Consider the following 57,671-nt stretch of genomic DNA (forward strand, 5'->3'; position numbering starts at 1 on the left):
TTTGCACTTTACCCTCGCTCTCGCGAGCGCATAACCCAGGCTACGTCAAGTGCCATCGATATATTCAGCAAGCCCTACATAATTAGGTTCTGCGTCCAAGAGTGGATGATTGATATCAACTCCGCTTGTATTAGATCGAGTTCTGTTAGGTCGTAAGATTAAATGAACCGCGAAGACGCTCATAGCGCGAAGGAAGAACTGCATCTTCTTTTTTCTCTTCCTTCGCGTCCTTTGCGCCTTCGCGGTTTAATCATTCCGATGCAACCGGAGGCGATATAACATCCAAGGTATTAAAAACCCTCTGCCTAAACCGATGAAGTAACAGTTTCCGCCGCCTCAGAACTTGGGAAAAACCTTTGAGTAATCCAAGCAGTTACAATATGAGAAAGCAATCCCATCGGCCCAGCAAAAAAACACAAAGCCAAAGAATGAATCGTCCAAACTCCTGTCCGCTGTCCTTCCAAATAAATCCAGCGCCCGACAAACAAGTCCATCACTAAAAAATGTATCCATCCCGTAGCAGCCGCCGTTTCTTCCCCCAGAAACTTAGCAATATCTGCTAACTTAGGATTCGACAAAGCAGCCGCATTTTCCGCAGTCAGACTGCTACCAAACAAATATATGTACAAAACGGCGAGCATCGCAAACGGAATAAAGGAATTCATCACTTTTCTGGTAATTCCCCAGTTTGGTAATAAAATCATAATTGCCCAGAAAGGCACAACGAACAGATTACCGACATTAAAAATTAGTTCTGGTGTCATAGTTGGCTCTTGGCTCCTGCGAATGCAATGCAATTAAGGATGTTAAGATTACTTTACACAATTTTTGCGAAAATTTCTCAAAACCCGAAAAAAATCTCATTCACAAATGAAATAGAATTGCTATACTTATCTAAAATTTCAAATCTCGCATCTAAAATCGATTAAGGCAGCACAGCCCATGACAAATTATAATAACTTTTCCGAGTGGTGCAAGCAAAAAGATAATCTCTCGCCCGGCGCTAAACATACGGTAGAAATACTGTTGCAAATATCAGAGACTTCCGAGTGCGATCGAGCCAACGAAATGCTTTCTAATACAACAGAACTTAACCTCAAAAACCTTCAAATTACCGAGATCAGTCCACTCTCATCTTTCACTAAACTTACTAATCTTATCCTCGGCAGTAATCAAATATCTGACATCGCTCCCCTGCAATCTTTAACCAATCTGAAAACTTTGATTATGGATGTTAATCAAATATCAGATATCAGCCCGCTTTCATCTCTAATAAATCTGACCCAACTCGTTCTCGATACCAATCAAATCTCAGATATCAGTCCCCTAGCAGGTCTAACTAATCTTACCGCACTTGTCTTGTTTGACAACAAAATTTCCGACATCACTCAGGTGAAAAACTTAACTAACTTAAAGGCGCTGATTCTCTACACAAATCAAATTTCAGATATCGCTCCTCTGGAAAATTTAAGTGAACTCCAGACACTCTACCTTTACAATAATAAAATATCGGATCTAACCCCGCTTAGTTCTTTAAAAAATCTCACTACGCTATTTCTGTTCGGAAATAAAATATCTGATATAACTCCGTTGAAATCTCTAACTAACTTAAATAAATTGGTTTTATTCCAAAATGAAATCTCAGATATTAGTCCTTTGACATCACTCACTAATTTAATTGAATTAAACCTCGGTAACAATCAAATATCCGACATCAGTCCGCTGAAATCGTTAACTAATTTGACTCAACTTTATCTGTTCAACAATTCGATTTCCGATAGCAGCGCGCTACAAGCTTTAAATAATTTATTTTTGCTCGACTTGTACAACAATCAAATTTCTGATATCAGTTCCCTGCAATCTTTGCAAAAGTTAACTACCCTCGACTTGCGCGGGAATCCTATTGTTAATAAAATTTGCCCTGTCAATCCTGAATCTATATGCCGGTTTTAATTAATTATTAAGACAGAGGCAAGATGGCAGTTTATAGAGTATAATGTTTAACGTCAATATCAGGAGAAAGTGATGAGCGGACACGATGCTTTGATGTTAGGATTGCTGCTGTTGCCAGGTTTGGCTTTGTCGATCGCAATTATGGGCGCTTTTGCCGCTGGTGGATAATCAGTTTTGGGAACAGGCAGATTTTGTAAAAAGTAGTTTTTCCCTCGTTTTCCTCGTTCCCTGGCTCTGGCTGGGAACGCATTTCACTATTGCTCTGCCTCCTGTTTTTTGCAAGCGAGGCAGAGCCTCTGGAACTCGCTTCCCTGGCTCTGGCTGGGAACCAGTTAATTTCCCTTCTTCCTTCTTCCTTCTATCCTTTACATCCGTCGAGCGAATCCGTTGCCGAACTTCCTTCTATCCGTTACATCCGTTACATCCCGTACATTGCTCGTTGCCGAACTTCCTTCTGCGATAACTTACAAAAATTGTGCTGTCACATCCGAATTTACTAAAGTATTCGCGCACAAAATACCCGATGCTGCGACGGCGGGCACGCCAATTCCCGGCATGGTGCTGTCTCCCACGCGATACAAGCCTTTGACTGGTGTTTGCGGGCCGGGAAATGTGCCTTTTCCGGCGGCGATTGCAGGCCCGTAAGTTCCTTGATATCGGCGTAAAAATCGGGCGTGGGTTAGCGGTGTGCCGATCGACTCTAAGACTATTCGCGATCGCAAATCCGGTATAATTTTTTCTAAAGCTTGAAACAGAGATTGCGAGCGCTCTTGCTTTTTCTGCTGATACAATTCGCCATATTCCCAACCTTCATAAGGTTCCAATGTATAAGCGTGAACGGCGTGATGTCCGGGCGGCGCGAGAGTTGCATCCCACACTGTAGGAATCGAAATCATGCAAGTATTTCCGGGTACTGTAATGTCAACATTGCTGTCGTGAACGACGACGTGGTGGCCGGTCAAACCTTCGAGCCCTTCAGCTTTAATTCCTAAATGCAGGTGCATAAAACTGTCTACTGCGGGCATAGACAAAGCGTTTTTTCGGTAGCTTTCCGGCAAATCTTCAGGGTGCAGTAATTTTGTATAAGTATCCCAGACGGTGGCATTTGAAATGACTATTGGGGCGCGGATAACTTCGCCATTTTTCAAGCGAACGCCGGTGGTTTTGCCCGCTTCAACTAATATTTGCTCGACGGCAGATCCCAGGCGCAATTTTCCTCCCCAGCGCTGCAAACCTCGAACTAAAGCATCGACGATCGCACCGCTGCCACCTACAGGATATTCGATCGCACAGCGCGATCGTTCGCCAATCATAAAAGCTATTTCCGGCGCGACAGTTCCGTGCGCTTTCAAACCCGACAGCAAAAAGCACTCCAAATCTATCAAACGTCGCACCCAAGGGTCACGCACGTCCCGATCCATCAAGGAACCTGCTGAACCCGCGATCGCACCTACTAGCGGCAACAGCTTCAGCAAAGCAGGCGAGTACCGAGACAGCAAAACAGGTATTAACTGCCAGTCGGATCTCAGCGCTAAAGCCGGAATTCCACGCAAAGCTTCATACAAAACTAATAAGTTTTGTTGAAATTGCTGTAATTCTACAGCACCTTGCGGTGTGAACTTAGCTACAGCATCTAAGTAACTTCTCGCATTAGCATAAATTGGTAAACTTCCCTCTGGAAAATGGTAATGCCCCAGCGGATCGTAGGAAATTGCTGCGATCGATTCCTCCAAAACATCAAAAACTTGCCGCAAAGGATTAAACGACTGCGGATCAGTCAAACCGCAATAAAAAGAAGGCCCCGAATCAAAGTGAAATCCTCGGCGCGAAAAGCTGTGAGCTGCCCCGCCCGCTATGATGTGGCTCTCGCAGACGAGCACCCGCTTGCCGTAGCGAGCTAGCATCGAGCCTGCGACTAAGCCCCCAATACCGCTGCCAATTACGATCGCATCAAAGTCTTGCATTTATCAAATGTGGTATAATTGTATTATTTCTTGCTGAGTGTTGACAGGGTATTTTTATGGGAGGAAAACTATGAAAGCTTTATCTATTTTAGATGAAGTTGTTCGCGAATTAGAACAAGATGTCAATATCTCGCGCATTAAAAAAATAATATTTTTTGCTTGTAAAGAGTTCTGGGAAAACGACCCCGCCCAACTCGCCAGCGCAGATGTAAGGATTTTAATTGAAGAACTGTGCGCCAAATACAGCAGGTTAGAAGATATTGAAGCTGTTTTAAATAGTATAGTCTCTAAGGTTAATAAAAAAACAGAGTATGCTTTAGTAGCAGACCTCATAGTCTGTCAACTTAGCAGGCTGTATGAATTTGAAGACTTCACCAAATTAGAAGTAAACATATCTAGTTTTGGCGGTCAGGAAGCTCCCGCATTTGAAGAGCACTTTAGTTCGGAAGTACCCAGCAGCGAAGAAAGGGCAAGAAACCCTGGAACTTTATTTGATGTCAGACAAAAAATTTTGCAGCAAACAAATCCGCTGAGGGCAAAAATCCTAATTTTTTCTACTCTTTATCACCAGTTTACTTTTAGCGATCGCGACTGGCTACTACTGAAAACTCAAGAACTTGACACTCTACTGCGACAACTGTTTAATGTCTGTGGTAGCCTAGCTGAACTTGAATCTCTGTTGTACGGAACTGCTAGCAATCTCGACAACAGAGATGAAAACGACCAAGCTGCGAGCGTAATCATCAAAGCGATGAATCCTTGTTACGCAAAAATGCAACAGGAAGAATCCTATGAAGCCGAATCTTCGGCTAGTCAAGATTACGATCAGACACATTTAAACAACAGTGTTTATGAAGAGATCGAGCTGGTGGACAAACGCAGCGATTATTTTGATCCAGGCGAGATTACTCACATCCTTCAAGCTGCTCCACCTCATTATCATTATGACCCTCAAAAGAGTTACTTAGTGCCTGACACGGCAGAAAATCTACCGTTTAAAGAACCCGAAACCAGCAATAATTATGCTACCGAGTTCAGACCGGAAATCGTAGAAACATTCCCAGTTGCAGAAATGCCGACTATTCTCGAAATTTTAGAACCTGCTGCTCCTGTTATTATAAATATTAGCGATTCCATCAAACGAAAATTGGAATTGGAAGAAGAAATGACAGAATTAGTCAGTCAAAGTGCTAACTCCGCAACGGCGCAAATAGAAAATATATTCACCCAGTTAGAAGCGACTTTGAACGGAAAATTTTCTACGGGAAGTGCTGAGGAGCGTTTGTACTGGAAATATAAAAATCTCAGAGAGTATGTAGGCAAAGTTCAGAAGTTTACCGATAAATTGCTGGAAATTTTGATTGAACTGGAGTCAAAAGAAAGCGGAAAATATTCTTCTGAAATCCCAGAAAACATGGCAGACAATATTTCCCAAATACCGCCGGAAAACTCTAGCCATAAAGCAAATCAGTATCAGCTTCTGGAAATGGCAAAGCAAGGCAAACCAAAGGCGATCGCCCAATTGATTAATCAATTGCTACAGCCTAAAGGAATTGCTGCTACAGCGGGATTTAAAGATGGTTGGCTCCATGTAATTCTGGAGTCTGCTGAAGTACCAAACCAACAGGCTACAGCTACATATATTCACAAAAAACTCTGTACTTTAAAATCAAAATATCTTACTCATGTGAAAATTCACGGGCGACAGTTAGGCAGCAAAACAGTTTTTTGGAGTCAAGAATTTGTCAATCAAACTCATTAAATGCCATACCCAAGTCTTGGGTAACACAAACTAAGTCCGCCTGGGTCAACTGAAATTCAAGAAATTTTATCAAATTTCTCAGACTCAAGTCTGGCACTACAAAAATTAAGTCCGCCTGCGCGAACAGAAACTTAAGCAGTCTAGAAATAGCAGATTGTACCTAATTCACAACAAAAACAAATATGAATGCCAGCGAAATTTTAAGGCGATATACATCAGGAGAACTAGATTTTCAAGGTATGAATCTCAGAGGGATATACCTGAGTGGTGCCGATTTAATTGGCGTCAATTTAAGCAGTGCTGACCTCTGGGGTGCAAACTTAGCGATGTCGTACCTGAGCAGAATTAACCTTCAGCGCGCAAATTTAACTAATGCAAAGTTGTGCGGTGCTAACTTAAATCAGGCAAACTTGAGCGGAGCCAATTTGTCCGATGCAGACTTCCACGGAGCGACTTTGCAAGGTGCAGACTTTCGCAGAGCCAATATCTCTTTGGCAGTTTTTATCGATGCAAATTTGAGCGATGCAGATATGCGAGGTGTCAATTTGCAAGGTGCTGATTTGCGCGGTGCGTGCTTGCGGGGTGCAAATTTGCGGAAGGAGCCGCGGATTTTTGAGGGTGCAAATTTGCGGGGTGCAAATTTGCAAGGTGCTGATTTGCGGGGCGTCAATTTGCAAGGTGCAGATTTGACTAAAGCTAATCTCAGTCACGCGAATTTGACAGAAGCATCTCTGGGGGAAGCAAATCTGACTCAGGCAAATTTGAGCGAAGCTATTTTAGATGGCGTATTTTTGACTGAAGCCACTTTGGTAGAAACAAATTTTTCCTGGGCTGTAATGGCAAATGCTAAGTTGGAAAGAGCTGTGTTAATTGATGCTGAATTGGCTGGCGCTAACTTGCGGGGTGCATTTATGACTGATGTTAAGTTGAGCAATGCTAATTTAATCATGGCTGACTTGAGTCGAGCTAATTTGGTGCGGGCTGATTTGAGTCGAGCTAATTTTAATCAGGCAAATTTGAGTGAAGCTAATCTGACTGATGCTTATCTGGCTAGAACAGATTTGCGGGAGGCAATTTTGCACCGCACAACTTTGATTAGGGCAGATTTGAGCACTGCTAATTTATCAGGTGCTCAGTGGCGCGGTACAATTATGCCGAATGGAGAAATGCACGGGTAATTACTTCGACTAGCAATTTAACGCTCTCGGCAAAATAGTTAATTTAATAGTGAAGAAAATTTTGTTTAAGTAAAAAAATAGGACAAGGCTGTGTTAAATCCAGGAACAATTTTACAAGAACGTTATCAATTGCAACAGCGTTTAGGACGCACAGCGGCCGGTCATCAAACTTGGCTAGCAGTAGATTTAGAGTCTCAAGAACAGGTGACACTGAAAATGTTAGCTTTTAGCCCGGAAATGCACTGGGAAGAACTCAAGCTTTTTGAAAGAGAAGCACAAGTTTTGCAGGCCCTAAATCATCCCCGCATTCCTTGCTATCGAGATTATTTTTCCCTGGAGCGGGAAGCCGGAGCAGGATTGCCTTGGTTTGGGTTAGTGCAAGATTATATTCCGGGATTTTCACTTCAGGAATTGTTAGAAAAAGGCAAGAAATTTTCAGAAAAACAAGTACGAAAAATTGCCACTGAAGTGCTGGAAATTTTAATTTATTTGCATGAATTAAGCCCCCCAGTTTTGCACCGAGATATTAAGCCGAGTAATTTAATTTTGGGGGAAGACCAGCACGTTTATCTAGTAGATTTTGGTGCGGTACAAGCTCAAGCGGCGGTGACAGGTGTAACGTTTACAGTGGTAGGAACGAGTGGCTATGCACCATTAGAACAGTTTTGGGGGCGGGCGGTGGCTGCTTCGGATTTGTATGCTTTGGGAGCTACTTTAATTCATTTGTTAACGGGGATGACTCCTGCGGATTTGCCACAGAAAGATTCTCGGATTCAGTTTAGCGATCGCGTGAGTGTGAATCCCAGTTTGGTAAGCTGGATTGAGAAGATGACGGAAATCGCCTTAGAAAAGCGTTTCAGCAAGGCTAGAGAGGCTTTAGCAGCTTTGAAATCGGGCAAAATACAAGGGGCTAATCTTCAAATTCCGACTGTTTGGAAAATTGCTAAACCACCTCACTGTCGCATTCAAGTTAGCAAATCAGCAACGGAGTTAAACATTAAAATTCCGTCTACTTTAGCCAGAAAGCCTTTTTTAGGTGCTTTTATAGGAATATTAACTATACTGCTATCTTGGCCGATAGTCTTAGCATATTTGCAAGTAAATGTCAGTATGGGATTAGGATTTTTTCCGCTTGTAGCAAGTATGTTACTTAAGATTTTGGGCAATGGTACTAAAATTACATTTAACCGGAACTACTTTAAACTGGAACACCAGATATTTGGTTGGAGTTATTTAGGACAAAGGGGGGAAGTTTCTGAGATTTTGGGTGCTTTTCTATACAATACTTATCAGGGAAATCAAATCAGGATTCGTTCAGGTAACGAGAGGGGAACTTACTTTTATACTTTAGCAACAAATTTGAAAGAGGTTGAGGCGGCTTGGTTAGCGCAAGAAATTCAAGATTGGTTAAATTTAAGATAAATTTTTGTAGGACGAAGCCTTGGTGATTAATTTTTTTGTATAATAGACACCTTGCAACTAAAAATGGGTGACGCACTCACTTATAGGGGGTATAAAATACAGCATATTCCAGGTTCATTAAGTACAGTAGCAACAGCTTGTAAACCAGACTGCTCGATAAAAAAAATGATGCTACTTTAAAAGAGTTATGCCAAGGCTTTCAAAAAAAGACCCCAATCAAAGTCAGTATATCTTATTACGCGATCGCCCAAAAAACCTTGAATTTTAATTCAAATTTATCCCTTCACAGGCAAAACGATCGCAAACTCAGTGCCAATTCCTGGCTCCCCTTTCACCTCAATGCTTCCGCCATGTTTCTCTACCGCAATCTGGTGAACAATTGCCAACCCCAATCCAGTTCCTTTGCCGACACCTTTCGTCGTGAACAAATGGTCGAATATCTGGTGTTTAACTTCCTCTTTTATCCCGGTGCCGTTATCAGCAATTTGAATTTTAATGTACCCTTCGCCGACTATATCGGTGCAAATCGTGATGCGGTTGGGATTGGCGGTAATTTCGATAAAACTGCGTCCTATATTTGACTCTTCTAAGGCATCGATCGCATTGGCAAGCAGGTTCATGAAAACTTGATTCAATTGACCGGGAAAACATTCGATTTTAGGGAGATTTCCGTATGTAGTTATCACTTCGATCTGGGGGCGGTGTTCGTTTGCTTTGAGGCGGTGTTTCAAAATTAAAATAGCGCTATCAATGCCTTCGTGAATATTAAAAGGAACTTTGTAGTCTTTGTCGCCTCTGGAGAAGGTACGCAAACTGTTGCTGATGCTGCAAATGCGCTCGCACCCAAGTTGCATTGAATCAATCATTTTCGGTAAATCTTCCAAAAGATAATCGAGGTCTATCTCTTCGGCGTGGTCGGCTATTTCCGATGGCGAGGCAGCGGAGCGATACAATTCTAAGTGTGCGATCACATCTTCCAAACTTCTTTTACCTTCGCTTAAATTGCCAGAAATAAATCCAATCGGATTGTTAATTTCGTGGGCGACTCCGGCGACCAAATTACCCAATGCCGACATTTTCTCGCTTTGCACGATTTGCAGTTGTGCTTGTTGTAAATTTTTTAAAGTTCGTTCTAGCTGTTGATTTTGCTCTTGCAAAAGTTCGGCTGCTCGCTTGCGCTCAGTGGCATCAACACCCAAACCAATAATCCCGATTGTCTCGCCCTGGGAATTTTTTAACTGCACTTTCGTGATTTCTAAATCATGTAGTTTGCCGTCAACAAGTCTGAGAATTTCGCTGGAGTAATGCGGCAAATCTTGAGCAAGGCAGGCGGCATCGGAAACCAGACATCCCGCTGCATTCTCCCCCAGTATATCTTGATAATGATCGACAGCTAGGAAATCGCTCAGAGGCACGCCCACATCTTGAGAAAATGTCTTGTTCAAAAACTGTACTTTACCACTGGGATTAACCATCCAAATCCAAATCGGAGCGACATCAAGAATCGCTTGGAGCATTTTTTTCTGATCAGCAAGCTGAGCTTCGGTTCGGCTAATTGTTACTAGCGATCGCTCTAATTGTTGGTTGTAATCCTGATATTTTTTATAGAGAAGAGCATTTTGCAAACAGATGGCTGCCTGGGAAGACAGGAGATTGAGAAGTTGCAGGCGATCGCGAGTAAAAACTCTTGCGGTTAAGCGATTTTCCAGATACAAAATGCCGACTAAGCTGCCTCGATCGAGAATCGGCCAACACAACAGGCTCTGCGGTTGGTATTTGAGGATGTAGGAGTCGGAATCCCGATCTCGTTGTTGAGCGAGATCCCGAACAATCACAGGTTTCAATAAATTTTTAACGCAGTCAACAATTTTAAGGGGCAAGATATCGCTGTTTTCATCGAGTTTTGCGGATGATAAGTCGATCGCCCACTCGACTCCCGAATTGTCGAGCGTGCTGGTAGCCGCGATTTCCCATTGATTGCCGTTTGGTAAAATCAGCGCTCCTTTGTCAGCTCCTGTATTTTTCATCGCCAGTTGCATCAGTTTGGCAATCAGTCGATCAAGTTCTCTTTCACTAGAGAGCGCTTGACAAGCTTTTAGCAGTGTTGAAAAATTCCCAAAATCTGAGACACTCGCCGAAACAGACGGATGAATGGATGGATGAATGGATGGATGAAGCGATGGATTTTGCCCCGCAGGTGTTGAAAAATTTGCTAATGGATTTGCAGGGAGTTTGGCGGGTTCTAAAATCGGTTTTAATAATTGAGGATAACGTTTTTCTAAGTCGTCTATTTTTGCTCTATCTCCCCAGCGGACATAGCAATCATAGGCATCTATCATGTAGAGTCTGGCAATTTTTTCCCTTCCTAATGACAGGTAAAATTTAGCAGCGAGTTCGCAGGCAAGAGCTTCTTCATTGACATATTCGTTAGCTTTAGCTCCGGTAATAGCTCGATCATACAGTTCCATTGCTTCTGCTATCTGTCCCAAAACGCCCAGCAACTCTGCCTCAACCAGATCGAACTTGTGTTGGTAATTGATCGGCGTATGGTGCGCGAATTCTTTGAGTTTTTTCTGACTAGCCCCAACGCGCTTCAGGATTTGTTGGCGCTCCGCCGGTGCGGCATCTGCATAGATTGCCAAATGTGCCAGTGCATCATAAAAGTCGTGCATCATCGTTACTAGCATCAAAACACAATTCCCAAGATAAGGTTTGCCTCCATTTCGCCTGTCGATTGGCTGCGGATTACGGCTCGAATATATCCCGAATCCGTAGCCTCTTTTTGCTAAAATTTATACACCTCAATCTAGCAGGTAACAGGTAAAATTAATTGAAAGATTGGAATGTTTAATGTATTTGTAAATAATCGGTCTGCGTTCGAGTTGGTCGAGAATGTCTGTTCGGTAGAAAATTTTTTCTACCGATGCAATTAACGGTCGCTAATGCAACTTTTTGGGATTGTGGCAGCACCGCCTCCCGCAAATCCTCCGCCACAATGATGTAGGTTTGAGAATTTTAGCTCCAGGTTGTTGGTCTTTCTCGCGCATGAACCGATCGATAGCCGATCGAGAATCTGTGTATAATTGCGCGATTGCGCGATCGAGCGATACCCCGGTATTACGCTAGTCAAATATACTGCATTTATTATTGTGTCCATATTGGCTGACCTCAACCCAGACATTAACTTGACAAAACTTAGTCTATCTATCTTAGGGCATAAACAGCATAATTTTCGAGCTGTCGATCAAAAAATCAAATTATCTATTAAAGAATAATATTTTATACTTGGGCGATCGCGATTAAAGCTTTTTACTTACGTATAAGTTTCTACTGTTAATCTCAAATGCGATTCAATGAACGCGAAATACCGTATAAACACTGCTTTATCATGTTTTCAAACATACAATTGCTGATTAATTAAATTTAATATAGTTCGATCGCCCAAATTTCCGCAAAGCCGATCAAAAAGTTAATACCTTAAAAAGTCCAAATACAATCTATAGAAATTATAAAGAATCCGTCGTGAAAGCAGTGGCACTCCAGTCCCCCCTAGAAAAGGACAGGGCCGTTGGATTGTGGTCAAACCCCCCTGCACTCTACTTCCGGCCTCATAGCCCTCCCTGCGGTTAAAACCCAATCAAATATTAATAGGCAGTAGTCTTCAAATGACCGAAAGCATCCAGGATACAAGCCCCCGGATTCATCCGTGGGGTCAATGCTTCAATCTAAAATCTATAGCGTTTCTCAGTCAACTGAGGTACATTTTTAGAGCTAAAATCCTTAATGGATAAGGATTGGTTGTACCTGATCAGCTAAGGAAACGCTATAAAATCTAAAATCTAAAATCGATTGACTTTACCTACATTCCGACAGGGGTTAAAACCCCTGTCGGAATGTAGCTTCCAGAAAAGGAAACAGCGTTATTTGAGATTAGTCGTCTGTCGCTCTTTCGGCCGCTCGTTGAGTTCAGTCAATATCTCCATTCACTTTCTAGCAAATATTGTCTGAGGCATCTTGAGCCTTCTATCTTGCATCTCGTGCTGCATCATTGATATTTTCTTGGCCGCCGGCGGTATTATATCTCAGAGACTCAGTACCTTCTGATACTCTTTCTTTTGCTCCCTCGGTGGCTTCTTTAACAATATCTTTTGCTCCCTTCAAGCCTTCGCGAGTGTTTTCTTTAAGATTAGCAAAGCCTTGTTTGGTTTTGTTGCCAAAGTCATCAGCTTTCCGCTGGGCGGTGCGAGCATCGTCCTTGACCTTTTGGCCAATTTGGTCGAGTTTTTCAGGCGCATCATCCGCTACCCGCCGCACATTTTCACCTACATTGTTGCTAGATTTCGTGTCAATGCGTTGCTGCGCTTGCTCTTTGAGAAGCTGAGCTTTTGCTTCTGTTGTTGTCATCTTTTTGTTTCTAGGATCGACATCGCTGTAATCGTTCATGCCGCCTTTGAATTCGGACGTTACAGCCCCGGTCGGCACTTCTTCTCTAATTTGGTCGGCAGTTTTTCCTTTTCCTGTCATCACATCAGTTTTTCCTGCCATAATATCAGGGGCGGTGCTGCAGGCCGTACTTACAAATACTAAAATGCCAGCCAGAAAAACTGTTAAAATTTGTACAGCTCGAATTTTTTTCAGAAATGCAGTTAGTCTCTTCATAAAAATGCTCCTTTCTATTGTAAGATGCTCAAATGCCTTGTGGCTTTGTCGATGTCTAGCCTTACCAAATTAGGTACTTAAACACTTTTTTAAGTATAGGAATAGAAACCGTAGTTTTTCATCTATCCCAAGTTACATTCCTTAAGTTATAGAAGAAGGAAGAAGGAAGAAGGAAGAAGGCTTGGCGACCGGATAGAAATCAGCAATCAGGAAGAAGGAATGAATAATCCTCAATCTTTACCAATTATTAAAAGTCGTAGCACCCTGCGCCGGACAAGGCAATGCCGTTTCCATACATAGCTGTTTAGATATCCAGACGCGCACTATGTTGAAATGTTGTGCGTGTTCGTCTCAAAAAAAACCTTCTAGTCAGGAACTAGAAGGAATATGGTGTATTATCTCAAGTACAACAAGGTCTTTAATCGCAATTGTGATGGCACATCCCGATCGCACACATCTGTCTAATGGCTGAAAGTATCTGTACAGTTGCTAAGGATTTTGAATCGCTGTTTTTAGACTTTTGCAGAATTCGCCGATCGCCTCTAAGCCCTGTTCGGGAGTACCTTCTGCCAAGCGTTTGACAAAAGCACTGCCCACAATCGCAGCATCTGCACCCCATTCTTTCACTTGGCGAGCGTGTTCGGGTTGCGATATACCAAACCCGACGCCGATGGGTTTGTCGGTGACGGCGCGAAGTTCTTGCAGCAACTCTTTTGCTCTCGTTTCTAAGCCTTCGCGTACTCCCGTCACCCCCGTCACACTGACTAAGTAAATAAATCCTTGAGACTGACGAGCGATCGCCTCTATACGACTTTTGGGACTGGTGGGAGCAACTAATAATGTGAGTTCAATCCCTAATTTGTTGGCAGGTTGAATGAGACTGTCGGCTTCTTCTAAGGGCAAGTCTGGTACAACCAATCCCTGAACTCCAGCACTTTTGATTTGCTGCAAGAAGGTTTCTATACCTCGGTACAAAATCGGGTTGTAGTATGTGAAGAGAATGATGGGCGATCGCAAATTTGGACTAACTTTCGCTACCATTTCCAGCACCGCATCTAACCGCGTTCCCCGCTGTAGAGCCCTTGTAGCAGCCGCTTGAATCACCGGCCCGTCAGCTAGCGGGTCAGAATAGGGAACGCCAAGCTCGATCGCGTCTGCACCGTTATCATCCAAAATTTGCAGTGCTTTAGCCGTTGTCTCCAAGTCTGGGTCGCCCGCAGTAATAAAAGGAATCAATGCACATTGGTGGTTCTTGCGTAACGTTTCAAAACAATTAGAAATAGTCATTAGTTATTAGTCATCAGTCATTAGTTGTTGGCAGTTGGTTGTTGGCAGTTGGTTGTTGGCAGTTGGTTGTTGGCAGTTGGCAGTTGGTTGTTGGCAGTTGGTATTAGCTAATAACAACTAATATCATGTCCGATGAATTAACCATAATAGCCCGGTCGGGGCGGGTTTTTGATATTGTCAATTATGGGCGGTATTGTTGGTGAAGCCGCCCCTACAAAAATCGCGATCGCTCGACCGGACATGATATAACCACTAACCACTGACAACTAACCACTAACCACTGACAATTGACAACTGACAACTAACCACTGACTAATTATCTTTTTCCTGCTCAATTTCGGCTTGAAGTTTGGCTAATTCTTCAGGAGTGAGTTCATCGAGTTGCTTCTGCAAGACAGCTTCTTTGTAGTCTTGCAATTGCTGGCTGTAGGTCATATTTTGAGTCAGTGCTCGAAATAAATAAGTCACCAGCCAGCCAATCAAGCCGGCGACCAAAAATAACTGACTCCAAATCCCTGCATTCATACTGTCGAGTCCGGCAAATTGCAGTAGCAAGTAGACAAACCCACCTGCTACAAAAAAGCCGACACTGATTCCAATTACGTCAATACGTCGCATTTAGGCTTCTATCTGCCGCCGTTTGGGCCGAAAATTCAAAAATGGAGCTAGGAGAAACATACCTGGGAAGAAGAAGAACATCAAGAAGTACATGAAGCCGCGCTCAAAAGAGGTAGCGACGTACCAGCGGCTGTTCAGGTAAGCGTAGGTGGCCGCGGGTACTACCAGGAGGTAGGCTCCTGCCAAGACGGCGTAAAGCAGTAAGGTAATATACATAGATTTGCTTTAGGGGAATAATAACACGGGTAAGTCAGTTGACACGCTCCGTTAGCTGGTTAACTATTGTACCGCTTGCGGAGATCCAGCGCGACTTTTGGGAATTTTTTGATTAGGGGTTGCGTAAATTGGGGTTTTGCCTGTAGAATAAAAGGCTGTTGCTGTTAGTGGCTCAAAACCACAGCAGCTTGACCAAAGGGGGGCGTGGCGGAATGGTAGACGCTACGGACTTAAAATCCGTTGACCCGAAACGGTCGTGTGGGTTCAAGTCCCTCCGCCCCCATCCATTTCAATCATTTGTGATTCAACGGTTTCAGATTTCTTGTCACCAAGAGTTCTGTTTGTCGCTCAATTTTTGCGCTAATGGTTTTCTACTATGTCCAAAAGCGCCTCTATATCTGCCTGCCAAGTTCGCCCCGGATTTTTTACGTCGGGTCTTCAACTGGTTGAGCAAATCGGCTGGTTTGGGAAATTGGGCGGCTGTGGGATCTGAGTTTCAATAGTCGAATAACAAATTATGTGCCGTCGTTAACACATTAATGTCCTCAAAATAGACAATATCTAGCTTCAAGTTTGAGATGAGACGGGGAGTGCGATCGCAAACTCTGCTCCCCCTCCCAAAGATGAAATTACCTCTATTTTCCCCCGATGTTTTTCCACAATTTGGTAGCAAATTGCGAGTCCGATACCAGTGCCTTTTCCTGGTTCTTTAGTTGTAAAAAATGGGTCAAATAGCTTACTGTGGATGGCGGATGGAATGCCAGGGCCGTTATCGCAAATTCGCACCAGAATTTGGCTACTATCCAACTTTTGCGTCTGAATTAAAATCTGAGGATTTTTCCCTTTTTTAGAGTCCTGGGATGACTCTTCTAGTGCATCTATCGCATTGGCTATAATATTCATAAATACTTGATTTAGCTGCGCTGGATAACACTCTACTTCTGGCAACTCTCCATAGTTTTTGATAACTTCAATTCCCTGCTTGAGCCGACTGTTCAAAATCAATAGTGTATTGTCAATGCCTTCATGGATATCAACTAATTTCATTTGAGATTCATCTAAGCGAGAGAAGTTTCGCAAAGACAAAACTATTTGCCGGATGCGTTCTGAACCTATTTTCATAGATTCAAGCAGTTTTAGTAAATCTTCTGTGAGAAAGTCTAGTTCTATTTCTGCGATTTCTTCTGCGATCGCCTCTGTGGGTTCCGGGTATTCCTGCTGATAGAGACGAAGTAAATGCAGCAAGTTTATAACATACTCGTTGGCGTATTCTAGGTTGCCGTGAATAAAGTTAATAGGGTTGTTTATTTCATGGGCGACGCCTGCCACCATCTGCCCTAAACTGGACATTTTTTCGGTTTGAATTAACTGGGTTTGGGTGTGTTTAAGTTGGTGAAGCGCTGCTGTAAGCTCTTCTGTTCTTGCTTCTACTCGCTCTTCCAAAGTTTGGCGACCCAGCTCTAATTCATGGGTGTATTCTGCTACCCATTGAACTAATTGATTGATGGATTTTGCTAAGGTTCCTACTTCATCTTCTGTGGTGACAGGTGCTTGCAAATCAAAATTTGCTTGTTGAGTAATAGTTTTAGCAACGCTGGTTACAGCTTGGATAGGGATGGCGATCGCGCGGCTGGTACAGATGGCTAGAAAAGTAGCGATCAAAACTGACACTAACATACTCACTACGATGATTTGCACTCGCAATTTCTCAGCTATCTTAAAATTAATGTAGGCTTGTCTTTGCTGTGCCTTAGCTACTTCTGTCATCAAGCTTAAACTCTCTGACAGTCGCTCAAACTTAACATCGAGCTTAACTGCTCTATCCCCTCTGATTAAATCCAATACCTGCTGCTGTGCCTCTTTAACTTCTTCTGGTTTTAGCGCGGAGGAAGCTATTTCTTGCCCAAAAAATGTGAGCAATTGAGAATACGAATCTGTCGCAGTTGTGTAACCATCTAACAATTTCTTTAATTCAGCATAATTTACTGCTAATTCTGTGGAATGTTCTTCACTAAAAGTGTCTATTTCTGCAATAAGTTTTTTAACGGCCTTAACATCTTTCGAGAACTTAGCAGTTTCATATTCAAACCAGATTGAATCTCCCAAGATAGATATTAGTCGTTTGGGATGTGACTGCACTACCTGCACGGAATATTCTAAATCCCTGAGCAAATCCTGTTGCTGGTCGGCGAAAGTTAGAGCTTGGAAAGCTTGGTCTTGGTAATAGTCTCCACAGATCATTCCCCCTGTGGCTCCTAGTACGGCTATTCCAATTGCTAGTGAGTAGCCATAATTAATTTTTTTGGCAATGCTTAACCGAGAAATGAAGCGGTTAATTGCAGTCAAGGGAGTTTTTTTGAGAGGATTTTTGAGGTCGCGAGATCCTTCAGTGACAGCGGCATTATTTTTTCGTCTATTTAGGATAAGGTTTTTGAACCTCACAGCCCTATTCTCTCTCTGTTCAAACTTTTGCATACTGGCAACCTGAGCTAAATTTTAACAAGTTTATTAGTAAATGCACATAAATAAAGTCTCTTATTCATAGTAGGGCATCTTCCCTAGAGCTTATGGATTAAGGGCTAAAGCCCTACTACAAAGTAGGCATTAGATAAAATTTAACCTTCTTAAAAGAGATTCCCCTGACCAATGGCTTTATAAACTTCACGAATCATGTTATAATCACTGTCGTTTGCTGGCACCAGTTTAGCTCCTTGATACTTATCATTATCTTTCCCAACTAAAATTGCTTCAATTAGCTGATCTTGATTTTCTACCAGGCGATCGCGAATTTTTTCAACAAGAGTATTAGGCAGGTTGCTACTAGCAACAAACAAATCACTAGGTAAGGGTTGCCCTGTGGCAATAATCCGAAAATCATTGGTTGATAAACCGTCTGTTTTGAGTAAATCTTTGTATCTATTCACACCAATTGCTAAGGCATCAACTTGGTCTTGTTTGAGAGCCTGCAAACCCTTTCTTTCCAACATTGAGATTTTGAAGTCTGATTGGGGATTTAAGCCAGCATCCAGGAGAATTTTAATCGGGCCTAGATGACCACCAGTTGCACCTATTTTCCACATAGCTATTGTTTTACCTTTCAATTGTGCTGGTGACTTAATCTCACTATTGGCACGAACAAGAATAATTGAGTGATAGTCCGGGCGGGTGATGGCAATGATGGGAACAGCATTTGTCCGGGCCCGCATAATCACATATTCAGATGGCCCTGTTAGAGCTAATTTTAGCTGATCCGACTGGAGAGCTACGGCTGCTGCTATATAGTTATCTACGGGGAACAATTCAATTTTTTTCTCCAAAACTTCCCCAAGAACAGTCCGAAAGGTTTGATAATTTTGCTGCAAATCTTCTGCACCCTGAACATCAGTTACAGCAAATTCAAGGGTTTCAGGTTCACTTACGGCAAAATTGGAAGAAGTGCGATTAGATTGATTTACTGTTGTAGAACAACTTGCTACAAACAATAGCGATAACCCAACAAAATGCCGCCGCTTCATGATTTTTAGGAGTTTGAGTGGCAGTTTAAAATTGCATAACTATTATAAGCTATTTGGAAGAAACTTTCATTAAAATAGATTATCCGTTGGTTAAGCTTCTGTCAACTGTTGTGGCCAAATTATTAAGAAAATTTTTATCTATAGGTTTTATGGTTGGGATCATAAGGCAGCGGATCTTGTAAACCTAACTCCTTAAACGCTGCCAGACTTAACTCACAGGAATCGCAAACGCCGCCAGCAACTTCACCGCCGTAACAAAACCAAGTTTTTTTTGCAAGGCACTCCCCCATTATTGCCTAATTTAATGATTTCTGTCTTTTTTAGCTCAATCAGAGGTATTAAGATAGAGAGTGCATCACGTTCTTTCCCCTATTGTGCCCCTATCCGAAATGCTTCTTGAATGGCTTGAATATAATGGGGGCGACCGTCCCGATAGCCGGAATAATCTCAAGTGTTGATACTAATGTAAACGCGATCGGCGTTGAGAGTTTCGGCCCCGGCGATGCCAAAACTTAGAAAAATTGTATTGCGATCGATAACGTAGGTGATGGGCAGGCTTTCGGACATTCGATCGAGGGTACAATCCCGTATCACCAGGACGCCTCAAGAGGACTTTGATTGTCTAATTTTTACAAGTCCCGTTTTTTAAGAAGCGACACAGAATTTGTCAAAAGTTTAAATAGCGACAACGAACCTGTTAAAGTCACTGCTGTACTTTTGTGGTCAAAAAAGCTGCTAGAATCTTTATATAGCGAGCGCTTCAGTTAATCTTATGGAGACGGGATTAATTTTTAAAAGCGACAAATAATATGTTATTCGACACTAATCGCCATCTCATGCCCGGTAAAAAAACCATGATGTCTGTAGGGACTGGTTCACCAATATCTGTAATATAAGAATATAAGTTATATATCCCGTAAACCCGGCCTAATCGAGACTTCACAACCTTGACTCCAGACAAACAAAAACGAAGTCGCCCCGCGTGATATTACGCAGCAACTGGCAAAGTAATCACAAATTCCGTGCCCTGTCCTATTTGAGAATTCACCTCAATTTTCCCTTGATGCTTGGCAAGGATTTGATAGGAAATAGCCAATCCTAATCCAGTACCTTTGCCGATCGACTTTGTAGTAAAAAATGGGTCAAATATCTGTTGGGTACTGGCGGACGCAATTCCCGGCCCGTTATCCCGAATCTTGACGGTGACAGTATTGTCGGCTGTAATTTCCGTGCTAACCCAAATCGTTGGCGAATAGCCTTTGTCTGCCTTTTTCACCTCTTCCAGCGCATCTATTGCATTGCAAATAATATTCATAAATACTTGATTCAGTTGCACGGGATAGCACTCAACCGCAGGCAACTTGCCGTATTTTTTAATAACTTGAATACCTTGTTTGAGTCGGTGATTGAGAATGACGAGGGTGCTATCTATTCCTTCATGAATGTCGGCTGATTTCATTTTTCCATCGTCCGATCGCGAAAAATTCCGCATGGATACGACAATTTCGCGAATGCGATCGGCTCCCATTTTCATCGAAGATAGGGTTTTTGGTAAATCTTCTCTGAGAAATTCGAGTTCAATGTCTTCGATGCGCTGTAGAATGGCATCTGGTGGGTGGGGATAATATTCTTGATAGAGAGTTACCAAACCTGCCAAATCTTCGATGTATTGGTTGGCATAGTCAATGTTGCCGCCGATGAAGTTGACGGGATTGTTGATTTCGTGGGCTATCCCTGCAACCATTTGACCGAGAGATGACATTTTTTCGGTCTGAATTAATTGGGATTGAGTTTGTTTGAGTTCTTTTGTATACTCGCTAACTCGCTGAATCAATTGATTGAAAGAGGCCGCTAAAACTCCGATTTCGTCTTCGGTTGTGATTCGTACTTGGAGGTTAAAATTCGATTCGCGAGTGACTTGCTGAGCAAAATTAGTCACGGTTTCGAGGGGTTGGGCGATCGCGCGGCTGGTTTTGTCCGCTAGGGTGGCGGCGATGAGTGCTGAAATTAGCATACTCCCGATAATAATTCGGTTTCGCAAATTTTCAGCTTGTTCTAATGCTTGGGTTCCTTGCTGTTTGTGCATTTCTACTGTAGAAATTAGCTCGGTTAAACTTTGAGCAAGGTTATCTAGTACGATCGCCTCTTGGCCGCTGCTAGTCCTCAACATTTGTAGCTGTGCGGACTCGATGCTGTTGGGCTGCAAATTCCAAACTTCCGCTTCTTTTAACTGCAATTTAATTAGCTGACCGTAGTAATCAATGACGAGGGCAGATTTCTTCAAGATAGCCTGCAATGTGGCCTCTTCTGTTGCTAGTCTATGGGGATTTTCTCGTGCGAAAGATTCAATTTCTGCAATCAGGATTTTCGCTTGATTGATTTGCCCAATAAAGCGATCGTGTTCGTATTGCAGCCATACGGCGTTTCCCAAAACGACTGGCAATCTCGCCGCGTGCGATCGGGCTTCAAATACGGTATTTTGCAAATTTTGCAGCAGTTGCTGCTGCTGCCCAGCAACATTCACCTGAACTAAAGCTTGCTTGCGAAAGTAATCTCCCAATCTCAGTCCCGCACCAGTTCCCAAAATCGCTATGCCGATAGCTAAAGCATAGCCATAGCTAATTTTTTGACCTATCCGCAAATGGTTAAATCCTCCCTTCAGCCCAGTTAAATTAATAGATGAATGCTGTAACAACTTTTTTTAGCAGAGGTTTCTGGCTCTACTTTGCTATCTAAGGACTGAGTGTAGGTAAATAATAACATTGGCAGTTCCTCCCAAACAAATCAGGAGTAAGGGAGCGAAGAAAAGCAAAATGCACTTATGCTGAAGCCGAAAAACAGTTTTGAGTGTTTAATTTTGAATTTGACAATTTTTAACTCAAAACTTAACTCTTCCCCTAGTATCTCTGTTTTTAGACTAGAGTGTTTGTGATCTCTATCAACAATCTATGTGATTATACGCAAATTTACAAAACTTATGATTACAACGATTAGTATTTTTAGTCAGTTGGGACACAAGGCCCAACTACGGGTTCTCCCCGTTTTTCTTTTTTTGCCAGTTCTAGGTTTAATTCCAGCACTTTTGCTAAAATATCGTCGCTGTCAGTAAATCCGTAAGCTTGCATTACTTCGCGATCGAGCTTAGCGTGGAGTTTAAAGAGCTGACTTGTTGGTTCTTCAAAAAACTTATTGTAAAGTTGACTAATTACCCACTGTTTTGCTAACATTTGTTGAGTGCGGTACAGTGAAGTAGTAAGATAGAACCGCCCTTGCCTTTCTCATTTCTAAACATTTTCCATTTTAATACTGTAGCAGGTTCAATCATGGTAAAGTCTCAGTATGAAGGATATTCCGTCGGCAAGAAACACACTGTCGCACTCAAAGAAAACTTCGGAAGTTCTAAAGTGTATGCACAAAATGCACAGTCAGTGCTTAACAAAGCTACTGGATTTATCAGTGCTTACGATTTCACGCTAAATCCTTATCGCGGCTGTCAGTACGGATGCAGCTATTGTTATGCTGCTGCTTTTAGCCCTAATTCACAGATGCGTCATGATTGGGGAAATTGGGTCATCATCAAAGAAAATGCCACCGATATTTTAAAGAAAGAGTTGCATAGTTGGTACAAGAAAAACCCGGATCGACCACCTAGCATTTACATGAGTAGTGTCACCGATCCGTATCAGCCCATTGAAACTAAAAAACTATTAACTAGGTACTTGTTACAAGTAATGCTTTCCTATCAACCGACGCTGGTTATCCAAACTCGCAGTCCTATGATAACTAGAGATATCGATATTTTACAGAAATTTCAGCGGTTGCGAATTAACATGAGCATTCCCACTGGTAGCGAAAAAGTAAGGAAAGATTTTGAACCAAAGTCGCCGAGTATTCCTGCGAGACTTAAAGCTATGGCAAAACTGAAATACAGCTTTCCTTACCAAGAAAATTGCGAAGTCAGATTTTCTATAACTGTGACGCCACTACTCCCTACATTACCGGAAGATGAAGCTGATTTTATTAGCAAGCTGGCAGTTGTAGATCGAGTGGTGATTCAGGATTTTCATGCCAGAAACGGGCGATCGCTAATTGCGTCAACTCGCGAGGAAGCATTAGCTCTTAAACACAAGTACGCTTGGTGGTACAATAGCGAACAACAGAGTTATCGCAAGTTTAAAAATAAATTAATTGCGATGCTCCCAGATGTTGAAATTATGGAAGGTAAAGAGGGATTTGGCTATGAATAACCCGCTAGCTAACTGGTGGCGTTCCCATCAGTTTAACGAAGCCGTTAAGAGTCAAAATAATCGACTTGCCAAACAACTGTTAAAACAAATAGAAAATTCCGGGGCAAAATTCTCATGGCAGCAGAAGCTCTTTAAAGAGCGCCTACAGCTTGAGAAGTTATTGCAGAAAAAAAATGACCGCATCAAAGAAGCCGATCGGCATTTAGAAGAATTAGAAATGCAACTAAGCTTCGGGCAAGTTGACGATTCGCTGGCGCGGATTGATCAATTAACCTTGTTTCCCGACACAAAGTTCATTGAACATATTTCAAAATCTTTCAAATTGATAGACTGCGATGAGAGTATGATTCAATGCACGGGCATTGATGACAAAACATTTAATAATTTTGAACAACATTTGGCTGGCTTTATCAAGAATGAGCTTAATAAGTTGAACCGGGAAAAAAGCAATGTTGATTATTTACTTGAACAAGCTATTGACGATATACAGAAACTGAAAGAAGGACAAGATCCTCAATACAATTTTGAGCTAAGCCCTCACGTCTATTTAATCAGGTATTTCCTAGATAACGTCTACTGTACATATCTAGCTTGGTTCCTGATTTACAAGGCTGGATTATTACCGACTAAAGTTAATATCCTCGATATTGCTGCTGGGCCGGGTACAGTTGCTTACGGACTTGGTTTGTTGCTGCAAAGCAGTAGCAACTTTTTTTCAATGCCACCAATGCACATATCCTACTACTCTCTGGAACAGCAAAAAGCTTTTCAATACCGCGGACTCCAGTTTTGGCGGCAGTACATGGAACCGCAGGCGATGAATGCTTACTTTCGGTTTGACACTTCTAGTATCTTTGATGGGGAAAATCAATCTAAAAGACTGCCTAAAAAATTCTTTGATTTTATAGTGATTTCTCACTGTTTTTTTAAGGATGAGGAGAGAAGAAAAAAATCCCTTCAGATTTACAAGGATATATTTACAAACAGCCTGAATGATTCGGGTTACGCTTTGCTAATTATTCAAGATAAGAAGTTGCTGATACCATACAATGTTCGTCGAGTTGATGATTGCCAACAAGAGCTAAATGTAGTACGACAATTCGTTGATGAACTGGGCTTAAACTTAGTTTGGTATAAATATTTAAATTCAATCGGTAGCAGGACATCCCATCCTAACTTTGGAAAGTTTGCTAGAGAAAATCTACCTGTACAGAAATTCATCAGTCCACTTTTCCGCCAGCACCTTAAATTACCTTACGAGCCGCATTATGGGCTTGATGACTATGTGATATTAGCAAAAAAATGATAAATATACATCTCGAAAAAAATAAAAAAAGTTTCCAATTTAACATTTAATCGTAAAAATCCGTGATTCAAAAATCCACTGAAACACCTACCAATAACATTCAAACTGGATGGCACGGCAGCCTGAATTTAGCCTACGCTAACCGCAGCGGTGCAACTCAAATCATTCACAATCAAATGCAAGCACCCCTGAAGGTGCAGCGCCCGTTTTATCCTGAAGGGAAAGAGATTTGTCACAGCGTCATCTTGCACACGGCTGGCGGAGTTGTCGGGGGCGATCGACTTTCCAGTCATTTTCACCTCCAACCCAACGCCAAAGCCTTGATTACCAGCGCCGCTGCTAGTAAAATCTATCGTAGCAGCGGACTAGAATCACAACAAAATATCGACATCAAACTAGAAGCCGGTGCTAATTTAGAATGGCTGCCACAGGAAACAATAGTTTTTGACGGCGCAATATATCGGCAAAATTTGCGGGTAGAATTAGCACCAACAGCGAGGATTTTACTGTGGGAAATTACCAGATTTGGACGCAGTGCTAGGGGCGAAAAGTTCTTGTCGGGAGAATGGACCTCGCACACCGAAGTCTGGCAAGAAAACAGCCCTTTATGGATTGACAGACAATTGCTAAAAGGAGGAGAAAAAATGCTCGAAAGTCCTCACGGTCTCGCAGGAAAACCCGTAGTCGCCACCCTAGCTTGGGTAGGTGAGCCCGTAACCACAGAACTCGTGGAAAAAGTGCGAAATTTGCCATCAGAGGCAACAATTTATCCTGGTAATTCCACCGTCGGCGTGACTCGTATTCCTAACGGTTTGCTGTGCCGATATCGCGGTACATCCACCACTGCAGCGAGAGACTGGTTTGTCAGCATTTGGCACTTGCTGCGCTTGTCTTTTTCACAACGCCCTTGCTGTTTGCCCAGAGTTTGGATAAAATAGGATGATATTTGAGTTTCAATGTATAGTTGCCCTCCTAACGAGATTATTCATCTCTCTCTTCTCTGACTCTGCGCCCTTTGCGGTTTAATCATTCACAAACAGCCGTAAAATATATCATAATCAAATAATGCGATCGCCCTTACAAGAATAAAAATGCAACTCACCCCCCAAGAAAAAGACAAACTGCTGATTTTCACCGCAGCCCTGGTAGCAGAGCGACGGAAACAACGAGGTTTAAAATTAAACTATCCAGAAGCACTAGCCTACATTTCCGCAGCCATTTTAGAAGGAGCCAGAGACGGCCTCACCGTCGCCGATTTAATGAGTTATGGAACCACTCTCCTGACGCGGGAAGATGTGATGGAAGGGATACCGGAAATGGTGCATGAAGTCCAGGTTGAAGCGACTTTTCCCGATGGAACTAAACTCGTTACAGTACACGATCCGATCCGTTAAAAAAATCAACCACAGAGACTCATAGGAGGAAAAGATGATTCCAGGAGAAATGATTATTTCAGCAGGCGAAATAGAACTAAATGCAGGGCGTGAAACAGTACGGTTGCGGGTAGGAAATAAAGGAGATAGACCTATACAAGTTGGTTCACACTATCACTTTTATGAGGCAAACGAAGCCTTAGAATTTAATCGAGAACAAGCAAAAGGAATGCGATTGGATATCCCCGCCGGTACAGCAGTCAGGTTTGAACCCGGAGATGAAAAGGAAGTGCAATTAGTACCTTTTGTAGGTAGTCGTGAAGTCTACGGCTTTAATGGAAAAGTGGATGGTAATTTGGATGCTGAAGTATGAAGCCAGATGACCGTTCACGATTGTTGATTTTGGAATTTGAAACTTTTTAACTTCAAAGTTCTGCCAGTTTCCCAAAAAAATGCAACTGTAGGAAATATCCACACCATGATAGTAATAAGTCATCCGCAATCCCCAATCTAACATGAGATCACTTCCAGCCCTATGCCTGGAGAGTGACAAAGCCATCTCACAACTTTTTCTCTGCCTTCTGTATAAGTGCCTTCTGGCTTTCTTTTGTTAGTTCAATCTCCGACTTTTGAGCGAGTTAAAATTTGCATTTTGTATCTAGAGTGGTTGTTAAAACTGCAAAGATATACAGCAAAAGTGCGTGATGAACCCAAAATTAGTTGACCAGATAAAACAGACATTGAAGCAGAGCTTGCTGGCAACCTCAAGGCGTGTCTGGAGAACCCCGTTAGACCGACGCACCAGCATCAAATTGTTAGATGACAGCATCGTTTACAAAAAGCAGCACCAACCTATCAATATACCCGCATTAACCTCGGTTAAAAAAGTGCCTTCTCGGTTTTTTGCCACGGAAAAACCCGTGTCTTTTGACCCAGATTATGTTTGGAAGATTACCCTCAATCAAAAAATAAATTCTCTAACTATTTGTACGTCGGGCAACACGCTGCTGAATAACAAGTTGCTTTTAGACTTGGATTTTCGGATTAGCGGTGCGGGCATTCTGGAATGGCCTTACAAACCTAACCAAATTACCTATCCGCTGGTAGTTGCTCCTTGGTCGCATTTGTGGTGTAGTTATTATGATTTTATCATTTTTGTGCTGGCTAAACTTTGTCGAATTGAGGAGGCTTTAGGTAAGGAAATTTGGCAAGAAGCTAAAATTTGTTATCCTTTACGACATACAGATTTTGAGTTGGGCTTTATGACCAAACTTGGTATTCCTGAAAGTTCACTAATCGACACTCGGGCTAGAGATACGGGATATCATGCAGAAAGTGTGGTGGTGGGAAACAATCAAGACTGGTATTTTCCCAGTCCTTACGATATAGAGCTTTTGCGGAAAAAATTCTGTCTTAAGGAAAAGGTAAAGCCTTATAGAAAACTTTATCTGTCTAGAAGCGGCCGGCGCAAGGTTAAAAATGAAGTACAAGTGCGAGAGGTTTTGAAAGAATTTGATTTTGACACTTTGGAAGATATTTCGCGCACTGTTGATGAACAAATTCGTCTGTTTGCAGAAGCGGCGGTGGTTGTCGGTCCTCACGGGGCTGGTTTTACAAATTTGCTGTGGTGTCAGCCGGAAACGAAAGTATTGGAATTCTTTTATGGAGGGTACACTCCGCCATATTTCTATTACATTTGCCAGCTATTGGGATTAGAATACTCTCGTATGGTTGATGACAACAATGTAGAGGAAGATTGGAGTTTCATTGGCATGGATATGACGGTGGATGTAGAGATTTTGAAAAGGCAAATCCAGAAAATGCTGGAGTAAATTGGCCCGATTATACCATTTTAGATTTTCGAGGGGCCGAATTGATGACTATTGGGGTTTTAAAGCTTGCCTAATGTTGTATTTTTTTACGGTTTCAGATTGAGGAACTCGTCACATACTATAATTCAAGTGGGTCTCAACTGCCAACTAAAAATTTATTAATATTAGGAGCGAGCATGAGTTACAGAATGGATCGCCGCGCTTACGCGGAAACCTTCGGGCCGACTGTGGGCGATCGCGTCCGATTAGCTGATACCGAATTATTCATTGAAGTTGAAAAAGACTTCACAACCTACGGCGATGAAGTTAAATTTGGCGGCGGCAAAGTCATCCGCGACGGCATGGGACAATCGCCGATTTCTAATGCAGACGGCGCTGTTGACACGGTAATTACTAATGCTTTAATATTAGATTGGTGGGGAATTGTTAAAGCAGATGTCGGTATTAAAGACGGCAAAATTTACAAAATTGGTAAAGCCGGAAATCCTTATATTCAAGATAGGGTAAATATTATTATCGGGCCTGGTACTGAAGTAATTGCGGGTGAAGGAATGATTCTCACCGCCGGAGGAATTGACAGTCACATTCACTTTATTTGCCCACAACAAATAGAAGTGGCGATCGCCTCTGGAATCACGACAATGATCGGCGGTGGCACTGGCCCTGCAACGGGTACAAACGCCACTACTTGCACTCCCGGGCCTTGGCATATGTACCGTATGCTGCAAGCTGCTGACGCTTTCCCCGTAAATCTAGGGTTTTTAGGTAAAGGAAATACCAGTCAACCCCAAGGATTAATTGAACAAATCTTTGCCGGTGCAATGGGTTTGAAACTCCACGAAGATTGGGGAACTACACCGGCAACGATTGACACTTGTTTGAGTGTCGCTGACGAGTACGACGTGCAAGTTGCAATTCACACGGATACTCTCAATGAAGCGGGATTTGTGGAAGCTACAATTGCCGCTTTCAAAAATCGCGCTATTCATACTTACCACACCGAAGGTGCTGGTGGCGGACACGCACCAGATATTATTAAAGTGTGCGGACAAGCTAATGTTTTGCCCTCGTCAACTAACCCGACTCGCCCTTACACTGTCAATACTTTAGAAGAACATTTAGATATGTTGATGGTTTGCCATCATTTGGATCGAGGCATTCCTGAAGATGTGGCTTTTGCTGAATCGAGAATTAGAAGGGAAACTATTGCTGCTGAGGATATTTTGCACGATTTAGGTGCGTTTAGTATGATTTCTTCTGATTCTCAGGCGATGGGAAGAGTGGGAGAGGTGATTATTCGGACTTGGCAAACGGCACATAAAATGAAAGTGCAGCGGGGAAATTTACCCCCCCTAACCCCCCCTAACCAAGGGGGGGAAACAGAGGAAATTAACGATAATTTTCGGGTGAAGCGGTACATTGCGAAATATACAATTAATCCGGCAATTACTCACGGAATTAGTCAGTATGTCGGTTCGGTGGAAGAGGGGAAATTGGCGGACTTGTGTTTGTGGCGGCCGGCTTTTTTTGGGGTGAAACCGGAACTGGTAATTAAAGGAGGGGCGATCGCCTACGGGCAGATGGGAGATGCTAACGCCAGCATTCCGACGCCGCAACCGGTGCATATGCGGCCGATGTTTGGCAGTTTTGGCGGGGCGATAGGGGCGACTTGTCTGACGTTTGTTTCCCAAGCTGCGCGCGATCGAGATATTGCCGCACAGCTAGGTTTACAAAAGCCCACTGTAGCAGTTTCCGGCACGCGACAAATTAGTAAAAGAGATATGAAACTCAACGATTATTTGCCACAAATGGAAGTCGATCCAGAAACTTATGAAGTGAGGGCGGATGGGGAATTGTTAACTTGCGAACCGGCAACAATTTTGCCAATGGCGCAGCGGTACTTTTTGTTTTAACTGATATCTTCCACCATTGTCAGCAACAGGCAAGATGCCTGTTCAACAATAAAATTTATATTTTGTGGAACAAGCATCTTGCCTGTTCATAAAAGGCTAACTGACAATTGTGCAATATCTCAGTTTTAACCGATTATACAATCATGTAGTGGCGGGTTTTACAAACAATATTTTTCAAAAATAGACAATCTCAAAAATCCGCCCCCACCCAACAGCAAATCTTCATCTTACTTCCATTCTGGATTTGATTTCGTGTTAGAAAAATTGAGCGATCGCACTATCAAAGCCTGGCACACAAACCAAAAATAAAGTGCAATATTAAGCCCGCTCAACAGCTTCGGTATTCCCTCCAGCAAGCTCGAAACAATCTCGTTTTTTAATGGCAGCGCTTCTGCAAAAAAGGCAACAAATAACAAACCAACGCCACTCAGCAGTAAAGCATAGGGAGTCGAGCGAATTTGTCTCCGAAAAGCTAATCCGTATGCAATTGCCAGCACGGCGTAAAATATGACAATTGTCACTTTCGGAAAACCCGCACGTCCCAGATGAACGTGGGTGCGAAAAACTTCATTGAACAGAAAGCAACCGGCAAACAGTGCCGAATATAAAATAAATCGATTTTCTGGGCGGTCTGGTTGAATAATTCTCAGCAATCCAAAGGTAAAAGCGCACACCATTACCGATAAATAAAATAACATTTGAAACGCCAAAAAAAAGAAACCTGCACCCGGATACGTGGCAGAGCAAGGCGGCAAAAATAACCCTTTTACCGAAGAACCGAATAAATTCAGACACGCCGTCACTATCCCAACTAGCACTAAAGTTAGACTATTGAACAACAATACAGCTCTGTAATTTGCCATAACTAATAACTAAAAGCTAACCACAGTATATGGCGCGTCAAACCATTTTTTGCTAGGGCTTGTGCACGGGGGTTCAGAAACCGGGTTTTTTACGAAAATACTGCGTTGTGACCCGCAGATGCGGTAAAAAACCCAGTTTCTCTGTCGGAGTGCGTAAGTCCCGATCGCGTTCTTTGAGTAAAGGTGAGATCTTCGGTGAAAGGACAAAGCATTGCTGTGTTTCTACAGCAGGCAAGTGAGAATCTACAGATATTTAAACAGAGACGAAATCTTCAGGGCCGATGAGATTGGGAGCAACGCCTGTCAAAGAAACTAAAACCTCACCGCTGCTGGCTACTCTAATTAATGTGCCGTTAGTTCCAGCAGAAATTGATAGCTGTCCGAAGGTCAAGCCGTTGATTAATTGAATTGTATCTTGAGAGTTGCCGAAATCAGAGATGGTATCAACTCCCAATCCCGCACCTAAAACAAATACATCGTTGCCCGCGTCGCCGACTAGAATATCGTTTCCCAAACCGCCGTTGAAGGTGTCAAAACCTTTGCCGCCAGAAAGGTTGTCGCTGCCGTCGCCACCATTGATGATATCGTTGCCCCGCAAACCAGTCAGCACGTCATCGCCTGCCAAACCGTTGATGGTGTCGTTGCCGTTCGTGCCTGTCAGGTTGTCGTTGCCGTTCGTGCCGTTGATGCCACTTGGAGAGTTATTGATGACGCCTGGAGTGTTGGTTAAGTCAGCAACAAAGATGTCCTCGCTATTGTTAGTGTCCCCCGGCACGAGGTTGGAGGCATCAGATGAAAAAGCCACAAACCCCCCGTCGCCCAAGATGGAGGCTATACCGAAGGAATTATTGTTCCCCTGATTCCCTTCCCCTGAAACAGAGACGCGAGTAGTGGTGTTGCTTGACAAGTCGCGCATGAAGATGTCGCGACTATTGTTAGTGTCCCCCAGCACGAGGTTGGATGCATCAGAAGTAAACGCCACAAACCGCCCATCACCAGAGATGGAGGGAAGGTTCCAGGAATTGTTGTTGGCTTGATTGCCTGCTGAGTCAACAGAGACGCGGGTGGTGGTGTTGGTTGACAAGTCGCGCACAAAGAAGTCGCGGCTATTGTTAGTGTCCCCTGGCACGAGGTTGAAGGCATCAGATAGAAAAGCGACAAACCGCCCGTCGGCGGAGATGGAGGCGAGCGCGGAAATGCCCCTCGCCTGATTGCCTGCTGAGTCAACAGAGACGCGGGTGGTGGTATTGGTGATCGTGTCGCGCACGAAGACATCAATGTTATTGTTAGTGTCCCCCGGCACGAGGTTGGAGGCCTCAGATTGAAACGCCACAAACCTCCCGTTAGCGGAGATGGAGGGAATAAAGGAGCGGTTGTTCCCCGAATTACCTGCTGAGTCAACAGAGACGCGGGTGGTGGTATTGGTTAATAAGTCACGCACGAAGATGTCTTCGTTATCCTTAGTGTCCCCTAGCACAAGGTTGGAGGCATCAGATGAAAACGCCACAAATCGTCCGTCGGCTGAGATGGAGGGAGCGCCGGAGCGGTTGTTTCCCTGATTGCCTGCTGAGTCAACAGAGACGCGGGTGGTGGTATTGGTTAATAAGTCGCGGACGAAGATATCAAAGTCATTGTTAGTGTCCCCCGGTACGAGGTTGGAGGCATTAGAAGTAAACGCCACAAACCTCCCGTTGGCTGAGATGGAGGGAAAAAGGGAGCGACCGATCGCCTGATTGCCTGCTGAGTCAACTGAGACGCGATTAATAGCCATAAGTCCTCACACTAAAATTGCAAATTTGGTAAATAGACGAGTGTTCGATCGCCCGAAGCTTCTGACAAAACAGATTCGCGCGGTTGTAGGGCGATCAACTAATGTTTCTGAATAGTTGCTGCCTATTTTTTCTAGGCTATTATCTCATTTTGGTTGGCTGTTGCAGTCAAAATTTGCTCAACCTGAGCCGGAGTTAGATTCGGATTGGCATTCAAAACTAAAGCCACTACACCCGCTACGTGAGGGGCTGCCATCGATGTGCCGCTGTAGGTTTCGTAGGTGTTATAGGGAGTTGTAGAAAAGATGTCTACTCCCGGTGCAATTAGGTAATCCAAAGGTCGGGAACCTGCACGGTTAGAGAATTCATCCATCCTGCCATTTATATCAATTCCTCCCACAGCAATTCCGAAGCTATCGGCATTACGAGCTGGATAGTCTGGTTCATAAAAACCATCATTTCCTGCTGACATGACGACAACAACTCCTTTGTTAGTGGCGTACTGAATTGCCTCATCAACCTCCATGCTAGGCGACCAGCCACCAATACTAAAGTTAATTACATTAGCTCCATTATCAGCAGCATAGCGAATTCCAGCAGCAAAATTATTAAAGTTCCCAGAGCCAAATTCCGGCAAAACTCTCACAGGCATAATCTTTGCATTGTAGGCAACTCCAGTTATGCCAAAATCATTTCGTTCGGCCGCGATCGCGCCTGCTACGTGAGTCCCATGACCGTCCCAATCCATTGGGTTGTTGTCGTTCCACACAAAATCCCAACCCCGAATATCATCAATATATCCGTTGCGATCGTCGTCAATTCCGTTATTGGGAATTTCACCCGCATTCTGCCAAATATTGGCATCTAAATCGGGATGGGTGTAGTCAACACCGCTATCGACGACAGCTACAACAATCCCATTTCCGGTAATTCCCCCCTGCCAAACTTCCGGGGCATTTACCATGTCTCTTGCCCAATCATTCCCGCCCAAATTAGGAACTTCTGGGAAATTAACGGGACTGTTAAAAGTGCCGGCTACTGCTGCATTTGCATCCACTAAACCGTATCCGTAATTGCTGCTAAAACCAGTACCAGGCGTTGCAGCCAGATTCAGGTTGTAATTCTTATACTCAAAGTAACTATAAACTGCGACATAGTAATCTCCAGGAGTCAGGTTGAAGAAATTTATCTCGCCGGATGCACCTGCTGAGGCATAATCGCTGCCAAGAAGTTCATCATAATCAGCCTCACCGTTGCGATTCTTATCTTGAATTAACTCGATTCCTGCCCCATTCAAAACATCGATACGCAAGCTTAAATCGCTATTTTGGTTAATAGTAAAGCGGTAATAATCATCGTTATCGTCAACTCCGACAAAATCATTGAAGGTAAAGCGATTGTTATCAGCAACACCAATATTGCGTGCAGTGGCTAAGGAGTTGCCTGGGTCTGATAAATTCAACTGATTAGCCGTTCTCGTTCCTGTTAGGGGCTCTGTGCCGACAGCGATCGCATCTGAGTTCGATTTTGCTTGAGCAGCAGATCTACCGCTAGCGACTTGATTGTTGGCTGAGTAACTGAGGCTCTCGCTTTTGGGGGATACTAGAAAATCTGCTATTTGTCCTTGTTCGCCGATCGCGATCGCTGTCAAATTATCAGTGTCAAAGCCGTGGGTGGGAATGCTACCATTAAATTGACTGGATGCAGTGAAAAAATTAAGCTGACCGCTGTTACCAAAGGTTGTTAATGCTGCTGTGAACTGCTGTTCGCGATCGATTGCAAATATATCGAGCGTACTTTCCATAAATTCACTCCTGATAATTTGAGATTCACTGGTGTTTAGGGGAGACAATGCTTGATTTTAAATTAATTAAGATTATTCCCGATTCGAGATGATAAGTCAATTCATAAATTCATTGCTTGAGTTCATAAAAGTCATAACCCTAATTTCATAAAAGTCATATTTTTCGGGAAGTTATGCCGTTTCAAGCTGAAGCTGTTGTTTTTGCGTCAAAACCATCGCTATGTGTTTTTCGTAATAGGCTGCTTCGTTAATGAATACAGGGAAAACAGTAGATTCTCCTTGATAGGGGAGTGATTCTCCCGTAAATGTGAGAAACATCGGTTCACCTGGATGTAAGGGTTCATAGTCTTTGAACTGAAGTTGGGGATGGATCGCAGCTTGCAGTTCACCTACTGAATTTCTGGGATAGTCTACTGAGCCGATCGCCTGATATACAGTTAAATATGATGGTATAGGAAGCGGCTTTCCCCGATTTTGTGCGTCGAGATAATCCAGAATGGCGTGAACCAGCATTTCGGTTTGCTGAAGCTGACGGGCGTTAATGACTCCCTGGGCGATGGGCCCAACTTCTATGGTGCCACCGAAAGCAGACAGCGATCGAAGCATTGGGGCATCCTCACCAGAATACTCTCCGAAACAAACTCGCAGTGAGGGCTCGATCTCACTCAAATAAGCTAATAATTGCAAATTGAATGGATGTTTGCTAGATGGTAAAATTGTCAGCCCCATGTTTGCCGTTGTGCTGTGAAGGTCAACGATCACATCAGCCCCATGTTCGTTTTTCGGACATAGTTGGGCGGAGATTTCCTTAGCACGTCTGTTCTCGTAACCCATCAAATCTGGGTTAGACAAATCTTCCTCGGCAAAGCAACGGTTCAAATCGCGATCGACATAACGCCGATTGCACTTTACCGCTTGAGGATTAGCTAATAGAGTAACCACCTCAAAACTCGATCGTTTCAGTAAGTCTGGGAATTGTTTAAACTTCTTAATCAGATAAACCCCAGTCAACTCGTTTCCGTGGGTTCCTCCCACAACTGCAACTCGTCGAATTACTTGCGAAATCATGAATAATCCTCATTAAGCAATACTTAAATGGGTATTTTGTGCCGAAATTTATAACTATTAATTTCAGAATAAAGAAGTTATATCTATATGTCAAATACTTTTTTATATATAACAATATACTTAAAAAATATAGTATTTAATCCCCGTTACAAAAGAGAATGTAACTATAGGCTCGTGTTCCAAACCATGATAGTAATCATTCATTCCCAATCGTTCAATTCTCAAATCTAAAATCGTATAACCTATGGAACTTCGCCATCTTCGTTATTTCATTGCAGTGGCAGACGAACTGAGCTTTAGTCGCGCGGCAAAGCGATTGCACATTGCCCAACCGCCCCTAAGTCAACAAATTAAAGATTTAGAGGCTGAACTGGGTGTGAAGCTATTCGATCGCAAAAGTCACCCGATTCAGCTAACCCCAGCAGGACAGGCGTTTTTAGAAGAAGCTCGCGCAACTTTGGTACAGTTAGAACAAGCGGTACATAAAACCCAGCGCATTCATCAGGGTGAATTGGGTTATTTGACGGTGGGTTTTCCCAGTTCGATCGCGAATGGTGTCTTTCCAGAGATGCTGCGAACTTTTCGACAGCGATATCCAGAGGTAAAACTGATTTTGCAGGAAGAACATAGTGCTTCCCTAATTCAGAGGTTGCGCGATCGCCAGACTGATATCATTTTTCTCTATCTCTACCACGATATTTCTGAAGCCAATGATTTAGAAACGATGTCTCTCACGCAAGAACCACTTGTCGTCGTTTTACCCAAAAACCATCCGCTTACAGCCCAATCCAAAATTTCGCTTTCCGACCTAAAGGATCAAGAATTTGTAATGCCCCTTCATCAGATTGTGGCTGGCTTATCTGAGGAAATTTACCATGTATGTTCGCAAGCAGGGTTTGTTCCTAAAGTTGCTCAAACAGCCGTCTTTATGGTCACAATTTTGGGATTAGTCGCAGGGGAAACAGGAATCAGCATTCTGCCATCTCACGTACAGAATCTTCAACGCGAAGGAGTGGTCTATCGTCAGATTCAGGAACAAACGACAACCACTCAATTAACTGCTGTTTGGCGGCATAATCATTCGTCCACCATTTTGCAGCAATTCCTCAATATTATTAAAACCCTCTCAATTTATAGCAATCCTAAATGATTTGTGAGAAACAGGCCTAGGTAAAAAGCTTTGAAAAGTCAAGCAAGTAAGGTGCGTCGCCATCAACACTCTGCAAGTTTTATCCAAAATCTCGCAGATCCGCACCCTTCTAATTAACACCACACAATATAGCTGCTACTCTAGTTCATGAACCTGGAATATGGGTATTAACTGTTACTTGCCGCAATTGGCGAAAGTAGAAAACAGGTTAAATCTTGTAACTCTCCACGCTTGTCATGTCTGCGCGCCAGCAAAAAGACAGTACCTAGTTATGCTTTTATCGCTGTCAACATAACTTTACCAACTTCATGCAGCAACTGTTGGATACTAGCCTGCTATAGGGATTACTTGCGAGCTCATGTTCCATCCTACTTGCTTGCTAAAATTTTGAATTTGACCTTCACAAGTTCGACAACTAGAACCGCCGAGTTTCTGCCAAACTTCTAACTGCGAAGTCAATCCATATTTGCCATCCATTGCTGGATTGCATCCACATCCCATCCGCGCGGAGGTTCGGACAAAACAGATTCGCGCGGGTGTATGGCGATCGACTAATATTTCTGAATAGTTGCTGCCTATTTTTTCTAGGCTATTATCCCATTTGGTTTGGCTATTGTCGTCAAGATATACTCAACTTGAGCCGGAGTAAGAGTCGGGTTGGCATTCAAAACCAAAGCCGCTACACCCGCTACGGAGAGTCTTAATCGCTTGGTAAACTCAATTTTAATACCTGTCCAACTGATACCTCGTGCTTGTGCGTCGCTACTACCACGGCACCTTCTAATCGCGGATCGTAACATCCCACCCAAGCCGCAGGATGACATTCATGTACTAAATACCCGTACAGCCAAATTGCTCCTCTACCTTCAATGACAATTCCTTGGCTTAATTGAACGTCTTGAGGAAGTTTCAAACCTTGTAAATCATCGGGTGTGATGATACCGTCTTGAGTTGTAATTCGCAAGCGCAAATGTTGGTAAGCTAAACCGTCTTGAGTTTGATGGGGGATTATTTTTAATTCAATAGGATTCATTGGATGCAAAAATGTTGAATGCTGCGATAAAATCATATACCTTTTAGGGTAAATTGGGAATCCGATCGCCAACTTTGAGTCCCAATTGAGCCGCCCTTCCGCCTCTGAGTTCAATAACTCCGTCAACGGGAACATCCGGGCCGTAGTTGGGGCAGGTTTCGGTCAAACACGGCGGTACGTTAGGAATTATTGCCTGCACTACGCCTTCCCGCAGAAAAACCATATCGAGCTCAATAAACACGTTTTTCATCCAAAAACGCACGTTTCGCGCGGGTTCGATGGGAAAAAGCATTCCCCTGTCATCTGGCAATTCTGTGCGAAACATTAAACCTGTGGCTTGTTCTTGGGGAGTTTGCGCCACTTCCAGTCCGATCGCGCGATCGGCTATAATCGTGTTAACCGAAATTGGCAAAAGCTGACCCCTATCTAGTCCGCCAAACAGCGAAATAAAGTTTGATTCAGTCAGATTATAATTTCCCAAAACAACTCCTAAGTAATTACCAGAGTTTTTGTCTTTCATAATAGTTTGGTTATTGGCAACAGAAAGCTCCAAATCGCTAAAGTTCATGCCTTCTGTCAAGACAATTTTATCATTGCCGTTGCCAAAATCTGTAATTATATCGGCTTCAGTAATAGTAGATGCGGCAGAGGTTCTTTCAATCACAAATAAATCCTCCCCCGCGCCTCCTGTTAAGATATCCCCGCCTTCGCCGCCTATTAGCAAATCGTGACCCCGATCGCCAAAAATCCAATCGGAGTCTTGTCCTCCATAGATTGTATCGCTTCCCTGACCGCCAGACAGCGTATCAGCGCCTTCATTTCCTGCTAACAAATCATTTTCCCGATCGCCAAAAATTCGGTCGTTTCCCCCCAAACCTTGAACAGTATCATTACCCGCAAATCCTCTAATTGTATCGTTGCTGAGAGTTCCCAGGAGAAAATCGAAGCCGAAACTACCGTCGATGTTAACCATTTTGCGTTTAATGATGCGTTTAATAGAAGGAAGATTTGGCGATCGGCATCCGCCAACCGGTACCAAAAGCTCGATCGCTAATTTTCAAACCAGGGGCTGCTTGCCGCCGTTTAAACTCCGCTTGCCTCACTAATTTTACTACACGTTTAACCACCGCTTCATCGTGTCCTGCAGCCACAATTTGTTGAACCGATTCGTGATGTTCGATCAACCGCTGCAAGATGTCATCCAAAACATCGTAATCCGGCAAAGAATCTTGGTCAACTTGTCCCAGTTTCAGTTCAGCACTCGGCGGCTTAGTAATAATATTAACCGGAATAATTTCCTTTCCCAGGGGCGGGCACGGGTGTGGGTACTGAGAGGGCGGGCACGGGGGCACCGCCCCTACATATCCGCCAGAATTCAGCCACCGACAAAGCGAATAAACGCGAGTTTTCGGCACATCGGCAATCACCGCCAATCCCCCATTCATATCGCCGTAGAGAGTGCAGTAACCCACAGCCATTTCCGACTTATTCCCAGTCGAAAGCAGCAAATGTCCGAACTTATTGGAAATTGCCATCAACAGATTGCCTCGAATCCGCGATTGAATATTTTCCTCAGCAATCCCGAAAGTTGTGTTGACAAACAAATTGGCGAGAGTGCGATCGTAAGTTTTCATCAAATCGCCGATCGGCAATAGTTCGATCGCGATACCCAGATTTCGGGCTAATTCCAAAGCATCATTAACCGAATGATCCGAACTGTAAGGAGAAGGCATCAGCACCCCTAGAACATTTTCGGGCCCGATCGCGCAACTGGCGATCGCCGCCACCAAAGCCGAATCTATCCCGCCACTCAAACCGAGTACAACCTTAGAAAAACCGCACTTGCGGACATAATCTCGTACTCCCAAAACCAAAGCAGCCCAAATTTCTGCATCTCCTTCTGCCGGATGAAAACTTAAATCTGTTGTGGATCGGGCATCTTGCCCCATCCCGCCGCTGCCAACTAAATCTTGTTTAGCGGCGTCATATTCCAGCACCGCAAAATCCGTTTCAAAAGAAGCTAATACCTGAATCAAATCACCCTTTCGATTCACAGCAAAACTGCTGCCGTCAAAAATAATATCGTCATTTCCCCCTACCTGATTAGCGTAAATAATCGGTATCCCGCAGCGGATGATGCTGTGCTGTAACATCGCCGATCGCACTCCCCGCTTCCCCGCAGAATAAGGCGATGCCGACAAATTCACCACTAAATCTACACCCAATTTTGCCAGATCGGAAACAGGATCGCCCGCGTAACTGCGTTTACCCCAAAACTCCTCATTGTTCCACAAATCTTCACAAATTGTCACGCCAATTTTGACTTCGCCCATAGAAAAGTAATTGCTGTTTTCTCCAGGTTCAAAATATCTATCTTCATCAAATACATCATAAGTAGGCAACAAGCGTTTATGAAAGACTGTTTTGACGGCGCCATTTTGCAACAAAACAGCACTATTAAACAAGGATTTTCCGCCGAGTTTAACAGCAGTAGCATTAGGTAAGGCAGTGCCTACTATGACTGCCAACTCCGGCGGCAAAGCTTGCGCCAGTTGCTGCAACTGTGCACCTGCATCTGCAATGAAACTCGGATTGATTAACAAATCGCGTGGCGGATAACCGATCAGGGAAAGTTCCGGTGTTAGCAATAAGTTTGCGCCCTCAACCTCTGCTTGTTTCGCCGTCTCCAGAATTAGGTTGGAGTTGCCCAAGATATCACCAATAGTAGGGTTGAGTTGTGCGATCGCAATTTTCATCTCACCAAATCACCTAATAAATATTGCTAACAGTCCGCTCGCGCGGACTCACTTTCCTATAGTCCTAGATTTGAATGTAGCGAAAAATTACTCAGATTTGTAATGTTTCAACTCTTCCTCAATATAATAATTTACCAAATCCCGGTAAATATTTTCAACCACATCAGGATTCAAACCCGATTCTTGAGCCCACTCGCGCCGCTGCTGTAACATATCGTGAAAGCGATCGAACGATCGAACACTAGCTTCACTCGTTTTGAACCTTGCTGCCGCGATGACGTATTGAAATCTCTTGCTCAAAGCCTCGATCACTTCTCGATCGATAATATCAATTTCCTCCCGAACTTCGTGAATATTAGCGCATTCATCAGGGTCTTTCATCGTCTGCACTCCTTAATAGCTTCTATTCTAATGTTACTAAATTGATCCCACAATGTCATCTAAGGAACAGCTAAATAAACACCAGTGGCTTATTTTTGAAAGGAGCAAAAGCGGCCGCATCAAAGCGGTACAAACTAGCAGGGCGGCCCGCCCCGCGCGAAACCTTAACACCGGTATCGCACAAAAAACCCAATTTCAACAATCGAGCTCTAAAATTAGAATAATCAGAAAAATTTTCTCCCAAAATAGTTGTATAAAGTTGATACAAATCGCTCAAAGTAAAAAGTTCCGGCAAAACTTCAAAAGCTACCGGGCTGTATTCAAGTTTGTTACGCAGTCGCCGATATCCGTATTCGAGAATTTGATTGTGATCGAAGGCAAGCTGTGGAACTTGTTGCACGGGATACCAAGCAATGCCGCCGACGCGGTGGCCCACACCCGCCACTACACTCCCAGCAATTAACTCAGCTTCCTCAAAGCGTACCAAAGCAAAATAACTAACCGAAAGATAACGATCGCCCCTGGTAATTTCCCGAGGATCGCGCCCCGGTTCTCCAAAAGTATACAATTGCTCCAAATACAAATTTTTTACCCGAATTTTCTCAGACAAAATCCGGTAAGCCGCATTTTCCAGAGACTCTCCGTGCCGCACCAAAGTACCGGGAAGACTCCAAGAATCGATAAACGGTTCGTCTTGCCGCATTACCAACAGCACCAACAAGCGGTTCTGCACGGTATCGACGGAAAAAATAACATTATCTACTCCTACTTTAAAGTCAGCTAATGAGCAACCCTCGCTCTTTTTTGTGCCTCGTGCCATGCGTACAAATGCTCCCTATGGATGTAATCTTCGATGGTCGGAGTCAGAGCTTCCCTGTCTCCTTTTTCCCGATAGGAAGTAGAAGAAACATTGGGAGCACTCAAAGATGCGATCGCCACGTCTGCACCCATGCGCCTCAACTGCCACAAATCTAATTGCTCTGATGGATAACCGGGTCGCGGTACTATCAGCAGATCCACTTGTTTTAACAATTGTTCAAATTTGTACCAGCGAGACAGTTGCCCTACCAAGTCAGAACCGATTACCAGCGTCAAATCTGCATCCGGCCACAGCAATCTTGCTTGTTCCACAGTTTCCACAGTCCTCGGACTGCTGAGTTCTGGATGCAAGCAAAGATTGTGTCTGGGCGAATTAATTTCTTGAATCATTAACAGCAGCATTGCCGATCGGTGTTCTAGAGAAGTTTGGTGCGACTTAAAAGGATTGTCCGACGCCCAAACTGCTACCCAATCAAAATGTTGCGAAAGCCAACTCAGAATTGTTTTATGTCCCGCTGTGGGCGGATCGGCACTGGTTCCAAAAAGAGCAATTTTTTGCATAGGTAATCGGTAATATCGTTAATAGTTAATGGGAAATTGGGAATGGGGAATTGAACTACATACTAATGACCAAATCGTGTCAAATTAATATCAAACGTAGTTCCAGCCTGCTGTTTGATAATTAACCCCTCGATCCCCCCTAACCCCCCTTAAAAAGGGGGGGACTGGAGCGATCGAAGTCTCCCTTCAAAAAAGAGGGGACTGTCAGCTCTTAAAGTCCCCCTTCTTAAGGGGGATTTAGGGGGATCGAGGCTAAGCTAGAAACGAGATTTATCATGGATTTTAGTCTTAAGTTAACACCAATAACCACTGACTACTAACTACTGACTCTTTTTCGTTTTTTGGGTGAGACTTTGCAAATCTGTAGAAATTTCCACCGACGGCGAAATCGGGTTGTCAAGTTGGCGAGTTTCGGGTCGAAGACTGGCGACAGAAGCAGCAGTGCGTTTGGCGATCTCTTCCAAACTTTCCGGGTTCTGGACTCGTTTGCCATCCTTGACAACCAACTCCATTAATGGTAAGTAAGAATCACAATTGTGAATAGTTTCTCCCGACAATCCCAAATAATCTCCGAGAATTTGCCCATTTTCAATATGTCTAAAAATTTGCTTTCTTCCTGGATATGTTACCTTGCCGCTGGCCTCTTTCATCACCGGAATTCCGTCAATTTCCACCAATTTATAAACACCGTTGACAGGGGAACCGCTGACTAACTTGGTTCCCAAACCGTAACCGTCAATGCAAGCACCGCTACTTTTTAATTTAGCAATTTCTCGATCGTCCAAATCGCCGCTAGCAAAAATTGGAACGCCCGGAAGGATCGATCGAACTTCCCGAGACAGCACCGCCAAATCGCCCGAATCCAGCCGCACGCCTTCCAACTGCATTTCACCGCTGTTGACTCGATCGGCTAACATCCGCGCCGCCGCCACAGTATCATAAGTATCGATCAGCAGCGGCGCCCCCGGAAAATAGCGGTGAAAAGCTGCAAACGCCTGATTCTCGCTGCCTTCGAGGGCAGCCACAGCCATTACCAAAGCATGGGCGATCGTACCGACAGGCTTGCGGCCCAACTTCAAAGCAGCCAAAACATTAGAAGTTCCATCGAACCCCGCAGCCAGGGCAGCCCTAGCCGCCCAAACAGCAGCTTGAGGCCCAAAAGCCCTGCGCGTCCCGAATTCCAGCAACTTAGCCTCCGGGCCCGCCACATCCCGCAGCCGCGCTGCCCGCGTTGCAATCAAAGTTTGATAATTTATGGCATTCAATAAATAAGTTTCCACTAACTGAGCCTGCCACAGAGGAGCCTCAATTCGCAGCAGAGGCTCGTTAGCAAACACCGCCGTCCCCTCCGGCACCGCCCAAACATCGCCAGTAAAACGGGCTGTGGCGAGTAAAGTCCAAAATCGCTCCGGGGCGTCGGCAAAAATCCCAGTGGACTGCAAAGCCTCAATTTGCGCCGGCGAAAACCGAAATTTTTCCAAATAATCGATAACTTGAGCCAAACCCATCGCGATCGCGTAGCCAAAACCTTCTGGCAGCCTGCGCGCGAATAATTCAAAACTCGCGGCCCGCCCGTCGATCCGTTCCCCGACGTAACAAGCGGCCATCGTTAGCTGGTAGAGATCGGTCAAAAGGCTGTAATCTGCTGAAGAAACCGTTAGTTCCCGGTCTTCTAAGATTTCTTCAAAACCTGTGAGCTGCTGGCTTTCTGTCGCAGTTTCCATAAGAAAAACCCCGAACAAACTTCTTTTTTTTAATTATAGTGACAAACACCATATCTTTTTGTAAATATTTGATAAAGATTGCAGATATTTGTCGAAAAAATTCGCTTATTATGCCCTTTAATAGCGGATTTAGGTTAATTTTTCGATTAATTTTATGGTAAAAGCAATATAAATACTGACTTTAACAAACTCAGGAATTAAGCACAAATACTCAAGCGTTCCGGGTTTTTTGCGAAAATATTTCCTTGCAGCCTTTGAATAGAGTTAGACAACCCGGTTTCTGAGCGTCGGGAGGGCGATCGCGAGTGCTTGAGTTGAGCAAGGAAAAATCTACCAGCAAAAGGTCGATCGTCCAAAAATTCGTAATTTCTCAAACCTTCAGCTTGCTTCTATGTTGCAGACCAATAAGTAATTCAAATAAATATTGCTAAACTCATCCACAGCCCAAAAATCAGAGTAATATTAAAAGTATCAGAACTCAGACAAGAGAGGCAGATTCTATGAATCTTTCTAAATCTTTGACAAACGCAATGCGTTACGTTTCGGAAGCAGCGGTGCGGATTTTTAGCCCCAGCGATGACAACTATCCAAATAGTGGAGTTCAACCTTTTGAAGGTAAACTTTCCAAAAGTTCTAAATCCAAAGAATGAACAGCCATTCCGGCAGTTTCTAGCGAGTTCGGCACAGGGATTCAGTTTAACAGTCAACAGTTAACAATTAACTGTTGACTGTTAGCTTTTGACTTGTGACTTTGACTGTTAATAGTAATTGTAGGTGTGGTTTCCCTTCGTTCTACCCAAAATACAATTACCAATCACCAATTACATTGAACTTCCCAATTTGACAAAAAGCCTATTCAGTAATTGAGGGCGGGCGGGACACCCCACAAGAATTTAATTTTTTTTGAGATACAATTTAAAGGCCCAACAGCTTAGTAAGCTTTTGAAATAAAGATTTTGGCGTTGCTGATTTATGGTATGAAAGGCTAAATATGCAAGTCATAGAAACCAGTATTCACAAAACTTCGGGATTTTCAATTGATTTTTTTCAGCCCCTGATTAAGCAACGCCTGGTTGGCAAAAACCGCCCCTATAGGAATTACGATCGATTCACACGTACATAATATGAGGTAAATAAAAACCCAGTTTATTTAAGCAACTGGGTTTCCATTGATGTTTTCTGATAGGGTGTTTAAACTCAGCGGAAGCGCGATCGCTTCTAGTTACAAGCAGCTCATTTCCCGAAATAGGACTGCAAGTAGTTAATCAGTTGCGTGGATATGCGGGGTTTCAGATAGTCCGGCACTGGGCCTTCGATTGTGATAGTACGCATACCACCTGCGATCGCTTCGAGTTCCAAGTCGCTCAACTCTCGATAGGTTGAGTTTTCCGGTGTAGATGTTGCTTTTTTTATGATGCTTTCACTCGACATGGAAGTTACTCCTTGTGGATTTTTTACAGCTAGGCTATGGCTGGCCTATGCGTAAATTTAGTTTAAAAAATTCCCTGGCTAAAGTAGCTAGCTCAAAGTTGAGTTTTGAAGGTATAAAAACAACTTAGTTTGAACTAACCTTTAGTTGAGGAGATCACCTGAACTTTTGGCTAGGTATCGAATATCCCACACAAATATATACTGGTAACACTTTCTTGCAATGACTAAAGCCTGCGTCCCACTCATTCCTGAGTTTCTCCAAGCGATCGCCCCAAATCCCCAACGCCCAACAAAAACCCCTCACACCGCCGATTAAATGCTAAAAAAGGTTAAACTCACACGGAGCCTTGACTCATGACCCACTTTGGCCTCCTTTGTCCGGCATCCACCGGTCACCTCAACACCATGATACCTTTAGGCAGCGAACTGCTTCGCCGAGGCCATCGAGTCACCGTATTTAACCTCCTCGATGCTAAAACCACCACCTTAGCCAGTGGCTTAGAATTCCAGCCATTAGCTGAAGATGAATTTCCCGCAGGCTCAATGGCAGAAGGGTTGGGCAAACTGGGGAAACTCAGCGGACTCACAGCTTTTCGATATACTATCAAAACATTCACCCAAATTTCGGCTACTCTTCTCACAGAGGCTCCAACTGCCATTCAAAAAGCTGGTGTAGAAGCTTTGCTTGTAGACCAAGTTTCATTTGAAGGAGGAACAATTGCAGAATTTCTCAACCTTCCTTTCATCACAGTCTGCAGTGCCTTGATGGTAAATCGAGACCCTAACATTCCTCCGTTTGGTACTCCTTGGCAATACAATCCAACTTTAGTAAACCGCCTACGCAATCAAGTCACCTATCAGTTACTAAATCTGGCTGTCAAACCAATTCGAGATGTTATTGCCCAATATCGCGAAGAGTGGAAATTACCTCTGTACTCTAACCAGAATGATGGTTACTCTAAACTGGCTCAAATCAGCCAACAACCCGCTGAATTTGAGTTTCCCAGACAAAATTTACCCCCGCATTTCCATTTCACCGGCCCTTATCACAACCCAGAGACACGCAAACCAGTACCTTTTCCTTTTGAACAATTAACTGGCAAACCGTTGATTTATGCTTCGATGGGAACTGTGCAAAATCGCTTGCTGGATGTTTTTCAAACTATCGCGTCTGCGTGTGAAGGATTAGACGCTCAATTGGTGATTTCTCTGGGAGGTGGCGCGAGTCCAGAATCCTTGCCCCCGTTGCCAGGAAATCCGATCGTTGTTGGCTATGCACCGCAATTAGAACTGTTGCAAAAAGCGGCTATCACGATTACTCATGCCGGGATGAATACAACTTTGGAATCGTTGACCAATGGAGTCCCCATGGTAGCAATTCCAGTCGCGAATGACCAGCCGGGAGTGGCAGCGCGGATTTCTTGGACAGGTGTTGGCGAAGTGGTTCCTTTGAAGGAATTGAGTGTTTCTAAAATGCGATCGGCAATTGTGAAAGTCCTAACCCAAGAATCGTATAAACAAAGGGCGATCGAGATGCAAGGGGCGATCGCGCGATCGGGAGGAGTCAAGCGCGCCGCTGACATTATCGAACAAGCTGTATTGACTGGGAAACCTGTTTTGGCTGGGAAATAATACTTTTTGGCGCTGATTTTAAGCTCCTAGAATAGCAAACATAAGCTGTAGCCAAAAAGTGCGATCGCCCCAACTCTCCAACGCCCAACAAAAACCCCTCACACCGCCGATTAAATGCTAAAAAGGTTAAATTCACACGGAGCCTTTACTGATGACACACTTCGGCATTATCTGTCCAGTTGACACCGGGCATTTCAACCCCATGACAACATTAGGCTGCGAACTGCTTCGCCGAGGCCATCGAGTCACCGTATTTAACTTCCTCGATGCTAAAGCAAAAACTCAAGCCACCGGATTAGAATTCCAGCCATTCGCTGAACAAGAGTTTCCCGTCGGCTGGTTTGCAGAAATCCTTAGCCAACGCGGAAAACTTAGTGGACTTGCGGCATTACGACATACTTTTAAGGCAGTTGCGAAGACTTCGGATGCTATTCTCAGAGAGGCTCCGATGGTCATTAAAAAATCTGGTGTAGAAGCTTTGCTAGTAGACCAAGTTTCACTGGAAGGAGGAACAATTGCAGAATTTATAAACATTCCTTTTATCACAGTTTGCAGTGCGTTACTATTAAATCAAGACCCCGACATTCCACCCATTTGTACCCTTTGGCAGTACGATCCGACTTGGAAAGGACGCTTACGGAATCAAGTCAGCTATCAGTTACTCAGTTTGCTTGCGAGACCGATTCGAGAAGGGATTTCTGAGTATCGCAGAAAGTGGAACTTACCTTTGCAATCCCACCCAAACGATTATTACTCGAAACTAGCTCAAATCACTCAGCAGTCGGCTGAATTAGAGTTTCCCAGACAAAATTTACCCCCTTATTTCCATTTCACCGGCCCTTATCACAACCCAGAGACACGCAAAACAGTACCTTTCCCCTTTGAACAATTAACTGGCAAACCATTGATTTATGCCTCCATGGGAACGATTCAAAATCGCTTGTTGGAGGTTTTTCAAATTATCGCCTCTGCTTGTGAAGAATTAGACGCTCAATTGGTAATTTCTCTGGGAGGTGGCGCGAGTCCAGAATCCTTCCCGCAATTGCCGGGAAATCCGATAGTTGTTGGCTATGCACCGCAATTAGAACTGTTGCAAAAAGCGGCTATCACGATTACTCATGCCGGGATGAATACAACTTTGGAATCGTTGACCAATGGAGTCCCCATGGTAGCAATTCCAGTCGCGAATGACCAGCCGGGAGTGGCAGCGCGGATTTCTTGGACAGGTGTTGGCGAAGTGGTTCCTTTGAAGGAATTGAGTGTTTCTAAAATGCGATCGGCAATTGTGAAAGTCCTAACCCAAGAATCGTATAAACAAAGGGCGATCGAGATGCAAGGGGCGATCGCGCGATCGGGAGGAGTCAAGCGCGCCGCTGCCATTATCGAACAAGCTGTATTGACTCGGAAGCCTGTCTTGGCTTCTCAAATCTAAAATCTCAGATGTGGAGTCAAATCTAAAATCTAAAATCTAAAATCTAAAATCTAAAATCTAAAAGCGACTGATGGCTCACGCACCTCTGGTGTGAGGAGCAAATTTATGCTATGTTCTACGCCACAGTTGACAGCGGTATGAATATGCTGACTCTTCCGGGCGTTGAAATCACAGAGCTCATCTACGAAAGCGCAAACTCCCTGGTTTACCGAGCATTCCGACAACCCGACAGTCTTCCCGTCATCCTCAAAGTCCTTAAAGAAAATTATCCGACACCCCAAGAACTCGCCCGCTATCGCACAGAGTATAAAATTACACAATCTCTGAATCTGAGTGGCTGTATAAAAGCCTATGATTTGCAGCCCTATCAAAACACGCTGGTGATGTTTGTCGAGGATTTTGGCGGCGAATCCTTGAAAATTTGGATGCAGCAGCAAAAATTTAGTATTGCAGAATTCTTGCGAATTGCGATCGCCACCACAGAAAGTTTACAACAAATTCACAGCGCCCACATCATTCACAAAGACATTAACCCTTCAAATATTGTCTTCAATCCAGCTAGCGGCGAACTCAAAATCATCGACTTTGGCATTTCCACGCAGTTGACGCGGGAGAATTACACCATAAAAAATCCCAACTTTTTAGAGGGAACTCTTGCTTATATGTCGCCGGAACAAACCGGCAGAATGAATAGAAGTTTAGATTACCGCACAGATTTTTATTCCCTGGGCGCTACCTTTTACGAACTGCTGACATACCAACTGCCTTTTGACACCCATGATGTGCTGGAATTGGTACACAGTCATCTCGCTAAACAGCCCTTATCTCCATCTCAGGTGAATCCCGAAATTCCGCAAATTGTTTCCGATATTGTGATGAAGTTGATGGGGAAAAATGCTGAGGAGCGGTATCAAAGTGCGATCGGAATAAAAGCCGATTTAGAAGAATGTTTAAATCAACTTCACACCACTAAAAATATATCTGTTTTTGCGATCGGTTGTCAAGATATTTCTAACCGTTTTCAAATTCCACAAAAACTTTACGGCAGAAAGCGAGAAATTGATAGTTTACTAACAGCTTTTGCACGAGTCAGCGGACAAGGGCAAGATGCCACAGCCACAAGTTCAATGATGCTGATTTCGGGATATTCCGGTATCGGCAAATCAGCTTTGGTGCAAGAATTATACAAACCAATTACTCAACAGCGCGGTTATTTTATCTCCGGTAAATTCGACCAATATCAGCGCAACATTCCCTACAGCGCAATTGTCAGCGCTTTTCAGGATTTAGCAAAACAATTGTTGACAGAAAGCGAAGCGCAACTTAAAGAATGGCGGGAAAAACTATTAGACGCATTGGGAATCAACGGTCAAGTCATTATTGACGTAATTCCTGAAATTGAATTAATTATCGGCAAGCAACCTGCGCCGCCAGAATTAGGTGCGACTGAAGCGGAAAATCGCTTTAATTTTGTGTTTCAAAACTTCATTAAAGTCTTTACCAAACCGGAACATCCTCTGACAATATTTATCGATGATTTGCAGTGGGCTGACGGGGCATCTCTGAAACTGATGCAACTGCTGATGAGCGCTTCTTCAACGGGACTGTTTTTAATTGGGGCGTATCGAGATAACGAAGTTTCCGCAGGTCATCCGTTAATGTTAACAATTGCAGAGATTGTCGAAACTGGCGCAAAGGTCGATCGCATTTTCCTGTCACCTTTGGATTTGGCCTCTGTTACTCAACTGATTTCCGATGCCCTGAATTGCATGGAATCAAGAGTCAAATCCCTTGCGGAGTTAGTCTTTTTCAAAACGGGTGGGAATCCTTTCTTTATGAAGGAATTTCTCAAATCGCTGTATACAGAAAGCCTGTTACAATTTGATTCCCTCGTGTTCAGTTGGGAATGGGATTTAGACCAAATTCAAGCGAGGGGATTCACTGATAATGTTGTCGAGTTGATGGCGGGCAAAATTCAACAAATGTCAGATAAGACGCAGGAAACGTTAAAGATAGCAGCCTGCATTGGCAATCAATTCGACCTGAAAACCCTCGCCTCACTTTGCGAAAAATCCCTGGGAGAAACGGCGGATTATTTGTACGCAGCCGTAGCAGAAAATTTGGTCGTGTTACTGGGGAATATGGGAGATGTGGAATTAGAAATTGCAGGAAAATTACCCAGTAGCCAATCCGTAGAATACAAATTTGTTCATGACAGAATTCAGCAAGCCGCTTATTCCCTGATTGATGAACAGGATAAGCCGAGCGTCCACAAACAAATAGGACAACTGCTGCTGCAAAATACTCCGCTACACAAGCGAGACGAAAAAATATTTGATATTGTTAATCAATTAAATTTCGGCTTAGAGTTGATTGTTAATCAGCAAGAAAAAGATACACTGGCGGAATTAAACCTGATAGCAGGTCAAAAGGCTAAAGCTTCAACTGCTTATCAGCCAGCTTTTAACTATCTGCAAACAGGGATAAACTTGTTGGCAGAAAACACTTGGCTGATGCAATATAACCTAAGTTTGCAACTCCATCAAGAAGCCACAGAGGCAGCTTATTTTTTTGGGGATTTCGAGCGGATGGAAAGTTTAGCTGCCCTCGTGCTGCAAAATACTAAAATCGCGGTCGATGGAGCCAAAGTTTACGCTCTTAAAATTCAAGCAGCGCTGTCTCAAAGCAACTTTCAAGAAGGCATAAAAATCGGTTTGTATTTTCTACACTTATTGGGTATACATTTACCAGACAACCCAGACATGAGGGATGTTGAAAAAGGATGTGAAGAAACAAAATCTCTTTTGGCTGGCCGGAAAATAGAGGAATTGCTTGACTTGCCCGATATGACACAACCTGAACCTCTGGCAGCTTTATTGATTTTATCAAGACTAATGGGGACTACCTATATAGCTAATCCCAACTTAATGATATTAATGGTTTTAACTAATGTCAATTTATCGGTCGAATATGGAAATTCTATTTTGTCGGCTTTTGCTTATGCGACATACGGCGTTGTCTTGTGTGGGATTGTTGTAGATATTGAGTTGGGTTATCAGTTTTCCCAATTGGCATTAAAGTTAGTAGAACGCTTTAATGCCCAGGAAGTCAAGGCTAAAGTTTTAGATGCTATCGCCCATCACATTCTCCCTTGGAAAAAACATTTAAAAGAAACTAGAGCGATGTTATTAGAAGCTTATCAGAGGGCGGTTGAAACGGGAGATGTAGAATTTATTGGCCATGTTTTATTCGAGCGACCTTTTAATTCTTATGCAATGGGCTTTGAACTTGGAAAACTCGAGCAGGAAATCGTAAGTAACAGGGAAATTATTAGCCAATTTAGACTAACAAGTTGCTTAAATTATCTTTCTATGGTTTTAGAGGTGGTTCGCAATTTACAAGCTAAGTCAAACAATACCATTCAGTTGATAGGAGATGCTTATAATGAAGAGGAATCGCGGGATGTATATCTCTTAAATAATGACAAACACGGGTTATTCTTGCTTTATTTCAACAAACTGATTTTAGGTTTTTTATTTGAAAATAATTATGTCTCGCTCGATAATGCAGAGCTGGCACAACAGTATATAAGCGGCGAAACAGGAATAGTTGCTGTTCCGATATTTCACTTTTATGATTCTTTAGTTTATTTAAAATTAGCGAGCGATCGAACACCGATTGAGGATAAAAATAATTGGCTCGATCGAGTGACTCTCAACCAAGAAAAAATGCGTAACTGGGCGCATCACGCCCCAATGAATTATTGGCATAAATTTTATTTAGTTGAAGCTGAAAAAGCGCGAGTTTTAGGTAAATTTCTGGAAGCAATAGATTACTACGATCGCGCAATTTCCCTCGCCAAAGAAAACGAGTACATCCACGAAGCCGCCCTCGCTTACGAACTCGCTGCCAAGTTCTATTTATCCAGGGGTAAAGAACTAACAGCTAAAGCTTATATGCAGGAAGCTCGTTACGCCTATCAACTCTGGGGTGCGGCGGCTAAAGTTAAAGATTTAGAAACGCGATATCCCCAGTTATTTGTGATAAATCAGCATAAAAATCAAGAAATCTCAACCACTACATCAACTACGGGCAGCCGTTCTACTTCTTCCTTAGATATCGCTACAGTCATGAAAGCTTCCGAGGTCATTTCTGGCGAAATTGTACAGGATAAATTACTGTTCAGATTGATGAAAATTTTGATTGAAAATGTCGGAGCTCAAAAAGGCTATTTACTTTTAGAAACTCAAGGCCAATTGCTGATTGAAGCTGAAGGTGAAGTGAACGACGAACGGATAACGGTCTTGCAATCTGAACCAGTTGAAAATTGCCCGGAACTTTCCGAAACAATTATCAATTATGTCGCCAGAACCAAAGAAAATGTGGTATTAAATGATGCCACTCGTGAAGGCAACTTTACGAATGATCCTTACATCAAATCACGTCAGCCTAAGTCTATTTTGTGTGCCGCTTTGATGAATCAAGGTCAACTGAGTGCTATTGTTTATCTCGAAAATAACCTCACTACACAAGCTTTTACGCCCGATCGCCTGGAAGTCTTACAATTGTTATCGGGACAAGCCGCGATCGCACTTACCAATGCTAAACTCTACGCGGAAGTCAAAGAACGCGAAAACCGACTGACTCAATTTATCGACGCTATGCCGATCGGGGTAGCCGTGCATGACACCACCGGACAAATTACCTACGCAAATCAGACAGCACATCAACTAAGTGCTATTCCTACAATACCCGAAGCAAATACTGAGAAATTAGCAGAAGCTTGTCAACTTTATCTGGCGGGAACTAACGAATTATATCCCACCGCACAAATGCCAATCGTGCGTTCTTTGGGGGGTGAAACTGTCAAAGTAGATGATATCGAGTTCCACCGACCTGATAAGATTGTTTCTTTAGAGGTTTCCAGCACTCCAATTGTGGATGAAACTGGTAAAATTAATTATGCGATCGCCACATTTCAAGATATCACCGATCGCAAACAAGCAGAAAAAGTTTTAGCTGATTACAACCGCACTTTAGAACAGCAAGTGAGCGATCGCACTCTCGAACTTCAGCGAGAAATCATCGAGCGACAACGAGCAGAAGACGCCGCACAAGAAGCCAACCGAGCAAAAAGCACATTCCTCGCAAATATGAGCCACGAATTGCGGACTCCCCTCAATGCAATTCTGGGTTTTTCCCAATTAATGAATCGTTCTTCTAACCTATTGCAGGAACAGCAAGAACACCTGAGTATTATCACCCGCAGCGGAGAACATTTGCTCGAACTGATTAACCAAGTATTAGATTTGTCCAAAATAGAAGCAGGACGCACGACGCTCAACGAGACCAATTTTGACCTTCACCGCCTACTGGACGACATCGAAAATATGTTCCAACTTCCGGCCGAAAAGAAGGGATTGCAGTTATTAGTCGAGCGGATGTCAGACGTTCCCCAATATGTGCGAACTGATGAAATAAAATTGCGCCAAATCTTGATTAACCTGCTTTCTAACGCGATTAAATTTACCTCCGAAGGCGGCATTTATGTGAAAATTAAAAATCATGATGTGGCTCAGCAAATCAGCTTTGAGGTTGAAGACACGGGAGCGGGAATAGATGTTAGTGAATTAGACAAGCTTTTTGAAGCTTTTGTGCAAACCAAAACGGGGGAAGAATCGCAACAAGGAACAGGATTAGGTTTAACGATCGCACGTTCTTTTGTGCAGTTAATGGGAGGTGAAATGACAGTCAGTTCTCGTGCGGGAGGCGGTACTATCTTCAAATTTGACATTAAAGTTAATGCAGTTGAAAGTGCCGATCGCCAACGGGAACAGCCAACCAGACGAGTTATTGCGATCGCACCCAATCAACCCCGCTATCGAATTCTCGTTGCAGACGACGCTCTTGACAACCGCCAACTGCTAGTTAAACTGCTTTCCGCGATCGGTTTTGAAGTCTACGAAGCCCAAAATGGGAGAGAAGCAATAGAAAAGTGGGAGCAATATTCACCGCACTTAATCTTTATGGATATGCGGATGCCGGTGATGGATGGGTATGAAGCAACCAAACAAATTAAAGAGGGCAACCACAGGGGGATTGCCCCTACGGAAAACGAGGATTTTGTAGGGGTAGTACCCCCGTGCCTACGCCAGACAGCAATTGTTGCTATAACAGCAAGTAGTTTTGAGGAAGAGAAAGCTATGGTTCTTTCTATCGGCTGCGATGATTTTATTCCCAAACCATTTAGAGAAGCAAACATATTTGATGTTCTGCACAAATATATCGGGGTACAATTCATTTTTGAAGAACTAAATGCTGCCCCCAGTTTCACAGAAAATGAAATAAATGTATTGACAAAAACAGCTTTTTCTGAATTGCCTCCTGAGTTAGTAGCCAATCTCCAGCAAGCCATTAGCAATCTCGATTTGGAACAGATGCAAACAGTCATCAATCAAATTCGCGAAATCAATCAGCCCTTAGCTAGGGCGAGCGCAGCTTGCATTAAAAATTTTCAGTACGAACAGTTGCTAAATTTAATACACACATTAAGGGATGAGACATGAACAAAAAACTCAGTTTTACCCGCGAAGAAAGTATTTTAGTGATTGATGATTGTCCGGAGAATTTAAAACTTTTAAGCGGCATACTATCGGCCGCTGGGTATAAAGTTCACCTAGCTCCTAGTGGGAAATTAGCTCTAAACTTTATGGATTCCAACTTACCAGACTTAATTTTACTGGATATTATGATGCCTCACATGGATGGCTATGAAGTCTGCGAGCAGCTCAAAGCTACTCCAAAAACTCAAAATATCCCAATAATATTTATCAGCGCTTTGCAAGAAATTTTTGATAAAGTAAAAGCATTTTCTGTGGGCGGGATAGACTACATTACAAAACCTTTTCAACAACAAGAAGTTTTAGTGCGCGTCGAAAATCAATTGCGTCTGAGAAGGATGTCTAAACAACTCATAGACCAAAATATTCTCGAAGAGCGCAACCGCATGGCGCGGGAAATTCACGACACTTTAGCGCAAACTTTTGCAGGTATTATCATACATTTGGGAGCTGCTGAACGGGTAATAGTAGCAAATCCAGAACAAGCCCAAGGACACATGAAAACAGTCTGCGAATTAGCTCGCTCTGGACTAGCTGAAGCACGGCGCTCCGTAGAATCTTTGCGCCCGCAACTGTTAGAAGATGGCGACTTGTATAGCGCTCTCAACCAAATAGCTCAACAAATGTCATCAGATACTGATACTCGCACTATTGTTGAAGTGGTTGGCACGGCATATTCCCTACCATTAGAGGTAGAAAATAATCTGTTGCGGATCGGGCAGGAAGCATTAACAAATGCTTTCAAATATGCCAAAGCTACGGCGATAAAAATTGAGTTAGTATACGAGACATCCAAGTTTATTTTGCGGGTGCAAGACAACGGAGAGGGATTTGATACGGAAAGTTTCGGTTTTAGGAATGGCTTTGGTTTATTGGGAATGAGAGAACGCGCCGATCGCATTAACGCGCAGCTAACTGTAAACAGCAGCCCCGGAAACGGAACAGAAGTTATAGTTTCAGTTAATCCCCAGTAAAGTAAGGTGCACATTTCGCACCATATAGCAATCCTAAATAAGTCGTAAATTTTTTACCCCACCCCAACCCTCCCCGAACTCGCGGGGAGGGAGTAAGAAATTCACAAATGATTTAGGATGACTATAGATAGTAAGTTTGTCGTGAGATTTTAAGTTTTTGTTTGAAAAAATTAACAGGGTAAACATGATTAACCAATCAAATATTATTCGCGTTTTAATTGCCGACGATCATTATATTGTGCGGCAAGGTTTAGTGGCGCTGCTTGAGCAGGAATCAGATGTTAAAGTTGTGGCGCAAGCAAGCAACGGGCAGGAAGCTGTGACAATCTTCCCTCAACATCAGCCCGATGTAACGCTGATGGATTTGCGGATGCCGGTGATGGATGGAGTCGCCGCCATTGCTGCGATTTGTGCGGAGTTTCCCAGCGCCCGGATTGTGGTGCTGACGACTTATGACGGCGATGAAAACATCTATCGCGGATTGCAAGCAGGCGCTAAGGGCTATCTGCTGAAGGATGCGGAACCAGAGGAGCTTTTAGCAGCAATTCGGGCTGTTTTTGAGGGTAAAAAGTACATTCCGCTAGCCGTGGGTGTTAAGTTAGCCGATCGCCTGAGTGGCCCTGAATTGAGCGATCGCGAATTAGAAGTCATCCGCCTCATAGTCGCGGGTAAAAGCAACAACGAGATTAGTGAAATGCTGCACATCAGCGAAAGCACCGTCAAGTTTCACATCAACAATATTTTGAGCAAGATGGGAGTTAGCGATCGCACGCAGGCCGCGATTTCCGCATTAAAACGGGGGATTGTCAGCCTGTAGTTTAATGAGCGGTATTTTTTTTACTGAGAAATATGACTATTATGACGGCAAATAATGATAAATAAGACCTTAAGTTTTATGTAAAAACTTTTTAGTAAGGCTAAGCTGGAACTCCTAGGACAAATTAGCCCTCATCAAAAAAATGCTTTATTCATTTTTGTCCGAGTCTCAAGTCAAAGTCCGCGTTTTAAAACAGTTTGCAGCGGCTGTTTCGGCGTCTTTAGCCCTCAGTGCAATAACCAGTTTGAAACCCTCACCAGTATTAGCCGCTAGCAATATCCCCCCCGCAAATCAAACCTCGGCTCAGCTAGCCGCAAAACCTGATTCTAGTTCCCAGCTAGGGCAGTTACACAGCACTGTTCCCGTGCAGACAATGCAGCTCGCTCCGGGCGGATTTATCCCGATCGCGATCGGCGGTATGATAATTATTCTGGTGCTGCCATTATTTTTTGGCGGATTGGTAGTAATTGGCGATCGCGAAGTCGGAATTGTCAGTAAAAAGTTTACCTTCGGCGGCAAGTCTTTACCGCCCGGAGATTTAATTGCCTTAAACGGAGAAGCTGGATATCAAGCTGATACTTTGCCCCCCGGTTGGCATTGGGGTTATTGGCCTTTGCAGTACAACGTTCGCAAAGAGTCTCTAACTGTAGTTCCCCAAGGTGAAATTGCTTTAATTATCGCCGCCGCCGGCGAGTCGATTCCGCCACAGCGCATACTCGGTCAAATCACAGAATGCGACAATTTTCAAGATGCTCGCAAATTTCTTAAAAGCGGTGGAGAAAAAGGTCGCCAACTCGGCATTCTTACGGGCGGCAGCTATCGGATAAATACGGCATTATTTACGGTAATTACAGCAGCTAATGCTCCCAAACACGGGATGACAGCGGAACAGTTGAAACTGTACAAAATTGCTCCAGATAAAGTGGGAGTTGTGACAACTTATGACGGCGTTCCTATCCAAGATGGCGAAATTGCAGGGCCGATTATTCCGAATCACGACAACTTCCAAAACGCGCAGAAATTTATCAGTGGCGGCGGGCGGCGCGGTTTGCAGGAACAGGTTTTGCTTTCCGGTTCTTGGAATTTAAATCCTTGGTTTGTCGGGGTGGAACAAGTGCCGATGACGGAAATCCCGATCGGCTATGTCGGCGCCGTGATTTCCTATGTCGGCAAAACCTCAGAAGATGTGAGCGGCGCTGCTTTCACTCACGGAAATTTAGTAAATGTTGGCAATAAAGGGGTTTGGGTAACTCCCCTTTATCCGGGGAAACATCCGCTGAATACTCGCATTTTGAAAGTAGAGTTAGTGCCGACTACTAATATAGTATTGAATTGGTCTGGGAAAACAGAAAGGCACAGTTACGATTCTAAACTTTCGTCTTTAACTGTGCGTTCTCAAGACGGTTTTGCCTTTGATTTAGAAGTAGCTCAGATTATTCATGTCGGCGCTTTGGATGCTCCGAAAGTTATCTCCCGCGTCGGTTCGATGCAGAATTTAGTTGACCACGTTTTGCAGCCGACAATCGGGAATTATTTCCGCAATTCGGCTCAAGCTTATTCTGTATTAGATTTTCTTTCCGCAAGAAGCGGCA

45 protein-coding genes and 1 tRNA gene (1 of these 46 running past the window's edge) are annotated in these 57,671 nt (G+C 43.5%); 20 read left to right on the forward strand and 26 right to left on the reverse strand.

Annotated elements, in window-relative coordinates; all coding sequences use genetic code 11:
* Positions 1-305: 305 nt before the first annotated feature.
* The gene (locus QUA10_RS17460) at positions 306-764 is read right to left on the reverse strand and encodes an ABA4-like family protein (RefSeq protein WP_333083765.1); all 459 of its coding nucleotides are present in this window, start codon (positions 762-764) and stop codon (positions 306-308) included.
* A 178-nt stretch (positions 765-942) separates the two neighbouring features.
* Here QUA10_RS17460 and QUA10_RS17465 point away from each other — a divergent pair, with 178 nt between their 5' ends.
* Positions 943-1,953, forward strand: coding sequence for a leucine-rich repeat domain-containing protein (locus QUA10_RS17465; protein ID WP_333083764.1), 1,011 nt, complete (start codon positions 943-945; stop codon positions 1,951-1,953).
* Between the two features lie 464 nt (positions 1,954-2,417).
* Here QUA10_RS17465 and QUA10_RS17470 read toward each other — a convergent pair whose 3' ends face one another.
* Positions 2,418-3,917 carry an NAD(P)/FAD-dependent oxidoreductase gene (locus QUA10_RS17470; RefSeq protein ID WP_333083763.1) on the reverse strand — a complete coding sequence of 500 codons (1,500 nt, stop codon included), beginning with the start codon at positions 3,915-3,917 and terminating at the stop codon, positions 2,418-2,420.
* Positions 3,918-3,987: 70 nt separating this feature from the next.
* On the opposite strand from QUA10_RS17470, the gene QUA10_RS17475 reads away from it, so the two are divergent.
* From QUA10_RS17475 to QUA10_RS17485, 3 genes are all read left to right on the forward strand, one after another.
* Positions 3,988-5,679 carry a hypothetical protein gene (locus QUA10_RS17475; RefSeq protein WP_333083761.1) on the forward strand — a complete coding sequence of 564 codons (1,692 nt, stop codon included), beginning with the start codon at positions 3,988-3,990 and terminating at the stop codon, positions 5,677-5,679.
* 182 nt (positions 5,680-5,861) lie between these two features.
* Entirely contained in the window at positions 5,862-6,857 is a 996-nt protein-coding gene (locus tag QUA10_RS17480) for a pentapeptide repeat-containing protein (protein ID WP_333083760.1), read from the forward strand.
* A 90-nt stretch (positions 6,858-6,947) separates the two neighbouring features.
* A complete protein-coding gene (locus QUA10_RS17485; RefSeq protein WP_333083759.1) occupies positions 6,948-8,279 on the forward strand; it encodes a serine/threonine-protein kinase in 1,332 nt (443 codons plus the stop codon).
* A 275-nt stretch (positions 8,280-8,554) separates the two neighbouring features.
* Here the strand turns inward: QUA10_RS17485 and QUA10_RS17490 are convergent, their stop codons facing one another.
* The 5 genes from QUA10_RS17490 to ndhL all read right to left on the reverse strand — a co-directional run bounded on the left by QUA10_RS17490 (position 8,555) and on the right by ndhL (position 15,059).
* A complete protein-coding gene (locus QUA10_RS17490; protein ID WP_333083768.1) occupies positions 8,555-10,966 on the reverse strand; it encodes an ATP-binding protein in 2,412 nt (803 codons plus the stop codon).
* Positions 10,967-12,302: 1,336 nt separating this feature from the next.
* Positions 12,303-12,938: a DUF6658 family protein gene (locus QUA10_RS17495; protein WP_333083758.1), complete on the reverse strand. Its 636-nt coding sequence runs from the start codon at positions 12,936-12,938 to the stop codon at positions 12,303-12,305.
* Positions 12,939-13,427: 489 nt separating this feature from the next.
* Positions 13,428-14,225 carry a tryptophan synthase subunit alpha gene (gene trpA, locus QUA10_RS17500; protein WP_333056348.1) on the reverse strand — a complete coding sequence of 266 codons (798 nt, stop codon included), beginning with the start codon at positions 14,223-14,225 and terminating at the stop codon, positions 13,428-13,430.
* Positions 14,226-14,537: 312 nt separating this feature from the next.
* Positions 14,538-14,843 (reverse strand): DUF3007 family protein, encoded by a 306-nt coding sequence (locus QUA10_RS17505; protein ID WP_333083757.1) that lies wholly within the window; start codon positions 14,841-14,843, stop codon positions 14,538-14,540.
* Positions 14,844-15,059 (reverse strand): NAD(P)H-quinone oxidoreductase subunit L, encoded by a 216-nt coding sequence (ndhL, locus tag QUA10_RS17510; RefSeq protein WP_193972727.1) that lies wholly within the window; start codon positions 15,057-15,059, stop codon positions 14,844-14,846.
* Positions 15,060-15,257: 198 nt separating this feature from the next.
* Between ndhL and QUA10_RS17515 the strand changes: the two genes are divergently transcribed.
* Positions 15,258-15,342, forward strand: a tRNA-Leu gene (locus QUA10_RS17515).
* 284 nt (positions 15,343-15,626) lie between these two features.
* Here the strand turns inward: QUA10_RS17515 and QUA10_RS17520 are convergent.
* The 5 genes from QUA10_RS17520 to QUA10_RS17540 form a co-directional block, all read right to left on the reverse strand.
* Positions 15,627-17,405, reverse strand: coding sequence for an ATP-binding protein (locus QUA10_RS17520; protein WP_333083756.1), 1,779 nt, complete (start codon positions 17,403-17,405; stop codon positions 15,627-15,629).
* A gap of 278 nt (positions 17,406-17,683) precedes the next feature.
* Positions 17,684-18,574, reverse strand: coding sequence for a phosphate/phosphite/phosphonate ABC transporter substrate-binding protein (locus QUA10_RS17525; protein WP_333083755.1), 891 nt, complete (start codon positions 18,572-18,574; stop codon positions 17,684-17,686).
* Between the two features lie 447 nt (positions 18,575-19,021).
* Positions 19,022-19,168, reverse strand: coding sequence for a 7-cyano-7-deazaguanine synthase (locus tag QUA10_RS17530; RefSeq protein WP_333083754.1), 147 nt, complete (start codon positions 19,166-19,168; stop codon positions 19,022-19,024).
* Between the two features lie 394 nt (positions 19,169-19,562).
* Positions 19,563-21,269, reverse strand: coding sequence for an ATP-binding protein (locus tag QUA10_RS17535; RefSeq protein WP_333083753.1), 1,707 nt, complete (start codon positions 21,267-21,269; stop codon positions 19,563-19,565).
* Positions 21,270-21,573: 304 nt separating this feature from the next.
* Positions 21,574-21,801 (reverse strand): hypothetical protein, encoded by a 228-nt coding sequence (locus QUA10_RS17540; RefSeq protein WP_333083751.1) that lies wholly within the window; start codon positions 21,799-21,801, stop codon positions 21,574-21,576.
* Between the two features lie 96 nt (positions 21,802-21,897).
* Between QUA10_RS17540 and QUA10_RS17545 the strand changes: the two genes are divergently transcribed.
* The 7 genes from QUA10_RS17545 (at position 21,898) to ureC (ending at position 29,245) form a co-directional block, all read left to right on the forward strand.
* Positions 21,898-22,821 (forward strand): radical SAM protein, encoded by a 924-nt coding sequence (locus QUA10_RS17545; protein WP_333083750.1) that lies wholly within the window; start codon positions 21,898-21,900, stop codon positions 22,819-22,821.
* Positions 22,814-24,127, forward strand: coding sequence for a photosystem II assembly protein (locus QUA10_RS17550; RefSeq protein ID WP_333083748.1), 1,314 nt, complete (start codon positions 22,814-22,816; stop codon positions 24,125-24,127). The genes QUA10_RS17545 and QUA10_RS17550 overlap by 8 nt, the downstream gene beginning before the upstream one ends.
* A gap of 62 nt (positions 24,128-24,189) precedes the next feature.
* Positions 24,190-25,065, forward strand: a complete 876-nt coding sequence (locus QUA10_RS17555; protein ID WP_333083746.1) for an urease accessory protein UreD — start codon at positions 24,190-24,192, stop codon at positions 25,063-25,065.
* Between the two features lie 153 nt (positions 25,066-25,218).
* Positions 25,219-25,521, forward strand: coding sequence for an urease subunit gamma (gene ureA / locus QUA10_RS17560; RefSeq protein ID WP_015179363.1), 303 nt, complete (start codon positions 25,219-25,221; stop codon positions 25,519-25,521).
* A 34-nt stretch (positions 25,522-25,555) separates the two neighbouring features.
* Positions 25,556-25,873: an urease subunit beta gene (locus tag QUA10_RS17565; protein WP_333083745.1), complete on the forward strand. Its 318-nt coding sequence runs from the start codon at positions 25,556-25,558 to the stop codon at positions 25,871-25,873.
* A gap of 331 nt (positions 25,874-26,204) precedes the next feature.
* A complete protein-coding gene (locus tag QUA10_RS17570) occupies positions 26,205-27,332 on the forward strand; it encodes a glycosyltransferase family 61 protein (protein WP_333083744.1) in 1,128 nt (375 codons plus the stop codon).
* Positions 27,333-27,508: 176 nt separating this feature from the next.
* Entirely contained in the window at positions 27,509-29,245 is a 1,737-nt protein-coding gene (gene ureC, locus QUA10_RS17575; protein WP_333083743.1) for an urease subunit alpha, read from the forward strand.
* 227 nt (positions 29,246-29,472) lie between these two features.
* Here ureC and QUA10_RS17580 read toward each other — a convergent pair whose 3' ends face one another.
* From QUA10_RS17580 to QUA10_RS17595, 4 genes are all read right to left on the reverse strand, one after another.
* Complete coding sequence (locus QUA10_RS17580) at positions 29,473-30,108, reverse strand: hypothetical protein (RefSeq protein WP_333083742.1); 636 nt, start codon at positions 30,106-30,108, stop codon at positions 29,473-29,475.
* A 253-nt stretch (positions 30,109-30,361) separates the two neighbouring features.
* Positions 30,362-31,879, reverse strand: coding sequence for a calcium-binding protein (locus QUA10_RS17585; RefSeq protein WP_333086323.1), 1,518 nt, complete (start codon positions 31,877-31,879; stop codon positions 30,362-30,364).
* A gap of 131 nt (positions 31,880-32,010) precedes the next feature.
* On the reverse strand, positions 32,011-33,681 hold the full coding sequence (locus QUA10_RS17590; RefSeq protein WP_333083740.1) for a S8 family peptidase: 1,671 nt from the start codon (positions 33,679-33,681) through the stop codon (positions 32,011-32,013).
* Positions 33,682-33,852: 171 nt separating this feature from the next.
* Positions 33,853-34,749 (reverse strand): aspartoacylase, encoded by an 897-nt coding sequence (locus QUA10_RS17595; RefSeq protein ID WP_333083739.1) that lies wholly within the window; start codon positions 34,747-34,749, stop codon positions 33,853-33,855.
* A gap of 244 nt (positions 34,750-34,993) precedes the next feature.
* Between QUA10_RS17595 and QUA10_RS17600 the strand changes: the two genes are divergently transcribed.
* Positions 34,994-35,899 (forward strand): LysR substrate-binding domain-containing protein, encoded by a 906-nt coding sequence (locus QUA10_RS17600; protein WP_333083738.1) that lies wholly within the window; start codon positions 34,994-34,996, stop codon positions 35,897-35,899.
* A 327-nt stretch (positions 35,900-36,226) separates the two neighbouring features.
* Here the strand turns inward: QUA10_RS17600 and QUA10_RS17605 are convergent, their stop codons facing one another.
* From QUA10_RS17605 to QUA10_RS17645, 9 genes are all read right to left on the reverse strand, one after another.
* A complete protein-coding gene (locus tag QUA10_RS17605) occupies positions 36,227-36,376 on the reverse strand; it encodes a hypothetical protein (protein ID WP_333083736.1) in 150 nt (49 codons plus the stop codon).
* Between the two features lie 223 nt (positions 36,377-36,599).
* Positions 36,600-36,932, reverse strand: coding sequence for a CRISPR-associated ring nuclease Crn3/Csx3 (gene crn3 / locus QUA10_RS17610; RefSeq protein WP_333083735.1), 333 nt, complete (start codon positions 36,930-36,932; stop codon positions 36,600-36,602).
* A 43-nt stretch (positions 36,933-36,975) separates the two neighbouring features.
* Positions 36,976-37,905, reverse strand: coding sequence for a DUF192 domain-containing protein (locus QUA10_RS17615; protein WP_333083733.1), 930 nt, complete (start codon positions 37,903-37,905; stop codon positions 36,976-36,978).
* 19 nt (positions 37,906-37,924) lie between these two features.
* Positions 37,925-39,688, reverse strand: a complete 1,764-nt coding sequence (locus QUA10_RS17620) for an NAD+ synthase (protein WP_333083731.1) — start codon at positions 39,686-39,688, stop codon at positions 37,925-37,927.
* 87 nt (positions 39,689-39,775) lie between these two features.
* A complete protein-coding gene (locus QUA10_RS17625; protein ID WP_333083730.1) occupies positions 39,776-40,069 on the reverse strand; it encodes an isochorismate lyase in 294 nt (97 codons plus the stop codon).
* 70 nt (positions 40,070-40,139) lie between these two features.
* Positions 40,140-40,889: an NrtR DNA-binding winged helix domain-containing protein gene (locus tag QUA10_RS17630; RefSeq protein WP_333083729.1), complete on the reverse strand. Its 750-nt coding sequence runs from the start codon at positions 40,887-40,889 to the stop codon at positions 40,140-40,142.
* Positions 40,850-41,449 carry a nicotinate-nucleotide adenylyltransferase gene (locus tag QUA10_RS17635; protein WP_333083728.1) on the reverse strand — a complete coding sequence of 200 codons (600 nt, stop codon included), beginning with the start codon at positions 41,447-41,449 and terminating at the stop codon, positions 40,850-40,852. The genes QUA10_RS17630 and QUA10_RS17635 overlap by 40 nt, the downstream gene beginning before the upstream one ends.
* A 320-nt stretch (positions 41,450-41,769) precedes the next feature.
* Entirely contained in the window at positions 41,770-43,173 is a 1,404-nt protein-coding gene (locus QUA10_RS17640; RefSeq protein WP_333083727.1) for a nicotinate phosphoribosyltransferase, read from the reverse strand.
* 197 nt (positions 43,174-43,370) lie between these two features.
* Positions 43,371-43,547, reverse strand: coding sequence for a hypothetical protein (locus QUA10_RS17645; RefSeq protein WP_333083726.1), 177 nt, complete (start codon positions 43,545-43,547; stop codon positions 43,371-43,373).
* A 126-nt stretch (positions 43,548-43,673) separates the two neighbouring features.
* On the opposite strand from QUA10_RS17645, the gene QUA10_RS17650 reads away from it, so the two are divergent.
* Positions 43,674-43,823: an isochorismate synthase gene (locus QUA10_RS17650; RefSeq protein ID WP_333083725.1), complete on the forward strand. Its 150-nt coding sequence runs from the start codon at positions 43,674-43,676 to the stop codon at positions 43,821-43,823.
* 583 nt (positions 43,824-44,406) lie between these two features.
* Here QUA10_RS17650 and QUA10_RS17655 read toward each other — a convergent pair.
* A complete protein-coding gene (locus QUA10_RS17655) occupies positions 44,407-44,604 on the reverse strand; it encodes a hypothetical protein (protein ID WP_333083724.1) in 198 nt (65 codons plus the stop codon).
* Between the two features lie 354 nt (positions 44,605-44,958).
* Here QUA10_RS17655 and QUA10_RS17660 point away from each other — a divergent pair, with 354 nt between their 5' ends.
* From QUA10_RS17660 to QUA10_RS17685, 6 genes are all read left to right on the forward strand, one after another.
* Complete coding sequence (locus QUA10_RS17660; protein WP_333083723.1) at positions 44,959-46,236, forward strand: glycosyltransferase; 1,278 nt, start codon at positions 44,959-44,961, stop codon at positions 46,234-46,236.
* A gap of 151 nt (positions 46,237-46,387) precedes the next feature.
* Positions 46,388-47,668: a glycosyltransferase gene (locus QUA10_RS17665; RefSeq protein WP_333083721.1), complete on the forward strand. Its 1,281-nt coding sequence runs from the start codon at positions 46,388-46,390 to the stop codon at positions 47,666-47,668.
* 110 nt (positions 47,669-47,778) lie between these two features.
* On the forward strand, positions 47,779-54,234 hold the full coding sequence (locus QUA10_RS17670; RefSeq protein WP_333083720.1) for an AAA family ATPase: 6,456 nt from the start codon (positions 47,779-47,781) through the stop codon (positions 54,232-54,234).
* Complete coding sequence (locus tag QUA10_RS17675) at positions 54,231-55,262, forward strand: response regulator (protein WP_333083719.1); 1,032 nt, start codon at positions 54,231-54,233, stop codon at positions 55,260-55,262. The genes QUA10_RS17670 and QUA10_RS17675 overlap by 4 nt, the downstream gene beginning before the upstream one ends.
* Before the next feature lie 187 nt (positions 55,263-55,449).
* A complete protein-coding gene (locus QUA10_RS17680; RefSeq protein ID WP_333083766.1) occupies positions 55,450-56,079 on the forward strand; it encodes a response regulator transcription factor in 630 nt (209 codons plus the stop codon).
* 142 nt (positions 56,080-56,221) lie between these two features.
* On the forward strand, positions 56,222-57,671 hold the 5' portion of the coding sequence (locus QUA10_RS17685; protein WP_333083718.1) for a flotillin family protein. 713 nt of this gene lie beyond the right edge of the window; the window shows 1,450 of its 2,163 coding nt (coding positions 1-1,450); it begins with the start codon at positions 56,222-56,224; its stop codon lies beyond the right edge, outside the window.

It is taken from the genome of Microcoleus sp. Pol8_D6 (genome assembly GCF_036700965.1).
Classification (GTDB): Bacteria; Cyanobacteriota; Cyanobacteriia; order Cyanobacteriales; family Microcoleaceae; genus Microcoleus.

What these genes read in the sequence shown, in the direction of transcription:
- QUA10_RS17525 (WP_333083755.1), bottom strand. Translation starts at nt 18,574, where the DNA reads ATGAAGCGGCGGCATTTTGTTGGGTTATCGCTATTGTTTGTAGCAAGT.
- QUA10_RS17580 (WP_333083742.1), bottom strand. Translation starts at nt 30,108, where the DNA reads ATGGCAAATTACAGAGCTGTATTGTTGTTCAATAGTCTAACTTTAGTG.
- QUA10_RS17595 (WP_333083739.1), bottom strand. Translation starts at nt 34,749, where the DNA reads ATGATTTCGCAAGTAATTCGACGAGTTGCAGTTGTGGGAGGAACCCAC.
- QUA10_RS17570 (WP_333083744.1), top strand. Translation starts at nt 26,205, where the DNA reads ATGAACCCAAAATTAGTTGACCAGATAAAACAGACATTGAAGCAGAGC.
- QUA10_RS17640 (WP_333083727.1), bottom strand. Translation starts at nt 43,173, where the DNA reads ATGGAAACTGCGACAGAAAGCCAGCAGCTCACAGGTTTTGAAGAAATC.
- QUA10_RS17620 (WP_333083731.1), bottom strand. Translation starts at nt 39,688, where the DNA reads ATGAAAATTGCGATCGCACAACTCAACCCTACTATTGGTGATATCTTG.
- QUA10_RS17490 (WP_333083768.1), bottom strand. Translation starts at nt 10,966, where the DNA reads ATGCTAGTAACGATGATGCACGACTTTTATGATGCACTGGCACATTTG.
- QUA10_RS17465 (WP_333083764.1), top strand. Translation starts at nt 943, where the DNA reads ATGACAAATTATAATAACTTTTCCGAGTGGTGCAAGCAAAAAGATAAT.
- QUA10_RS17605 (WP_333083736.1), bottom strand. Translation starts at nt 36,376, where the DNA reads ATGGATGGCAAATATGGATTGACTTCGCAGTTAGAAGTTTGGCAGAAA.
- crn3 (WP_333083735.1), bottom strand. Translation starts at nt 36,932, where the DNA reads ATGAATCCTATTGAATTAAAAATAATCCCCCATCAAACTCAAGACGGT.
- ureC (WP_333083743.1), top strand. Translation starts at nt 27,509, where the DNA reads ATGAGTTACAGAATGGATCGCCGCGCTTACGCGGAAACCTTCGGGCCG.
- QUA10_RS17665 (WP_333083721.1), top strand. Translation starts at nt 46,388, where the DNA reads ATGACACACTTCGGCATTATCTGTCCAGTTGACACCGGGCATTTCAAC.
- QUA10_RS17625 (WP_333083730.1), bottom strand. Translation starts at nt 40,069, where the DNA reads ATGAAAGACCCTGATGAATGCGCTAATATTCACGAAGTTCGGGAGGAA.
- QUA10_RS17585 (WP_333086323.1), bottom strand. Translation starts at nt 31,879, where the DNA reads ATGGCTATTAATCGCGTCTCAGTTGACTCAGCAGGCAATCAGGCGATC.
- QUA10_RS17600 (WP_333083738.1), top strand. Translation starts at nt 34,994, where the DNA reads ATGGAACTTCGCCATCTTCGTTATTTCATTGCAGTGGCAGACGAACTG.
- QUA10_RS17460 (WP_333083765.1), bottom strand. Translation starts at nt 764, where the DNA reads ATGACACCAGAACTAATTTTTAATGTCGGTAATCTGTTCGTTGTGCCT.
- QUA10_RS17565 (WP_333083745.1), top strand. Translation starts at nt 25,556, where the DNA reads ATGATTCCAGGAGAAATGATTATTTCAGCAGGCGAAATAGAACTAAAT.
- QUA10_RS17630 (WP_333083729.1), bottom strand. Translation starts at nt 40,889, where the DNA reads ATGGCACGAGGCACAAAAAAGAGCGAGGGTTGCTCATTAGCTGACTTT.
- QUA10_RS17590 (WP_333083740.1), bottom strand. Translation starts at nt 33,681, where the DNA reads ATGGAAAGTACGCTCGATATATTTGCAATCGATCGCGAACAGCAGTTC.
- QUA10_RS17675 (WP_333083719.1), top strand. Translation starts at nt 54,231, where the DNA reads ATGAACAAAAAACTCAGTTTTACCCGCGAAGAAAGTATTTTAGTGATT.
- QUA10_RS17495 (WP_333083758.1), bottom strand. Translation starts at nt 12,938, where the DNA reads ATGAAGAGACTAACTGCATTTCTGAAAAAAATTCGAGCTGTACAAATT.
- QUA10_RS17635 (WP_333083728.1), bottom strand. Translation starts at nt 41,449, where the DNA reads ATGCAAAAAATTGCTCTTTTTGGAACCAGTGCCGATCCGCCCACAGCG.
- QUA10_RS17670 (WP_333083720.1), top strand. Translation starts at nt 47,779, where the DNA reads ATGTTCTACGCCACAGTTGACAGCGGTATGAATATGCTGACTCTTCCG.
- QUA10_RS17660 (WP_333083723.1), top strand. Translation starts at nt 44,959, where the DNA reads ATGACCCACTTTGGCCTCCTTTGTCCGGCATCCACCGGTCACCTCAAC.
- QUA10_RS17505 (WP_333083757.1), bottom strand. Translation starts at nt 14,843, where the DNA reads ATGCGACGTATTGACGTAATTGGAATCAGTGTCGGCTTTTTTGTAGCA.
- QUA10_RS17475 (WP_333083761.1), top strand. Translation starts at nt 3,988, where the DNA reads ATGAAAGCTTTATCTATTTTAGATGAAGTTGTTCGCGAATTAGAACAA.
- ndhL (WP_193972727.1), bottom strand. Translation starts at nt 15,059, where the DNA reads ATGTATATTACCTTACTGCTTTACGCCGTCTTGGCAGGAGCCTACCTC.
- QUA10_RS17615 (WP_333083733.1), bottom strand. Translation starts at nt 37,905, where the DNA reads ATGGTTAACATCGACGGTAGTTTCGGCTTCGATTTTCTCCTGGGAACT.
- QUA10_RS17545 (WP_333083750.1), top strand. Translation starts at nt 21,898, where the DNA reads ATGGTAAAGTCTCAGTATGAAGGATATTCCGTCGGCAAGAAACACACT.
- QUA10_RS17470 (WP_333083763.1), bottom strand. Translation starts at nt 3,917, where the DNA reads ATGCAAGACTTTGATGCGATCGTAATTGGCAGCGGTATTGGGGGCTTA.
- QUA10_RS17480 (WP_333083760.1), top strand. Translation starts at nt 5,862, where the DNA reads ATGAATGCCAGCGAAATTTTAAGGCGATATACATCAGGAGAACTAGAT.
- QUA10_RS17650 (WP_333083725.1), top strand. Translation starts at nt 43,674, where the DNA reads ATGAATCTTTCTAAATCTTTGACAAACGCAATGCGTTACGTTTCGGAA.
- QUA10_RS17550 (WP_333083748.1), top strand. Translation starts at nt 22,814, where the DNA reads ATGAATAACCCGCTAGCTAACTGGTGGCGTTCCCATCAGTTTAACGAA.
- ureA (WP_015179363.1), top strand. Translation starts at nt 25,219, where the DNA reads ATGCAACTCACCCCCCAAGAAAAAGACAAACTGCTGATTTTCACCGCA.
- trpA (WP_333056348.1), bottom strand. Translation starts at nt 14,225, where the DNA reads ATGACTATTTCTAATTGTTTTGAAACGTTACGCAAGAACCACCAATGT.
- QUA10_RS17540 (WP_333083751.1), bottom strand. Translation starts at nt 21,801, where the DNA reads ATGTTAGCAAAACAGTGGGTAATTAGTCAACTTTACAATAAGTTTTTT.
- QUA10_RS17655 (WP_333083724.1), bottom strand. Translation starts at nt 44,604, where the DNA reads ATGTCGAGTGAAAGCATCATAAAAAAAGCAACATCTACACCGGAAAAC.